The sequence below is a fragment of the Acanthopleuribacter pedis genome (assembly GCF_017377855.1).
GTDB lineage: Bacteria > Acidobacteriota > Holophagae > Acanthopleuribacterales > Acanthopleuribacteraceae > Acanthopleuribacter > Acanthopleuribacter pedis.
Genome location: NZ_JAFREP010000006.1, coordinates 173014 through 230684, shown reverse-complemented (window position 1 = coordinate 230684; position 57671 = coordinate 173014). Strand labels below are relative to the sequence as shown.

Below are 57671 nucleotides of genomic sequence, written 5' to 3'. Positions count from 1 at the left end.
CAGGGAAAAACAACGGCCGGACGCGGCCAAACAAGCATGCGTCCCCGTGGCGACACCCCGGCTAACGCAAGCTGTGCTCGCGTGAAGCACTTTTCTCGCGAGAACCCGCGAGGAATGAGCCGGCAGGCCCAGGCCACCCCTGCGCCGTTGCCGGCCCGCCTTTCACCAGGCTTCGCATCACGCCTCGAACAACCGTCCCGTTTCGCAATCATTGAACACCGGCGATCAAACCCATCCCCCGTAGCCAGGCGGGTGGCGCATTCATTCACGGGTATCGCCCGGTCTATTTTTAGGAGTGCCCATGTTTCCGAAAGTGCCCCAACAACGCGTCCGTTCCCAATCAGCCCCCTTACCCAACTCGGGTCTTAAACCACTCGGTAAATCCCCCAATCCGTTGAAATTGGGCATGGATGATTCTCCCAAAATGGGACCGCTTCCTTCTCCCAAAAAGGAGAACCAGCACATCGGCCAACTGGTCCCCCTACAACAGGTTCAATTGGAAAATCCCAAGGTCGTGAACCCCAAACGCATCCAGTTGGTCCAGCTCCAAATCAAAACCGATGACACGGACATCAAAAATTCGGTCCAAAACCTCAAGGCAAAAGTCAAAAACGTGTTCGACGCCTTTGCATTGGTTCACAAGGAAAACTTAGTCGATAACCGCAAAGGCACGGTCCCGGTCTATACCTTGCCCGAATTTTTCTGGAGCGACTTTAATTCTACTCTGACCAAAGACGAACAGAACATATTGATCCAGGAAATTAAAACCCGTGCGCAAGGTGATGAATTTGAAGGCGCGGTGTTTGTGCTCGGCACCATGGTGAGTTCCGAAGCCCCGCAAAGTTTGACGTCTCTGTTTCCCCAGGATCTGCAAAAGATTCAACAGCAGTTGGGCGACCTGTCCCAACTGACCACCAAAGACGATATAGACTTCGAAGAAACCTACGTTCAAGCAATGGACCACGGCATTGAAGACTGTTCCACCGACCAACATGAAGCGCGCGCCTTGTTGGCCACCATTGGTGACATGATGGAAGCGCGCCTGAAAAAACAAGACATTGATCCCAACACGCCGTTGGACGGTTTCGACGACCTGGAATTTGATCGCGACCAAGCCATGGACAAAGTTCTCAAGCGCGTGCACACCATGTCGACCCACCGCGAAGCCCTGACCATGGTTTCCACCATCAAAACCTATCCAAGCAGTCAGACCCTGACGAAATTCCTGAATGAAGTAGACAAAAATGATTTCAAAAACGCCAAAAAAACCATCGCCAAGTTCTTCGACCCGGGCGTCCCAAAATACGGGATGAACGAAGTGCGCATGCAGTGCCTCGCCGAATTATTCAAAGCCGTTGGCGCCAAGACAAAAAACTTAAAAGCCGTGGCGAAGGATTTCCGCACCTTCTATTTCCCCAAGTCCGCAAGCAATCAAGAGCGTGGGAAATTCGAAAAACGAGTCAAATTAATGAAATCCACCCCTAAAAAACTTGGCAGCCCAAGCTCGATGTACAAATTGACCGAAAACAAATCCATGGTGATCGAAGGCGGCAAAGGCGGCAAGGTCGGTTTTTCCAAAAAACTGCTGCCCTCGCACGCGGACTCACCGTCCTACTTCGAGAACCGGGAATCAGATAAACTGATACCGCAAAAGCTCCAGAGTTCCAGTATCATCGCGAACCCCAAACAAGATAGCCATGATCTCGGTGGTCAAATTCAAAAACACCACATTGACGATTCAAATTTCATCTTCAAAAGTCCCAAAACCGGTATCGATTTAGGGGTGACCATTTGCCGCGATTACAGCGACGGGGTCTACAAAGATCATTTCGACGGAACCGTCAAAAACCAGATCGACCACTTGCAAATCGTCTCGGCCGGGGTTCCAAAGATTGTAGAGAACAAAGGGAGTGGCAAAACATCGGTCGGCCTAAACGACGGCCTGTCGGGTAACTCCCAATTCGTAACGACCGATGACCTTCCTCACAAAGGTGGCCAGGACATTCGCACGGACATCGTTGAATACAACCCTGACACCAAAGAATTCACCTACTTGCCGCAAGGTATGGGTTTTGAGAAACAGGGCATGAACCTGGAAGACAAACATTTTTCCATGGGGATCAGTAAACCAACCCACTTGAAGGATCACAATCTCTCCTCCCTTGGCTCCTTTAAAGACGACACCAACGTCGGCTCCGTCAAACTGATGGAGAAAATGATCCAGGATCACGAAACCTCGATTTCGTTATGGCAGGACATGGTTGCTGAACTCGAACCGATCCTGACAGCGATCACAAAGGATGTGATCGAGATCGATGAAATCACCATGAAGCTCACGCGGGACAACGACGCCAAATTGGAATTTGAGAAAAAGAACGAGGGACAAAAGTACGTATCACCCCTGAACCATGAAGATTTGCAATCGCAGCTGGAGGTGCTCCATGACAAGGTTGCGCCATGGATTGATCAAGTCAACCAAGACGTGCTGCTTTTGAGCAAAAACGGCGATCAGCCCTTCGATAGAACCGAGGGTAGCAAAGTTCGCAGTTTGCTGCGGGAACGGGTGGAAACCTTCAAGGCCAATATCTCTGGAAGCACGAAAATTGTTAACTACAACAAAGAATCACTCAACCGGATCACCATCGACCGTCTGAAGAGCCAACAACAATTGGTTTAAAACCAGTCCCCGGAGACTAACACGGGCGCCCTAGGCGCCCCAATGGGACCACCTCGCGGTACTGCCAAAGGACCGCGACAACCCCCTTGTTCAAGGGGTTCCTTTCTGGAGAAAAGACATGCAAGCCGTTACCGAAACCGTCAATCAGTGGTTACAACAGATGAGTTTGGGCTGGGAAGCCCCGCTATCCTTGGATGAAGAAGGAACCTGTTCCATCCGATCAGGCAATGGTTATTTGCTCGAACTGTACGTGGTGGAAGCCGCCGCCTGTTGTTATTTCAGTATTCCGTTGATGCCCGTGCCCCATGATGATCGCGAGACCTTCTACGAAACAGTGCTGGCCTTCAACGTCCACCAACAAGAAACCAGCGGCGGAACCCTTGCCGTGGACCCCAATGAGAAACGCCTGATGCTGTGCTATTCACAGCCGGTCCCCGCGTTGACATCTGAGTTGTTCAGCAACCTGATTCAAAACTTAATCAGCAGCGCGGCATCTTTGGAACAAAAACTAACCGAACGCCAAATGGAAGCGGGGTCCGAAACGGATTCGGCAGGGTTCGCACAACCGGCGTTCACTACCGATACAACAGACCGGGGTCAGGTCGACCACCAACCAGCGCAACACCAATTCAGCCACTTCATGAGTCTGGTGTAAAGCGAACGGCGCCGACGGCTCGTAGCTAGCCCCACCAAGGTCGCAAAAAGACTTCGCGGCACACGCCCGGGGAAACATCGGCCGCTCAAAATCAGCCAAGTGCCCCGTTGGTGGGGACCTCAGCTTCTTTCGGGTCGCCCGGTTGCGATGCCGGCCGCGACCCATGGTTATAATGGCGCTGCAGGAGCCGGTGCCCTCGTTGCTGGGGCGAGGACGAGGCGGAGGGGGCGGCGCGTGTCGGAGACAAAATCTGGGCGATTCAGGATCGGAACCGTGGTCGCCGATTTCGACACCAATCGCATCCATGGCGAATCCGGCGAAATCAAAGTGCCGCCAAAACCCATGGCCCTGCTTTTTGTGTTGGTCGCACGCCGCGGGCAGCCTGTTTCCCGCGCGGAACTGATCGAATCCATTTGGGAAGGCAATGGTTACGTGGGCAAACGCGGCGTGACCGATGCCATCCATCGGTTGCGCAAGGTCCTTGACGACCGCTCCGAAACACCGCGGTATATCGAGACCATCCCCAAGACGGGTTACCGCCTTTTGGTCGATGCGGTCCCGGAACCAAAAGAAGCGGCGCCCCAAACGACGGATCCCGGCGCGGCCCCGGTGACGACCCCGGACAGCGCGGCCCCGCGCCGGTTCGCGCCTTGGCCCCGGGCCCGCCAGGCGGTGCCGGTCCTCATCCTGGCGATGGTAGCCGCGATTCTGTTGTTTCGCGCCGATGAACCGAGCCGGCCAACGGTTGACACACCCAAACCCGTGAACATGGTCCCGGTCACCTACCAACCGGGCATCGAACACGATGCCGCGCTTTCGCCCGACGGCTTGCGCCTGGCCTATGCCTGGATCGCCAAACGCGGCAGCTCGCGCATCATGCTTTTGGACCTCTCCCAACCCGGCGGGACAGCCCACGCCCTTAACGCGTTACCCGGCCTGCAACGGTTCCCAACCTTCTCCGCGGATGGAACGCGGCTTGCCTATGTTCGCCTCGGTCTTCCAACCGGACCAATCATCGCCGTCGTCGACCTCGCAACCGGCGAAGAAACCGCGTACGAACGAATCGGCCTGGTCGGGGGCCGGCCGATTGACTGGTCGCCCGTCGACGATCACATCGCCTACGCCCGTTACGACGTCCGCTCCGGTCGCGGCGGCATCGGTTTACTCGACCTGAAGGACGGGCAAACCCGTTGGCTCACCGCCGCGCCGGTTTCCCATCACTTCGTTGATCGGGCACCGGCCTTTTCGCCCACGGGTGAACGGATCGCCTTCTTGCGGTCGAGCGGCATGGGTGTTGACCTGTTTACGGTCGATGCTGAAGGCACCACCCGCCAAATCACCCGCATCGGCGCGGAGATGTGGGGGCTGGACTGGATGCCGGACGGGTTGTCCCTTGTGTTTGCGGCCCCAGGGAAAGACGACCAGGGTGTGAACGCGGCCTTGTGGCAGACAGATTTGAGCGGCACGGTTCATTTCCTGGGCGGTGCACCCGAGAACCAATATTTCCCCGTGGTTCATCCCAGTGGCGCTTCAATCTATGTTTATGTGACTCGGCCGCGCATGGAAATTAACGCCATCACCCTCGGCCAAGCCGATACCGCGCAACCCGATCCGTGGATTACCTCGACCGGAACCGACCAGGACGCACATTATTCACCGCAACGGAACCAACTCGTGTTCTCCTCTACCCGCGACGGCGGCGGTGAAATTTGGACATCGGATCCCAACGGCGCCAACCCCGTTCGGCTCACCACGCTCAGACGGCGGGCCGCATTCCCGCGCTGGTCGCCCGACGGCAGCCAGATCGCATTTATCGCCCATGATCGCGCCCGCACCTTACACGTACTCGATCCCGAATCAGGCACGCTCAGACGGCTCGGCGAGGAAGGCGCCTTTCACGTCTGTCCCTCATGGTCTCGCGACGGCCGCTCGCTCTATGCCGTCAAACAAGTCTCCGGTTCATTCAACCTTTGGCGGCTCCCCGTTGACGGCGGCGTCGGCGAGGCCGTCACCGAAACCGGCGGCTTTTACGGTCAGGAATCACCCGACGGGCAAACCCTCTACTTCACCAAAAGTCTTGAGCACGGGTTGTGGTCGAAGCCGGTGAACGGGGGCGAGGAACGGTTGGTGATTGATTGGAAAGGGCTTAACGGCATCACCTGGCTACCGCTTGCCGAGCACATTCTTTTCCTGTCCAACGACGCCGACGGCGCGACGATTCAGGCCTTTGATTTGGCGTCCGGTCATTCACGGATCCTCGTTAAGTTCGCACCCGAGGTGGCCGTCGCCGCGCGTCCCTGGAGCCTGATTGAAGCAACAAATCAGCTACTTTTCACGCGGTCGGTCGAAAACGAAGGCGATATTCGCCGCCTTGACCTCGATTGGACACCTTGACAACGATCTATGTAAACCTTTGAAAATAAACACACCTTGTATAAATCGATAAAAAATCGAGCGGCCCTTACCTGTCCATCCGGCCGATCTTCTCGTAGGCTCCTTCAAATCATCCCCTGGAGGCCTCATGAAGTATTTTACGCCCGCTCTTTTTGTTTTTTTTGCAACCGCGCTTTCGGCTGAGACCCGCTTAATCGTCCCCTGGGTCACCAACAACGATTCATTCCAAGCAACCCTGATCATCAACAATCTGGGCAACACCCAAGCCGAGATTCGCCTGCATGCGATCCGACCAAGTGGGCAAACACCCGACATGGAGACACGCACCCTCCAAATCGACGCCCTTGCCCAACATACCGCCGCCTCCGCGGATCTATTCCCGGAGCTTGGGACGGGAAGCGGGTACATGGTCCTGCTGGAATCGGCGCGCGACAGCGTCAGCGCGGGCCTGGTGGTGACCGCAACCGGCAGTGCATCGGGCAGTTCACCGGCCCAAGCGGACGTGCTCGATCCCGAACAAACAGCCAAAACCATCCTGTTCAATTTCCTGACCGCCGGGGCGGCCAACAACCCATCGGCCCCGGTCATCGTCAACCCCGGCGCGGTCGAAGCACAGGTCACCTTCTTCGCGTACCAGAATGGCAGCCAAGCGGGTACGGCCACACGAACCATCGCCGCGAACAGACCTTTTGCCGAGACCGCGACCTCGCTTTTCCCGGAACTTTCCGGCGCGCTTTACCTGGTCGCGCAAAGCGATCAGCCGATTTTGGGCATGGCCTTCATTTTTAACGAACTGCTGGAACCCGCCATGGCGGCGGCAACCCCGATTCCCGCCTTGCCCGGCGCCACCGAGCCGGTTCGGCCTTATGTGGATACCTTCGTTGCCATGGGTGTTGGGATGGACGGCTTCATCATCGATGAAGCGGGCAACCTTTACGGCGCCGGCGGCTGGTTAAACGACAATGTGATTCGTATCGCTCCAAGCGGGGAGGTAACCACCCTGGCCACGGGCTTGCGTGGACCCGTGCATATGGCGCGCGATTCCTCGGGCAAACTGTACGTTTCCAATTTCAACGACACCTCGATTCGGACGATTGATGAAACGGGTCAGGTAACCCTGTTTGCGCGTGGGCTCGATGCCCCGGTAGGGATGGCCTTTGACGCTGACGGCAACCTGTTCGTCTGTAACTACGGTGGGTCGGCGCCGGGCCGCACGATCTCAAAAATCACGCCCGCCGGTGTGGTCTCTGTTTTTGCCAACGACCCCTTGCTCCATACACCCATCGACGTGTTCACCAACGCGGACGGATCCCTTTATGTGGCCAATCAGATCGGCGGCGCGATTTTGCATGTGGACGTGAACGGAACGGTCAGCCTCATCGGGCAAATTCCCGGTAACCTGGGCCATATGGCCGTCGTGGGTGACAGCTTCTACGCAACCGGCGATACCTTCATCTACAAGATGACACGCGCCGGCCGGGTAACCCTATTCAGCGGCCAGGGTGTGGAAGGCGATGCAGACGGTGCATTGAGCGAGGCCACCTTTCGCAGACCGAACGGCATCGCCCTCGGTCCCGACGGCCGTACCCTCTTCATCGGATCGGCTACGCGGGGTCAACCAAGCGGATCCGTGCGCAGAATCCACCTGGAATAAGCGGCTGGGGAAAGCCGCATTAAAATCTGTATGGAACACGGTCATTTCAGAGAATGCCCCGCGGTTCCCACGAGAAAAGAGCGATCCGCAAAGCGCGCTTGGGTTAGGAAGCCCGTGTCAAAACGCTTGATGCGGGCTAACGCTTTGCTTCAGGGATGCGCCATAAGTCGAGGGTTCCTGAGTCGAAGTTGTCAATCAAACGAACCTCGGCATCGGCGCTGAAGTAGAGGCGGTCGAGGTAGCGGTCGGTCGCCGCGTTGTTGGGCCATTGGAAGGAAACCGCGGCCGACACGGCGCCCTCGGGAACCGCGCCTTGCCAAAGGAAAGGGATCCATGAGGATTCGGTCGCATTTGAAGCCACGGTGCGTTGCTGGGTGGCCAGGATCGCGCCTTCACAGCTTCCGTCGCCGTACCAATCGACGCGGATTTGCAATTGTTCACCCGCGGTGTCGGGTCCGATTTGCAGCAGGCCGCCGATTTGCCAAAAGGGTTGGTCCGGCCAGATGATGCATTGGCTGAGTTCCAACGGGGTTTCGGTAGCGGGGAACCGCGCCGACCCGGACGTTCCCGAACGCGAGGGGTCCCGTTCGCTGAAGCTAACCGCGCCGTCGCCTTGGGTGGCGATCCAACCGCCGAGGTCCTGGTCAAAATGAGGGTTGCGCAACAGGTTGTCGCCGAGCACCCGGAAATCAAAACGGTAGTCGCCGCCCGGCTTGTTGTCGCCATCGCCGTCCAAGGCGATGTTCTCGAGATCCACCAAACCGCGATCCCCGCAAATCAGCATACGGTACAAGCCCGCGCCGAGGGCTGTCTCCCGTTCAAAACGCACGGCCGCGGTTTGCTGTTTCGGCAGCCAAACCACACGCGCAACACCCACGAACGCATCGTCGCCGGAGGGTTGATCACCACAGGTTTCGGTTTGGAACAGGCCGTCCACACCCGCGCCAACCAGTTGGTAGTGGATGGGATTGGTCACATCCGCGGTTTCACCATCGCCGGGGGGATCCTGGAGTAATTCGCTGAATTGCAACCACATTTGGGTTTCACCCAAAACGAGTTCGCCATGCTCCGAGATCACGCGCAAACCAGGCAAAAAGGTCCCGGTGACACCCGGTCCCCCGCTGTCGGATTGCACGGTCTCAGATTCGCCGACCCGCACGGTTTCTTGAACGGCCAGTTGCAAGGCGAGTTGGGTGACGTCGCTGTCGCCCACCCCGATGGTTTCCTGGACCATCACCTGGACGGCGAGCATGGGTTGCGGGTCATCGGTGACCTGAATCGATTCACTAACGCGAATCCAGGTGGCCGGGGCCACGGTATCGGCGTCGGCAACGGTCACGGTTTCCTGCTCGTTGATTTGCACGGCGAGGGCGGTTTGGTCGCTATCGGCCACGGTAATGGTTTCACTGACCTGAATGGTCACCACCGGCGGACTCGGTAAAAGCACGTTGTTCAACGCCAACATATTGTTGTCACCGTCGGGATCAACACTGGTGGTCACGGCACTTAATTCATTGGTCACGGCGTATTCAGCCAGCATGCCGCGATAGCGGTGGTTACTTTCGTAACGCCAGGTGGACAAAACGGCACCGTCGAGCGGGTTGATTTCCAAGAGGTTTTGTTGCGGGCTCCCGTTGGCAGCAAAACTGTTCACAAAAACGCGGTCGCCGCGGCTAACCAATAAATCAAAAGGCGCCTCAAACGTATTGCCGGCGTCAATGGGTTTGATCTGTTCCTGGGTGAAGTTGGTACCACTGATTTTAATGATGCCGCTTTGTTGGTCGGCCACCCAGAATGCGCCGGCGCTGTCCCGTGCCAAGGCGCTCGGTGCCAGCAACAAGTCGCCACTGGTTAGCAGCGTTTGATTGCCGCCGTCGGAACTAACCCGAAAGAGGGTGTTACTGCCGTCGAGAACCACGACGGCGCCGTCGTCGTCGTTGATGATGTCCTGGGGAAGGCTGATGAGCGAGCCCTCGGCGAAAACCGATTGGGCGCCGCTGACGGGGTCAACCGCAATGATCGAACCCGGGGCGGGCAAGCCCTCGGCAAAACCTTGCGGCTCAACGACAAGGTAACGGCCTGGCTGAACAACGGCGGCACGGGGGTTAAACAAAAGCTCCCCGGAACTAAGCACAACGGTATTGGACTCACCCAGCAGCAAGAGCCGGCCGTCATTGACGGGGGTTTCGCCGTTGGCCAGAACGGGATCGCCCTGGTCGAGCACCAAAAATTCACCGAGCCCGTTAACGATCAAACCGGTGGGGTCGGTCAGATCCCCAAAGGATTGGAGCAGTTCCAAGGTGGTGGCGTCGGGCAGGGCGCGAAACAAGGCGGCGGGTACGCTCGAGGGGTCATGGCCGATGGTAAAGATTTCAATTTGGCTGGCGGCGTCACGCAGCGGCAGGCTCAGTTCCACGGTGTAGGTTTCGGTTTGAGAGACGCTTAGGTCCCCCACCGTCCAAAGGATCCGGTGTTGGCTTTCGCTATAATCCCCGGCCGGCTCCTGATTCACCAAGGTGGTACCGGGCGGCAGAACCATGGTCAAGGTGACCCCGGTGGCCTGGTCCGGTCCGTTGTTGGTGACAGTCGCGGTGTACAGCGCCGAGCCGTCGAGGTACGGCTGATCGGGCGCGATGGTAAGCCCAACCTGCACATCGGCTTGCCAGGCCCACAGCGACGGAAATACCGGTAGTAAAAGGAAAAGAAGGAAACGCTTGTGCCGCACAACGAGCCCCTACGAGGAGAAAGTGATTTCCAGGGTGACTTGAATAATTTGACCGGTGGTTACATTAATCGGGCTCGCCAAAGTTTTGCGGGTTAACACACTACAGGAATCAGGCGAAGCGGCACATTGGGTGGTGTTATTGGTCGTCCCGTTACACAAGCAGAACCAGGAGACAACGGAGCTCACCGTATGGGTCGAGGTGGCGGTGACACTGCCGCTCAAGACGAGGGTTTCGAAGTTTTGCCCGGTGATGGAACGCACCAGGTTGGTGGAATCGTAGGTAAGGCCCGCGTTAAGCGAGGAGGAACCGATTTCACAAGACCCGCTACAGGGCCCGTTGCCGGCATTGTCATCAAGAACCAGGTAACTGCCCCCGATCACGGCTTCCGCATTCAACAGGGCCGTCAACACACTCGCCCCGACCAGCGCATTGTGAAAGGTGCGGGTCGACGCCTCGGAACCGTCGGGATTCATTATTTGTATGGTCCACACCCCTTCCACGTGAATGGTGCCGTTTTGTTCCGCGGCGGGTGGATCCCCGGCAAACAGCAAGCCGCCGACCAGTGCCGCCAACATGATGGTGGTTTTAATCTTCATGAACGCCTTCCTTTTCTGTCGTGTGTTGCCGGGAGCCGGCCTGTCTTTTGCCAAACACCACGGTGGTTGCCTCACTGATCAACCCCGTGAGAAACAAAACGGAATGGCGCGCGGGCCAATCCGAGGTGTGTTCAATCATTTGCGTGTTGCTAAAAGGTTCGCGGCCAACTTCGCCGCGGTCGCGCCAGACGACGCTGTCAAAATCAACGGATCCGCGGAAGTCACCGAGTTCAGCACCGGGTAAACCCAAACGAACAGCGGTCACAACACGCGATCCATTGTGTAAATCCGTAAAGGGGGATAAGGGCGCATCGTCGAGCCAGACTTGGAACACACCGTTCCCCTCCCCGGCCACCCATTCAAACTCGACGGCATGCCAAGCCGCGCTGAGCGCCGGCCCGGCCTCGGGCGCGACCACCCGCGGCGTTTCTCCATTTTCAGCCACTTGCCAGCCAAGCCGCATCGCCCCTTCAACACGGCCGACGGTCACGGCCAGACACAGCGTTTGTTCCTGGTCGGCCTGAAGCAGGGTGCGTTGTGTCCCTTCATCCAGCACCAGATCGCGCAGGCGTACGTAAAAGCGCAAGCGCATGCGCTGCAGCGCTTGCTCGCTGTCGGCGATGATTTCAAACGGGGCGGCCCCGGCGCTGACGCGCAAACCCTGGGTACCGCGATGCTTGGCCGCGTCGCTTAAGCCGACCCCGGCACAAAGCGGGAGGGCGGAAAACGCGACCAAGAAAAAAAGAATCCGTGAGAACACGTGGCGCCTCGCAAAGGAGCACGGGTTATCCCGTGGGTTGGTTGGCATTGGCTAAGGTTGATTTTTGGGATCCCTGGATAAGTCTTATCTTACGCTTTTCGAGCCCGTCCAACAAGATCCTCAAGCAGAGAATGGCGCGGATCAGGGTTTTTTAGCCTCCGGCGAAGCCGTTTTCCGTCGTATTTCGGGATCGAGCGGTACCCAACCTCGTTCCCGCGCCCAGGCAAAAAGCGCCTCGCCCGCTTCGCTTTTCTCCTTGGCCAGGCGGTATTCTTCTTGGGTTAACCTTCGTCCCGCTTGCGCCGCGGCCCCGACCATGGCTTCTACTTCTTTGTGCAGAATGGCGGCGCGGTTGACGCGAACCCACACGGCTTGGCCGTCGACCTGTTCGATCAGGGCATTGATACGCAGGGCCTCTTGCCAATCCCCCGCCACCACGGCGCGCTGTTCAATGTCGCGCAGCAACACGGCAAGCACCTGTTTTTTGGAGAGGTTTTTCATATACAGGCCGGCTTTGATTTGCGCCTTGGTGACCCCGGTCTGTTCTTGAATCCAAACATCGCGCGCGGTTTTCCCGTTGGTCGCTTCCATGTTGACCCATGCGCCGGTCTGGCGGTTGCGCATGCGAAAAAAGAGGTGGTGGGGCGCTTCCACGCCGTAGAGTTCCAGGCCGGGATCGACGCGCTGCAAGACGGCCCAGTACAAGGTGGGCATGCTGACACAATTTCCGAGCCGCGTATCAATGTAGGTGCTGAGCAGCCGGTTGTGGCCGCGATCCCCAAAGGGATCGTCTAAATCGTAGCGGTAGACCTGGCTGTTGTTCCAATGCCCCGGCTGGTACAACACGATTTGGGTGATCATCAGCACCGCCATGTCGTCGTTGTCGCTGGGTAACCCGCGCTGAACGACGGCGGCGATTTCGTCGAGGATCGCGAGATAACGGGGGATGTCCAGATCCGGTTGCACGTGTTTGGCCAAAATAAGCGCCCATAAACCCATGTCGATTTCGGCCTCGACGGCGTTGGGCAAATCCCAAATGGTTTGGCCGCGATAGGTTCGATCAGGCAGGATTAGCGCGGGCTCGGCCTGCCCCTGAAGGCAAAGCAACATCATCAAATACAGCATGAGCAGATCCTTGGTCACCCCAACCAGTGAAAACAGGGCGCGAACACTTCAGATCGCCCGTATTTCTTGTGGGAAATGCGGGCTGGAAAAAGAGGCTGGTTTGGTGTTTGATGGACACACCGAAACCACCCAAACCGTCAACCTTAAGGATACGTGATGACCCCAATCATGACACAACTGATTTCTCTTTTGCTGCAAGGGCTGCGGTTAACGGCGATTGCGGTTGCGATTTTTATGGCGGTTCTGTTTTTTGCGCAGCGCTATTTGATTTTTCCCGCCCCGCGCGAACCGCTTCCCAATCCTCTGCCGGCGGATGTCACCCGGATCGAGCTGGGCCAAACCTACGGCCTGTTCCTCAACGCGGCGAAAACCGAGCACGACCGCCGACCACTGATTATTTTTGCCCACGGCAACGCGGAGTGTGCCCACCATTGGATCGACAGCTTCCGCTGGTACCGGGAACAGGGGATCTCGGTGTTGCTGCTGGAGTTTCCCGGTTACGCGGCGGCGGGCGGCAGCCCCAGCTTTGACAGCCTGCGCGAGGCGGTTTTAAGCGGCTACGACACCATGGTCGCCCGCGCGGATATCGATCCGGCGGCGGTGATCGCCTACGGCCGCTCCATCGGCGGCGGACCCATCGGTCTGTTGGCGGAGGAACGCCCGGTGGCGGCACTGATTCTCGAATCTTCCTTCGCCTCACTTAAGGATTTGGTTTACCACCACCGCAACCCCGGCTTTTTGCTGCGCGACCGCTTCGACAACGGCCCGATTGTGGCGGCCTTGGAAATTCCGGTGCTGCTGGTCCACGGTACCCAGGACCGCATCATCCCGATCAAATTCGCCCACCAACTGCGCGACTTGGCGGCCGACGCCACCTTTCACGAATTGGCCTGCGACCACAACAACTGCCCGCCGCCGCTGTCCTATGTTCGCAAGTTCCTTCACGAAAAAACGGCGATCCGTTTGGCGGAAAACCCGGACGGCTGACCAAAAGAAACGAAAAACGGTCACCGGTTTTCCCGGGGCTTTGCGCTTAAGGTAAAGGGACCGCTTTTAAGCATCCCCCTACCGCGAAAAAAGGAACAGCATGTCGTCCATCCACTACAAGGCCCCCATTGTCATGATTCGTTTCGATGACAACCGTTATCTCGCCGAATCGCTCCTCTGGCCGGAGTACGGTTCCCTCAATGAAACGCCCGAGAAGGCGGTCGAGAAACTAACCTACCTGCTACAAAATAGCTTGCCACGCGAGAACCTGTTCCAAACCGGTCTTAACGTGCAGGCGGCGGACCCAACGATAGAAACCATCACGCTTTCCCTGGAGAGGCACCCAACCAACTTGGGCTTGAAGGGCGCGCTGGAACTGACCATTCCCGTGGTGCGCTACCGCAAAGAACAAGCGTCGGGTGGGGTGTATTGGATCGGCCGCGTTCCTTGGATGGATCTTGAATTCTCGGCAAGGCGCGAGGAAGAGTGGCGGGAAACGGCCGAAACGGAAATCAGACGTTGCCTGTTGCGGCGCCGCGGCGCGCGAAGCCTCACCAAACTGTTTAAATGTGTCGGCGTCGAGGAACTCACCCTGCAAACGATTGATTTGGAAGTAACCTTTCCCACCAGCCTCGAACACGACAAAGGCGACGGCCCCAAGGAAGACGGCGGGGTGCTGAAAGCGGTTACCCATCGTTTTTTGGGCAAAAAACCCGCGGCGGTCTTCGAACGTGACGCGGAAATGAAACGCCTTGCCGCGGCGCTGATGCGGGAAAACCGCCGCGGGGTTTTGCTGGTCGGCCCCTCGGGTGTCGGCAAAACCGCGATCATTCGGGAGACGATCAACCAACGTCGCCACCTCGGCATGGGGGAAACCCCCTTCTACGAAACCAACGGCGCGCGGTTGATCGCGGGTCAAACCGGGTTCGGCGCGTGGCAGGAACGCTGCGACAAACTCGTCAAAGAAGCGCTGGACGAAAAGGCGGTGCTGTACCTGGGCTCGCTCTACGAGCTGAGCCACGTGGGGCAATCGGAGAACATGAGCCAGGGTATGGCCTCGTATTTCCGCCCCCACATCAACCGGGGTCGCCTGGGCGTCATCTGCGAATGTACGCCCGAACAATACGCGCTCATTGAGAAAAAGGATCCGGTCTTGCTCCAGGCCTTTGATCGCATCGACATCGCGGAACCGGACGCGAACAAACTGCGCCGTATTTTGGCCGCGGCGGCGGACCCGCTAACGCGGCGCCGCGGCATTACCATCGAGGCGGCGGCCGCGGACCGCCTGGTCAGCCTGTTCCGACGTTTTGCCGGTTATTCGGCGCAGCCGCGGCCCGCGCTGCAACTGCTCCAGCACCTTTGCCTCGAACACCGGCGGGGCGAAACCCTTACGGACAAAGCGGTTCTGGCTTCCTTCAGTCGGAGCAGCGGCCTGCCTTTATTTATTTTGGACCGCACCCAACCCATGTCGTTGGCGGAAACCACGGCCTTCTTCGAAACGGCGATTATCGGCCAACGCACGGCGATTCGCCACGTGGTCGACATGTTGGCGGCGATCAAAGCCCAACTCACCAAACCCCAACAGCCGATTGCCTCGTTTTTGTTTATCGGCCCCACCGGCGTCGGTAAAACGGAAACGGCCAAAGCGATTGCCACATGGTTGTTTGGCGATGCAAACCGCTTAACCCGGTTTGATATGAGCGAATTCTCGGACGCCCACGGCGTGCAGCGCCTGTTGGCGGGCGACAGCAAGGAACCCGGCCTGCTGATCGCGGCGGTGCGCGAACAACCGTTCTCGCTGCTGGTCTTCGATGAATTCGAAAAGGCCCACCCCAAATTTTTCGACCTGTTGCTGCAAATCCTGGGCGAAGCACGGCTCACCGACGACAGTGGTCGCCAGGCCCGTTTTGACAATACCGTGGTGATTATGACCAGCAACCTAGGTGCCGAACGTTTTGACCGCGGCACGGTCGCGCTTGCCGAAACCACGGGCGACGACCAACACGCGGCACGCCATTTCTCCCGCGAGGTGCGCAACTTCCTGCGCCCCGAGATTTACAACCGCATCGACGCGGTGGTGCCTTTCCACGCTTTGTCACAGGAAGACATCCGCGCGGTTACCAGGCTGGAATTGGAAAAGCTGCGTCGCCGTGCCGGTTTACAGGAGGCGAACCTAACCCTCAGCTTAGACCCCGAGGTGGCAGAGTTTTTGGCAAAACGCGGTTACGATCCCAAACTCGGGGCGCGTCCCTTGAAACGGGCGGTCGACCAACGCTTGGCCCTACCCCTCGCGACCCAATTGGCCAAAGGCAATCAGGACGGGATCAAGGGTTATCACGCCACCTTGCAAAACGAAGCGGTGGTCTTGCAAACCGTTTTTCCCACCAAGCAAACATCGGGAACCGGCGATCACAGGGGCCCGATCAGCGCGGATACCTTGCAGGCCGTGGCTTCTTTTCGATCCGAGGTTTATCGGTTTAACCAATCGGACCACTTGGAAGAGCTGCGCAGCGAACAGGTCCGCCTGGGCCAACAAATCACCCACTTCGCCAAACGGCGCGCCATCGCGAAAGCAAAGGGAAAAGCATCGTACCATTTCAACGAGCAAGCTGTTTTAGAGCGCCACCGCCGCATCAGCAACGATTTTGCGGCCTTGGAAAAAGTCAGCAACGACGTTTACGCCTTCGAAAACCAGGTCCATTTAGCATGGCACGGCTATTCCGAGAACACCGAGATCGACCTCACACAACAAGAAACGCTGGAGAACCGGTTTCATCGGATGATGACGCGTTTTTGGTGGTACCAGGTCGCCAATCCCGATCAGATCATCATCGGGATTTATGGAAAAGACCGCGAGAAAATCGAGCTGCTAACGCGCCGATACCTGAACCTAGCCCATGAACTCGACATGAAAACCGAGGTCGAACTCTTTTTCAACAAAATAGAGGCGGATCAAGCACAACCCAAAAAGAAGGGCGAAGGGCGCCGGCTCAGCGAAGCAGATCAAGCCAAAGCCGCGGCAAAACGCAAAAAGAAAGGCGGCCCGCCGCCACCGCGACGAACCTTACTGGCCGAACGCGGTATTTTCTTAAGCAGCCCGGAAAGCCGTTTCCCCATCGTTAACCTCAACATGCTGGAGGATCATTTTAAACGTAACCCGCGACAGATCCTCGGTCTTGCACTCGGCATTACCGGGCCGATGGCGCGCCTCTGGTTCAGCGCGGAAACGGGCGCCCACTATTGGATGTTCACGCAAGAAACCATTCAGGTTCACACCGAACAGGACGACTGGGCGCATTTCCTCCCGCCAAGCGATGTGGAACGGGATGAAAAAGATCCCGGTGTCTCCCGCCGCCGTGCCTACTACTCAGACAGGATTCAAACAATCGACCACAACCTAAGCGACAAAGTCGTCATGGTGAACGAATATCCATCTTGGGAAACCCTGATGCATGCCTCCCTGTACCGGAGCATGGTTTGGGAAGCGCGGAGGCATTTCACCCCATGAACATATCCCTGCCGATTTACGTGGTTCGTTCCCGCAACGCCAAAAACAAAACCGTATCCCACCGCGTCGTCCCCTTATTTTTGCCCTTCTCTGAATCGGTCCGACGAAACGACCTCACCGCGGCAACCAACAAACTGCGCGCCAAACTGGCAACCCGGTTCCACACCATCGCCTTGGACATCCACCATAAGCGCTTGCATTGGGAAACCTTTAGTCCGCTACTCAAAACGCATACCTTTTCTTTTAAAATTGAATTGCGTCGCGGCCTGCTCAATATCAAACCCTTGGTCGTCCTGTTCCAAATCGCCGACAAAACCCTGGGCCTGTTCCCGGCGTTTCCTACCTTCTGGTTCCTCATCCCCGAGGATGCCGAAACGGCGGTGGTCTGCGAGGAAGCCCTGACCCGGTTCCTGCGCGCGGAGGAAAAAGAAGAGCTGATCGAAGACCCGGAAGAGTTCCAAATCACGGGAAAGGAATGGATCACCTACATCGATTTCAACCTGCCGACCCATAAACAAGAGCGGCTTGCCTTAGAGGAACGCATCTTCTTGGGCAGCCGAGAGAAACCCAACGGCGCGGTAGAACTGGGCAAGGTCGGCACTTGTTTGGACTGGTCCGAACGCGAGGTAAACAAACCCTTCTGCCACGAGCCGGCCTTGGAAAAGTTGCGACGGCTCAGTGACCTCAGACCCTTTCCGCCGATCGTGTTAATCGGCCGACCGGGCGTGGGTAAAACCAAACTGATCCACCAGTGGATCGCCACCCGACCGTTCCGTGAAAACAAAAACCGGGGCAACACCTGGCACATTGCCCCGCAACGCCTGATTAGCGGCATGTCCTATGTGGGCCAGTGGGAGGAACGCCTGCTGGAAATCATCACGTACATGCAGGACAACCAACATTTTTTTTACTGTGACGATTTGCCCGGATTGTTCCGCGCCGGTCTTTCCGCCGGGAGCGACCTCAACGTGGCCCTCGTTCTGAAACGGTTCCTGGACGAAGGGAAGCTCAATTTCATCGGCGAAATCACCCCGGAGCGGTGGCGCAAGTTGCAGGAGTGGGACCGCGGTTTCGCCGATTTGTTCCACTGCATTCGGCTCGAGGAACCCACCCCGGCGCAAACCTTCACCACCCTGCTGGCGGGTTCGCGCGTTTTGGAACACCAACACGAGGTTACCTTTTTTCCGGGTGCCCTTCAGCAGATGATGACGCTGACCCGGCGCTTTGAAGGGGGCGGCGTTTTTCCGGGGCGCGGCATGGCGTTGTTGGAACAGGTCGCCAAGGAACGCCCGGCCCTTATGATCAAAGAAGCCGAGGTTATCAAGGTATACCAACAAAAAAGCGGCCTCAATCTCGCCTTTTTGGATAAAAACGCGCGCCTGACCCGTGAGGACGTCGAAGCGGAACTCGGCCGCGAGGTGAAAGGCCAAGATGCCGCGATCACCGCGGTCACCGACATCATCTTGCGCGCCAAAACCCGGCTGAACGATCCGGGCAAACCCTTCGGCACGCTGCTGTTCCTCGGGCCGACCGGGGTCGGGAAAACCCAGCTTGCCAAAACCTGTGCCAGGTTTCTCTACGGTGACGAAAGCAAACTGCTGCGTTTCGACATGAACGAATTCAACGGCTACGACGCCACGGCCCGTCTGGTAGGTGATTTCCACAATCCCAACGGCTTGTTGACCCAGGCGGTCCGCCAAAGTCCCTTTTCCCTGGTTTTGTTCGATGAAATCGAAAAAGCCGATCCCAGCGTTTACGACCTGCTGTTGCAAGTACTCGGCGAGGCCCGTTTAACCGACGGCAACGGCATGACGGTTGATTTTCGCAATACCATCATCATCCTGACTTCCAACTTGGGTGCACGCGAGGCGGGCAACACCTTGGGGTTTGGCGCCGGGCAAGGCACCGACGCCGTTTATCGCGGCGCCGCCCGCCGCTTTTTTCGACCGGAATTTTTCAACCGGCTCGATGCGGTGGTTCCCTTCAAAGCACTGGAGCGGCACCACATGCGCACGATTGCCGAAATCCACGTCAACCGCTTGGTACAACGGGAAGGGTTTAAACGGCGCCGCTGCACCATCACCTTGGATCGCCGGTTTTTGGACGCTTTGGCCGAGGCCGGATACCATCCGCAATTGGGTGCCCGCGCCCTCAAACGCACCTTGGAACAACGGCTGACCTTCCCCCTGGGACGCGCGCTGAGCAACACCAAACCGGGCGCGCCCATGGTCCTGCGCATCGGCGCCGGGGCGGACGGTGGCCTTTCTTTTAAAACCTATCGCCTGCGCAACCGACCGCGCCGTGTGTTTCACGCGCCCGTGGATGAAGACCAGACAGCCCTCGCCCAAACCCGTCTGGAACGACTGGCTGAAACCATCGAAGGTTTTGCACCCGAGGGCGAAACCGCCATCGATCATCTTTCCGACGCACAGGTTTTCTACTACAGCATGCGGGAACTCTGGGGACAGTGCCGCGATCTGCTCAACGATTTGTTTGCCTTTGAAGAACGCCTCCGCGAACCAACCCACTCGCCGGCACGGATCGGCGTGGAACGGCCCATTGTGCGCGATAAAAACCAAATTATTCAGTTACCCACAACGGTCGATGCCGACCGGCTCCTCGATGAAGCCGACACCGCCGCCCTGTGGCGCCATTGGCGCGACACCTACGGCCCCATCGAGGATCCGCTCGGCTACCGACGCCTAGCGCGCCGCCGTCGCTGGTGGCAAACGCTGGCCCTCGCCGAGGCTTGGGTGGCGGACGGACCGCTACCGGATGAGCGTTGTCTGATGCTGTACCTGCCCTTGGCGCGGGGAACCCACAACCACGCCGCAACCAACCTACCGTTCCTAGCGGTACCCACAACCCTTTTCCCCGGTATGGACATCCAAACCGCGCCCGAACAATCCGGGCAACCCCATCACGGTATCTTTTTGCAGGGGCGCCACGCGCACCGCCTGGCCGGCCTTGACCAGGGCGTCCATGTTCAGCTCACCGAAACCGGCCCGCAACTCTACTTGATGTTTGTGGTACTCATCCCGGCAGAGGTCACCGATCTAGGCAATTGGTATCGCCGCGAATGGCACCACAATCATGAAACCGTCTTGGAAAAAGCGTGGGAAGTGACCGAGCAGCTGCCCGACGGGCAGCTGCCGGACATTGTGCGTTATTTCAACCACACCGGTGTCTTTGATGTGGGTAGCGGCTTGTTCACCCCGGCCCAAAAACCCATTTCCGCGTTTCGCGAACGCGCCTTTTTGTTGAATTTCATCGGCCGCGAGCAAGGAGGTCCGGCATGAGTGTGATCCGCGTACCCATTATGATCGTTCGCCACGACCGCAACCGCTACAGCGGTTACCTGTTGCAGACCCGCAACACCGCACCCGCCTACGCCGAGAACAAAAAGAAGGTCAAACACCAGCTACAGGAAACCGCGCGGTATCGGGTCGCCAACGACGAAACCCTCGACACCCTGGAGGAACCGGCCTTGGTTTTGGAATCCCTGTTGCTCCAGCCGGCTTACCCGCACGAGGGCATGACCTTCCCCAGCGCCGAAACCATTCGCCTGCAAATCTACGTGCTTCGCGCGGTGGTTTACGACACACCCACCGCGCTGGTCCCCGCCCTCAACCTGTGCTTTTACTACAACAACGACAGCGATTACCGCGCCACCTTAACCCGTGAGGTTCAAGCCAAGGTGCGCGACATGGACCCCGGCGCGATGAGCCGCTTGTTTGTGCCCGGCGAGGTGGAACTGGACAAAATTTTGGTGCATCCCGCCAAGGAAAAGGAACAACAGGATTTCACCGAGCCGGCCACCTTGGCCCTCGTCGCTTCGCACCTGGAATCCCGCGACGTGAAACGCGCCTTCGGCAACGCCTGGTGTCGCGACGAAACCATCCAGCAACTGTCGCTCCGTCTCGGCCGAAGCGAACGGGGTTTGTTGCTGCTGGGTCCTTCCGGTTGCGGCAAAACCACGGTTTTGGTGCAGGCCGCGCGCCGCATCAAACGCGAGGAGCCAAAACCGCGCGACACAACCCAGGCACCCAGGTTTTGGATGACGCGGCCGGGAAGAATTCTGGCGGGTATGAATTACCTGGGCGAATGGCAGGAACGCGCCGAACAGTTAATCGAAGACATCCAAGCGCTGGACGGAGTTCTGTGTTTTGACGACTTAACCGATTTGATCCAACTCGGCGCATCGCACCCCAGCGAAAGCATCGCCGCCTTCTTACTGCCGTTCATCAAACAAGGCCTGCTGCGCGTGGTGGTGGAAGCCACGCCGGATCAGTTGCAGACCTGTCGCCGTTTGTTACCCGAGTTTACGGACGCCTTCGACATCCTCGTCTTGCCCGACCTCAGCGCCGCCAATCGCGCGGAAATTTTAACCAAAGCAGTCCAAATCGAGGCGGGCCGCCGCAATCAAGAGGCGGTGCCCGTGGTCGACCAGGTCGTCGGCGATTTGTTCGCCCGGTTTAAACCCTACCACCCCTTCCCCGCGGAACCGGTCCAATTCATCGCCGAGTTATACGAAGCCAAAGCCCGCCAGGGCAAAACCACGGTGACCGGCAACGACGCGGTGGCGCATTTCATCCACAAAACGGGTTTGCCGCCGTTGCTGATCGACGCGGAGCAAACCTTGGCCTGGGAGACGGTGCGTGACCGTTTGCACCAAAAGGTGGTCGCCCAAGACGCGGCTTGTGAACGGGTGGCCGACGTCATCACCACCTTTAAGGCGGGCCTCAACGATCCCGAGCGCCCGCTGGGCGTGTTTCTGTTTAGCGGACCCACCGGTGTCGGTAAAACCGAGTGCGCCAAAGCCACCGCCGACTATCTGTTCGGCCACGGCGAGGACAAAAACAAACGCCTGGTTCGGCTCGATATGAGTGAATACGCCTATCCGGGTTCGTCGCAGCGCCTGCTCGTCAAAGACGACGGCCTGCCCGCGGATTGGCTTGGCCAGGTGCGCAACACCCCGTTTTGTGTCGTGCTTTTGGACGAAATCGAAAAAGCCGCCGCCGATGTGTTTGATCTGCTACTCGGCCTGTTGGACGAGGGCCGCCTGCGCGATCATTACGGCCGCATCTCCCACTTTAACAGCACGGTGATCATCATGACCTCCAACCTGGGCACGGAACGCACCGCACCGGTCGGCTACGGCGAGGGCAACGCGGCGTCCTTCCTCAAAACCGCGATGACCTTTTTCCGGCCGGAGTTCGTCAATCGCCTCGACCACATCGTTGCCTTCCGCGCCCTGGACAGCACGGCGATCCAAAAAATCGCGGCCATGAATTTGGCCAAAATTCCCGAGCGTGAGGGCTTCCGCGAACGAAAGCTCAGCCTGACTTGGAATGACGCGGTCGTGGCCTTTCTGGCCGCACGCGGCTATGAACCGCGCTACGGTGCCCGTCCGCTTAAACGGGTGATCGAACAGCAGGTCATCACGCCCATCGCCCGCCTGCTGGTGGAACAACCGGAACTCGCTGACCGGCGCCTGCGTTTAGACCTGGTCGACAACAACATCCAGGTGTCTGTTGGTGAAGCGACAGCGGGATAACCCATTGGAGAGGAACTGTCGCTATTTTGACAGAACCTGACGCTATTTCGACACCTGACCTTATTTGAACAGCTCGGGCCAAAGGCACGACGGTTGCCCCAGCCATTTGAAGAGACCTGGGGTTTCGATATATGGGCGAAGCCTGATGGGGTGATTCTGTTGGTATTCAGGGGGTTGGGACCCACGACGCAGCATCCGGCCGGCCTCGCTTGATGCACGACCCATGTTCCCCCCCGTAAACTTGGAATGCGGCTTGCAATCGTCTAAGGAAGGTCGTTTAGACCTTATCCTCTATTCTCTCCCGAATCGCGAAACACCCGTGGTCCCCGCTCCCATCCGATCACGGGGTTTCCATTATCAGGTTCATTTGCCAAGGGGGTGTTCTCCCCACCCCCTTGCTTCCAAACAGGTTGGTTCACTGAAAAGGAACCGCCCCACGCTCAGCGGTTTGTCGTTCATCATCCTTTTTCCGCAAAAAGGCTGTCATGATAGACATAATCGGCATACGCGAATTTTCGCGTGCGTGCAGCGCGTTTCCACCAACCCCGACAAAGGAAAAACACGTGTTGACTTACGAACAACGCGACGCCGTCGCCGACGCCGTCTTCCCCACCCTCGCCCTGATCGCCCTCTTCCACATCGGCCAAGCCCTGGCCCACAAACGGTGGCCGCTTTTTGGTTTCGGCCTTGCCGGCGCCGTCTACGGGATGTTCACCGCCTACGGCCTGCGCTACCTCGATATTCTTTGGCCCCATTGGCATCGACTCGGTCTCGACTACAGTACCCACACCGCGGTGGTCCTGGTTACCGTCACCCTCATCACCTTGATGACCCAAAAACAACGCTGGGTTTGGCCTCTGATCGCCGGCGCCTACGCCGGCCTCATGCTTTACCAGGCCTACCATCCCCTGATCGATATCGTCACCACCACCCTGGTGGTCGGTTTCTTTTTTTGGCCGCCCGTTTTCTTCCTCTACCGATGGCAAGCCACGCCGCCCAGCGCCAAGGCGAACGGCCAAAAACCACCCGGCTCGGTCGCCGGCCTCACTTAGCCTTTGGTTTTTTTGGGGGTAGCCCCGCAACGAAGGTTTCGGCCCGCTCAATCCAGGCGCTGAGTTGCGCCGCCTCCCCCATTGCCTCCCGTGCCACCAGCAACCAACCCTTCATCGGCCGACCGGTAATGTCAAACGGCTTGACGCCGGGTTGATCCAATAGCGAGGCCGCGGTCTCCGGCGCCAAACGCACCACCAGCCAGTCCTTATGGATCCCCACACACATGTTGCCGTTGAGCATGTAGGCGACGCCGCCAAACATCTTGCGTTGGCTGAATGCTTCGCGACCGTGGAGGACCGCTTCGATTCGTACCGCGAGATCTGCATCATAAGCCATTCAGACGCACTCCTTAACGTGTGAGATGCCGCGGCTTCAGCCACGACATCTCATTCGGTGTTCGTTGATGGAACAAGCTTACCCTCTGGTGCGGTGGTTTGGGCCGAAAAACCGAGCCCGCAATTCTCACAAGGAATTCTGCTACGAAGCCGAACGCCATGAGATTACAAGGGGGCGGCCTTCCGCCTTACTCGGTCGAGCCGCCTTCGCCTCAGCTGCTACGCCGATAGGTCGGACCCCGAATGGTCGGCCCCGCGAAAGGTCGGACCTCTGTGCCGTCTCTCGGTCGTAACCTTCGTACTCACAAGGCTTTCTGCTTCTCGCGACGAATCCTTGTGAAAATTGCGGGCTAACAATTCCCCACACAGCTTTTTGAGGCACCACCTTTTGTAAAAATTTTGCGCGGGTCCTGAACCTTTTCGCTGGAACCGGTTTTTAGTGATGTAGAAGCGTTGCTCAATCCGGTTGGAGGTTTTCCATGGTCTCGCGTGACACATCGGTGCTTGTCCCCCTCAAAACCATCCGCATCGCGGGTCGGATGGTGTCCTTGGATGAACAATTTACCCAAAACCTAGAAAACCTTCGCCGCATCGCCCGCAAACTCCTCAAGCAAGATCGACCCGGTACCGAGATGGAAGTGGACGAATTGGTCCACGAAACCTACCTGATCTTTGCCGCCAAAAAGGGGTTGGAAGTCCAATCGGAACGCCATTTCCGCGCCCTCTCGGCGCGCATCATGCAGCGCTACCTGATCGACAGCATCCGGCACCACCACACGCAAAAAAACGGCGGCGGCCTGTTCCATTGCCCGCTTGAAGACGCCGAACCCTGTGCAACCACGAGCCAACCCAGCATGCAGCTCACCCTTCACCAAGGCCTGAGCGCCTTAGGCCGTAACGAGGCCTACCGGGTGGTGGTGATGCGCGCCCAAGCCGGCTTCACCATTGAAGAAACCGCAAACCTGCTCAACATCCCCCTCATTCGCGTCAACCGCCTGTGGCGCCGCGGCTGCAAGTCTCTGAGGCGCAGCTATGCGGCCTACCGCCCCAATCAAACCCCGATCACCCGCCAGACCGTCCACGCGGCTGAGAAGCGGTGATCCGCAACCCACATCCCAACGGTGGTCGCGCGAACGTACCGCCGGCGGATTCGCTTAGGTCAATCGGGCCTTTAAGCTGTCAGTGGCCTGTTGGAGCTCGGCGTCGCTCCAGCCGCGCAGCCGCTCCGGCAAAAGTTCGGGATAGCTGCTGTGCTGCGCCGCGATTAACATTTGGAACTCGCGTTGGGCGTTGATGCTGCGGCTGGCCGACCAGCGTTGTAACACCTCGAGCGGGGTAATCCCCGGTCTGCGCCGTCGCGTCGCCAAAATCTCGGCGGTGTAGTTGCGGTAATCCCTGGCCGAGTAGTAGTCGGTTTTGGCCATGATGGGTTCCCAATCGCCCGCGGCCACCTCGATTTTTTTGCGGCGGAACATTTCGGCCAAAAAGGTTTGGCGAATCTCGCCCTCGGGATCGAAGATCGGGACCTGAACCGGGGCGCGGCTTTTGATGTCGGGGTCGAGTAAATCAGGGCGCGAGGTCATCATCGCCCACACCACCTTGCCGAAGAACCGCGGGTCACCCATCATTTTGATGACGTTACCGGCCAGGCGTTTTTCCGTGGAGTGGGTGGCGCCGCCGTGGATGGAACCAAAGGCGGTATGGGCCTCGTCCACCAAAATCAGAATCTTGCCCAGCGTCAAAATGTGCCAGCGCAACAGTTCGAAGAAACGGTCCGTTTCGCCGAAATAACTGCCGCGAATGCCGGCCAACTCAATCACAACCCGACCCGAGGCGGCGGCGAACGCCTCCAGTTGGAAGGTTTTGCCGGCGCCGTTTGGACCGGACACAATGAAGGCGGGCACCGCAGTTTCCACGTCCTCGCAGCGCTCGAACAGCTCGGTAAAAATCTCGCGGGTGGCACTGTTGCCAATGATGTCGTCGGGTGTGTGGTTGGGATAGGTGACCTTCACGATGTCGCCCAACTGGGCCTGAACAATGCGGTTCACCTCGCCGACCACCTGTTCACGGGTAATCTTGTTGCCCTCGGCCAAACCAACCGACATCAGTTCGTTGAGGTTGCCCAGGGTTAAACCCGCGGTATCCGCGGCAAACCGTTTGCGACCGCCGGCAAAACGCAGCCCGGGGTTTTGGTCGACAAAGTGTTCGATAAAAAACGCGCGCTCGCGTTCGTCCGGCAGACTGATTTCCACGTGGGCCACGTTGGGCAGGGCCAGAATTTTTTGGTTCACCTCGGCCTTGGTATGGTTGATCAGGATCAGGAGTTCGGGGCTCTCCTGGAAACCGGGATCGGCCACCCAGTTGAGGAAAAAAACCAGCCGCTGGCGGTCGATTTCGCTGAGTCGGTCGTAGCCGCCGGTGGGAAACAAAGCGCCGCCAAACTTAAACAACACGCACAAGGGCCGAACCCCTTCCTCCAACATGCGCACGCGCTGGAAAGCCTCGGCGATGCCCTGCAACAGCACCAACGCTTGCAATGGGTTGTGGGCGCTGGCGGCGAGCATGTTCTGCATGGATTTGATGCGGTTGCTGGGCACACTCACCCCGTCGGTCGATTCACTAACCCGAATCACCTCGGCCTCGGTGGTTTTGTTGGGAAAACGCAGACCCGAGGCGATGTCCATCATCACCACGTTGAACTTTTGCGACAGCTCGCGCACGAACAGCTGTTCCAGCGAAAGGAAATGGTTGGCCACGCTGCTCCAGAACAAGCCGTAGGTATCGCCGGTTAGCAGAATCAAATTTTTGCGCCGATCACTGTACTCACGGCCCAAACGGTTGAGGAAGGCGGGGCGCCGGTCCCCTTTGCTTTTACTGCTCACGCTGCCACTCCTCAGGGTTCACGGTGCGGAACGCATCGCGGTGGGTCAGGTTGAAATCACGGATATGTTGCAGGTTGTCGGGGCTCAAACCCTCGCTGCGAATGCGGTGAACCAGTTGACTCATCTCCTCGGAATAAAGGAAATCGGTGGGTTTGGGATGGCCGCCCGGGGTGGCGAAATCACCGACGATTTTGGCACCCTGGCCGCGGCCGGCGTCGGTTTGGTAGTACTGGGACAGCACCAACACGCGCGACCCCAAAAAACAGGCTTCTTCCAGATCGTGGGTCACGAAGAAAATGGTCATCTCGGCCTGTTCCCACTGTTCCAAAATGAACAGTTGCATTTCGGTGCGGGTGGCGTGGTCCAAGGCCCCGAAGGGTTCGTCCATCAACAAAATGCGCGGTTTCATAATCAGCGATTGGGCGATGGCGACCCGTTGGCGCATCCCACCCGAAAGTTCATGGGGGTACTTGTCGGCGGCGTCGGCCAGACCGATGCGCTCCAAATAAACCTGGGCCTGGTCGCGGAACGCACGTCGCCGTTGCCGCATTTGCCCCGGCTTCAACCAGCCCAAAAACATGCCGTGCGCCTCGGCGTCCAAACCAAAAACAATGTTGTCCATCACGCTGAGGTGTGGGAACAGCGAGTACTTTTGAAAGACAATGCCGCGGTTGCGATTGGGCGCATCCAACTTTTTGCCGTCCAACAAAACCGCGCCCTCGGTCGGCGATTCGGCGCCCAAAATCAAGCGCAGCAAGGTGGATTTGCCACAACCACTGGGGCCGACCACGGTAATGAATTCGCCTTGACGCACCTTGAGGTCGATGTCGTTGAGAATGGTGATCGGCGTGCCGTCGCGGCTGGGGTAGCGCATGTAAACGTCTTCGAGGTGAAGCATGGGATTGGTGTCGTTCATGGTGTCCTCAGTGCGCCTGATACCAGGCGTAACGCTTTTTGATCCAAAGCCGTACCAGCAAGTCAGCCACAAAGGCCAACAAACTCATCCACAGCACGTAGGGGATAATAATCTCCATGGCGATGTAGCGCCGCACCACAAAAATGCGGTAACCGAGCCCGGCGGTAGCCGCCAGCGATTCGCCGGCAATCAAAAACAAAACCATCGCCTTGAAGTTGAGGCGAATGGTGTTGAGGACGTCCGGCATGATTTGGGGCAGCACCACCCCGTAAGTGATTTTGGCGCTGCCGGCGCCAAGCGTCCGCCCTTTGATAATTTGTTCGCGGGGCACGGCCTTGGCGCGTAAGTAGGTATCCAACGCGATGGTGGGAAACACGCCGAGCAGGATCAGCATCACCTTGGACAGCTCACCCAAGCCGAAAATAATAAACAAGATCGGCAGCAGCGCCAGCGCGGGCACCTTGTCAAAAAACAAAATAAAGCGGTAAAACACGGCTTCAAAAAAGGGATACAACCCCATGTGCAAACCGAGCAACACCGCCAGGACCAGCAGCAAGGTGCTGTAGCCCAGCCGCTTGGCACTGGCCCAGGTGTCAACCCAGAGCCGGTACTCGCCCTTGCGGTCTTCTTTGAAGGCGGTGTTTTCCACGCCTTTCCACATCTTGCCGATGGTCGGCATGATCTTGTCTTTGGGGTTCTCTTGGTGGCGGATGTGGGAGGCGGTGAAATAAGCCGCCACGCACAACACAAACAAACTCGCCGACAACAGCGCGGTGGTCACCGGGCCGAATTTGGCATGCATACTTAGGAACTTCACGGTTCCACCTCATTTTTATCGGCAGGGTTCGGGGGCCCCGCTGCACGGCCCCGTGGTTTCCGTCAATGCCTAGCCCGCCTTCCTCACAAAGTATTCTGCTACGAAGCCGAAATCCTTGTGATAAATGCGGGCTAGCGTTTCAGTTTGCCCTCGGCGGCCATCTTCATGTAGCTCACATCAAATCGGAAATTGACGTTGCGCTTGTCACCCTGAACGCTGCCGTCCGGGTACTGAATACCAACCACATCGGCGCTTTCGGCACCTTCACCCAGCAAGCCGTGGCGGAAGCAGAACTGGCGCACGTAATCCATGTTCTTTTTGATTTCAGGGCCGGAAGCGTACTGTACCGCGGCGTCGGCGGTGTAAAACATGGCGGTGGTTTTCAATTGACTCTTGAACTCAACCAGAGAGCTTTCGGCTTGGGCGGCCATGGTGCCCAGGGCTTTGTCGGCGTCGGCACCGCGGCGCGACATCACACTCATCACCTCGTACCAGGCACCCACCAGGGCTTTACCCAGGGCGGGGTTCTTCTTCAGGGTTTTGGTGTTCACCGCCATCAAGTCGATAATTTCACCGGGAACATCCGCGGAAGAAAACAGTTTGGTGATGCCGGGATGTTGCTCGATTTGCATCACAATCGGGTTCCAGGTCACGACGGCTTTTTGGCTGTCATTGGAAAGAAAAATGGGGCCGATGTCGCTGTCGGAGGTATTGATCACCCGCACATCCTTTTCCTTCATGTTGTTTTTTTCCAGGAAGCGGTTGAGCAAGTAGTGAGACACGGTGAGTTCAACCAGGCTGATTTCTTGGCCTTTGATGGTTTTGGCGGTCAAGCCGTCGCGCACCAACAGGGCGTCGTTGCCGTTGGAGTAATCGCCGATAATCAAGGCGGTGCTGTCGATCCCGGAAGCGGCGGGCATGTTGAGCATTTCCATGTTGGTCATGACACAGGCATCAACCTGGCCGGCGACGTAGGCTTCGATGGAAGCAACGTAATCCATTTGGACCAGTTCGATTTCGATGTTGTGGGCGTCGGCCCATTTTTTGAGAATGCCGCTTTCTTCCGCGTAGGGCCAGGGCATCCAGCCCACATAAATCGACCAGGCAACCTTAAATTTGGTTTTGGCGAGGGCCGGTGTCGCGGTCGCAAACAGGACCAAACACACCATCATCAAACAACGCAGTAAACTTTTCGCACTGAGACGCGACATAAATAACTCCTTATCTTGATTCCTGGGTTTCATGCCCTTGGTAGGCGCGGTGCGGTATGGCAAGGGGCCGCGCACGCCGTCCAATCTAGATGGTGGGCCGTTCGCGTTCGTCGCCGGTTTTTTCCGCCGCCGGTCCCTCTTTCTCCGCGCGTCGCGCGGCCATCATGGATTCCATCTTGGAACGGGCGGTGGAAACCCGACCGGCATTTTCGTAGGCCTTGTCCTGCACACGAATATCGGTGCCCGCCAGCTTTTCGGAAATCTTCGCCTTGGCGGTCAGGTTGCGGTTGGTTTCCATCACGGCCGAAATCGGACCGCGGTCGATGCTGTTCTCCAAACCCTGCAACCGGTCGTTGAGTTCGATAATCCGCTTTGCGGAAACGTGTTCGGCAACGGCTTCGGCTTTTTGTTGGGGCAGCTTTTGGATTTCGGATTGCATGTCTTGCAAACGCAACATGTAGCGATCCATGGTGCCGGAGGTTTCGCCAACTTCCGCCTGCAAACGCGCTTGGGTTTGCTCGATCTCTTCAATGCGCACCTGGAAACGCTCGAAGGCACCGGCGTGGGCTTCATAGCCTTTTTCGTCGCCGGCGGCCTGGGCTTGTTCGGCCAGATTCAGGGCACCGTCGCGTTTTTGCAGCAGGTCCTCTTCCTCTTGGTTCAACTGTTCGAGCCGATGGCGTTTGTCTTCCAAAACAGCCTCAACCTCGGAAATGGCGTCGCGCAGTTCCTGGTATTGGCGCACCAACTTATCCTGGTGCATCTCAAAAGCGGCGCTAATGCCGTCGACGGAGCCGGTGAACTGCTCGTCGGCGGCCGCGATGATGCCGCGTGCTTTTTTCCAGTTCCAGTATTTGAAATACCGGAACACCGCTCGAACGATTCCTACTTGTTCATTGGACATGGTTTCCTCCACCTAAAGCTTCTTTGTTTGCGGGGTGCCGAGATCGGCGTATTCAATCAATAGGGGCACATGGGTTCATCACACAATCACGCGTTCGAATGGTGCGAGGCGCCGGCCTCGCGGTAAAGGTCGTCTTCCCGTTCATCCGGGCCTTGTTCCAGGCCGCGCAATCGATCCTCGACCCTGCGGGCGGCGCGCACGGCTTGCTCCAAATTGGCGGCGGCCGATTGGGAGGGCTGCAAGGCCACATCGGCGCGCACCAGGTCAATCGCTTCCAGGTAAGCCGACTCCAAGGCGGCCTCGAGCACGTCGCATTCGGTCAGCAACTCCTGCAGGGCGGTTTGTCGACGGGCGTAGAGATCCAGGCGCCGTTGATGGCTGTCGATCCGCGTTTGCAAGGTGCGCGCGGCGGCGTCGTCGGGACGCATGCCGCCGGCCTGTTTGCGCCAAAGCGCCTGTTCACGGGTCAAGGCGTTGGCATCAACGGCGCGTAAGGCACGTTTAAGGGCCACGGCTTGATCCAACAAACGGCGGCCTTCCTGATAACAGTCGTCGGCCAAGGTGTGGAAGCGGGCGACGGTGCCGCGGGCAGCTTGGGCCTGGAGAAAATCGAGCAATTGGCGGTAGGCGCGTTCCAATTCGCGCCCGGCTTGCAAGCCTTGGCTAAAGCCAATATCCACAAAAGCTTGTTCGTAGGCCGCACGGGACACGCGTTCGGCTTCCTGCTGTTTGGCAATCTGTTTCTGTGCATACTTTTCGGCCAGTTTCTCACCGCGCACGAAATAGTGGAATACCCAGGAACCAATACAGAGTAAACCGCCCGCCAGCGCGCTTTTCACCGGGTTGGGCGACACGCCGAACGCGCCCATCCAAATCACCGACAACGCCGCCACCGCCGCGGGGGTCAGGGTTGTCGGATGTTGGACCGCGTCTAAAAACACGGCGCGTTCAATTTTGCCGGAGGTACGGGTGTCTTTCTCCCCGGCCGACGGTTTGCTGCTCAAAGTTGGTTCCCCTCCACCGCGACAAATTCTACCCGCGGCAAACGGTACCCGTAAGCGCGCTGGGACTCGCCTTGCTTGCGGGGCAAAGGCTGGGACGAACCCACCCCGTCCGCTTGCAAACGGTTGGCGTTGATGCCGTGAACCGCGATCAAGTACTGTTTGACCACCTCGGCGCGTTGCCGCGACAGTTTGGTGTTTTCCTTTTCATCGCCGCCCGGTCCGGTATGACCGCGAATGATGATGCGGTAGGCCTGATAATTGTTGGTCAAGGTGGTGGCAATGCGGTCAACCCGGGCTTTGCCCTCGTTGGTTAACAGGTTGTTCCAGGTTTGGAAGGTAATGGGTTCCAAACGGAAGGTGCCCACCTCACGCAAATCGCGCCAATCGGCCGAGGAGAGTTTTTCAAAGTTGCGCTTGGTCGCGGCCCGTTGTTCCATGCCGCCGTGATCGCCGGCCTGACGCGCCAAGCTCTCCAACAAGGCGCGGTTGGTAATTTGGTAGGGGTTGCCTTCCAAGGGATCGCTCTCCAGCCGTTTGTTGCGTTTGAGCACGTCGGTCGCGGCGATGATGCTGTTGATCACCCCTTCTTCCACGGCGGCACCGGGTTTCAGCGCGATCCCGAACTGGCTGGTACAGTTTTGTTCCAAGTCAAACCAATCCACTTTTTTGAGCAATCCTTCGACCTGGTTTTTTTTAAGGCCGGTGGCGCGGGCCATTTCGGTCACCATGGTGGTTTTGTCCTCGGCGTAATGGTCGAGCACGTTGAAGTAAACCCCCAAAAAGTCTTCGACCAAAGCGCGGTCTCGTTTGAGGAGATCGCGATGGAACACAAACACGTCGATGATGTAACCGGAAAACTTATCGCTGCCCCACAGGTAACTGACGTTATCGAGCGCCAAGGCCTTGGAAAGGTCCGGTTCCCACATCACAAACACATCGCCCTCGCCTTTGCGCACCCGCTCCAAAACGGCACTGGAACCGTCGGCCTCGGCGCGCCAACCATCGCTGGCGGCGAGCCGGTCCAAATCAAAATCGGCGATGGTGAGATCGAGCAGAAAAGAACTGGGCGAATCAGGGGTGTAAACAATGCTGAGTTTGGGGTCGTTGAGATCGTTGACACGGTTGCCTTGAAAACGATCCGTGCGCACCACCATGCCGTCGGCGCCCTTGGACTCACTGACCGCGGCCACGATCACGCCGGGATAATCGTGGTTTTTGCCTTGTTCCAAATAGGTGTTAATCGGCAGCACAATGCAGTCGTATTCACCGGCGGCAAATTTCTTCAAACGCTCGGCGTAGGCGCCGCCGTCGTCGCTGAATTCGACGGAAAAGTCTTTTTGAACCGCCTGTTTGCGCATCTCGGGCGCGTTGATGAACCAGTAACCCAAGTAGTTGTCGCCACCGATCTTCAGGGACCGGCTCACCTTGGTGGAGGTCTGCTCGGTCAACATGGTGTCAATCGCCTTCCACCCAAAAATGCCGAGCGCGCCCAACACGAGGATGATGATAAAACCCACGGTCGATTTTTTCATGCAGCCAACCTTTCTCAAACTTACAGAAAAGAAACGATTTGATGAGGTAAAACACGGGGGGCGCGTTGCACCTATCATACTACCCTTGCCGTATTCCTCAAGCAGGAGTTACGCCCCGTCCGGGGTCGGGGTCGGAGATCAAAATTGGGTGTCGTCGAAATCCGGTAATTCGGCGAGGGAATCCGCCAAGCCGGCCGACAAGGCCTCGAAATCATTGGCCGCGGTGTAGCTCACCGAGAACTCGCGCAAAACGTGATTGGGATCCACGCACAACCCGATGGTGTAAATCGGCATGCCCATTCCCGCCGCGTACACCGCGGCCTTGGCCAAACCTTGCGCTTCACCGTCGGTGACCACCACCAAACGAAACTCACCGTAACCCAGTTGTTGTTGGTACTGTGCAACCAAGGTGCGGGTGCTCATGCGGATCGCCTCGGCCAACGGGGTACCGCCGCCCGGATTCACCGCGCGAACATGGGCCATAAAACCCTCGCGGTCGGGTGCCAAAGCCATCCTTAGACCGCCGCCGCCTTGATCAAAGACGTACAAGCCCAGGTTAACGCCGTCCGGCACCTGCTCAACGAACTGTTCAACCGCCCAGATCGCACCCTCGTGTTTGTTGGCAAAGCGGCCGTCTGCCCCACAGGAAGCATCGGGTTCTTCCAACATACTGCCGGACCCGTCGAAAATCACCAGCAGGTTGCGCGCGGTGGAAACCTGGCCGCCCTGACTGGGAATTTGAATGTCCATGACCGGCTGTTCTTTGAAGCGTTGTCTGGCCGTCGCTTCATCGTTTTGTTGCTGCATGCGCGGTCCCACTTTGATATCACCCATCAGAAAAAATATCGCCACCAGGGGACCGATCACCAGCAGACCGGCCAGGAGCAGCACGGCCGCGGTCGCACTCTTGCTGTCGCTCATTTTAAGATTCCTTGGGGACGGCAACCGGAACAGGGGAACCGGCGCCGTCCTTTGCCGGGGCGGCCGCTTGTTTGGCGGCCGCGCGTTTTTATTTCAGGGGAACGAATTCATCCAACTCGGCTTCCACCTGCTTGATGCGGAACACCACACGGCGGTTGGCGGCCCATTCTTCCTTGGTTCGCGGTGGGCTGAATTTCGGAGAAACCACACCCAAACCCACGGAAACAAACTGGCTTTCGTCGACCTGCATCTTGTTGTGGGCGGCGAAGCTCAAGAAGGCCTGGCGCACGGATTTGGAACGTTCCAAGGACAGGTTTTTGGCTTTTTGCTCCATTTGGCGCACCTCCACCGGGGTTTTGCCTTTTTCACGAGCCCGCAAAATACCAAGCGGGTCGGAGTGACCTTCTACGACAATTAAGGAACCACCGTAGGTCTGCGCGATCTCCAGGGCCTTGCTGAAATCCGAGGCATATTGTTCCTCGCTAAAGGTGCTCTGGTTGGGCGCAAAATTAATTTCCACCTGAAATAAGGTGTCGTCCTCGGCCCATTCGGTGGCTTCCGCCGAAATCTGGGATTCGATTTTTGCCGCGACCTTTTTGGTATCGAATTTCTTTTTCGGTTGGGGCGCGGCGTTGACGAATTTCAAACCCTTGGAGAGTTTGTCGTACTGCCAGCCCGCGCCTTCAATTTTGACGCTTTGCTTCATCAACCCGACTTCTTTGAACGCGGACTGAATCTCGCTGGTCAACTTGGCTAAGGTACGGCTGGTGCCTTTACCGGTGAAGAAGGCGACGTTGCCTTGAAAACCGACAAATTCGCAATCGGCCAGCAAACCCTCTACATCGGGCACGGCCTGGGGGGCGCCCATCAACAAATCGGCCGAACGGCTCATCAACTGTTGGTAACGCGCTTGCTGGGAGGCTTTGTTTTGCAGCAGGGTTTGCAGGGATTCTTGCGCTTGCAGCAAGGTATTCACAAAACGTTCAACCTCGGCGCGGTTGTTTTTGAAGTAATCGGCACGAACCGCGTAGACATCGGCAATGACGCGTGAGGCGGTTTTGGTGGACACCATAATTTTGGCGCCTTTCACCGAACCGGCCGAACCGGTTCCGCCGCGACCACCAGAGGTCAGGTTCATCGCATCGGGAATAATCGCCATGGCGGCGTCGATGGAATCGTCTTCCAAAAAGGCGTTGACGGGATCGATGATTTTGCCGTCGGTATCAAAGGTCGGCAAGGTTAACTCGCTGAACCACTTGAACGTGACACTGCTGAGCGGGACGCCGGCGGTTTTGAGGATGTTAAAGGCGTAATCCATGTGGGGACCGTAGAGCTGGAGTGCGACGGTTTTGCCCTTGAGCCGTTGCGGCTTGCGCACATTTTTGCGGACGACCATGGCGTCGCCGCCGTTGGACCAGGTCATTTGGTAAACGACCACCAAATCAACGCCGTTCTTTTGGAACACCTCGGCGGCGGCATTGATCATGCCCATGGTGCCGCGCAGGTAAGGGGTCTCCCCTTTCAAACAGGCCTCCACCTGCTTAGCGAAGTTGTTCTCGACAAAGATCTCGGCGTTTAAATTGTTCTTTTTAAATAGCTTCTGTTGATCGGCGTGGATTGTCGCCACGTCGCCGCCCCAGGTAATCATAGGGACTTTAAAGCTGTTGCCGCTTTTGACCGGTTTGGCCTTGACGCGGATTTGATCAACCAGGGGTTTCGCTTGTAGCGTTTCCAGGTTCTGCGCCGGGGCCGCGGAGATCAAACCAAGACACAGCAATAAGGTTACCAATACGCTCATGTGGACTCCTTCACAAAACAAACCATCATCGGGATCACGGGCGCAACGGGGCGCACATGGCAAACATCCTTCATTCCAGCATTTGACGATACGGGGTCATCCGACACCGCAAAGGTTTGACGAAAAAAGCTGGAAGAGGAATCCCGTTATTCTAACCGTTATCCCCGCATTGAACGCAATCAATCCTCGGTTCACAGCGATCAAGCCCGCATTGCTCACAAGCAATTCTGCTACGAAGCCGAAAGCCATGCGATTACAAGGGGGCGGCCTTCCGCCTTACTCGGTCGAGCCGCCTTCGCCGTAGCTCTGCTACGCCTGTGCCGTCTCTCGGTCGTAACCTTCGTCCTCACAAGGCTTTCTGCTTCTCGCGACGAATCCTTGTGAGCAATGCGGGCTGGGCGCGATCCCCGGCACCGGGAACGAACATGGGATTGATTAACGAAGTTCCGGTCCCCGCAAAACCCGTCGGGAACCCTTTCGTATTCTTCGTTTCAATCGAAATGAACGACACTCTCACCGGCGCGTCAACCGCCGGATGAGGGTCATTTTTTTTGGCGAAAGCGCACCAAAGCCGGCGGGAAGCCTTACTTTTTGGCCAATTCTGCCGTAGCTTTCAGCCCATGGGGCTCGCGCAGTTCCTTCATGTAATAGTGGTAAAGCTTGGGTTCCATGATGCTGTTGACCGCGGTCTCGACACGGGCCATATCCCGCGGGAACTTGGTGGCCGCGGCAAAAACATCGGCCTCCATATATCGGGTGGGCACGTCCATCTCGCGGATGGGCGGCACCGGCTGATTGGCGGCGAGGTGGAATCCCCAAATGCTGAAGCTGGGCACCGTGATTTGGAAGCTTTTGGTATGCAGGCCGGCCGCTTCCATGGTGGTGGCAATGCACCAATAGGTTTTTCGGGTAAAAAACGGCGAGGAACTTTGCGACACCAGGTAACCCTCGGGTGTCATGCGCTTGCGCAGCATGGTGTAGAACTCGCGCGCATACAGCTTGTTCAGCGCCTCGTTGTGGGGATCGGGCAAATCGGAAATGATGCGGTCGTAAAGCACGCCGGCCTGGTTCACGAAGGTGAAGGCGTCCTGGTGGAAAATTTTCACGCGGGGATCCTCAAGCGCCCCCTCGTTCAAGGCCGCGATGGTGGGCACGGTGGCACACAAACGCGTCATCTCGGGGTCAATATCCACCAAATGAATCTCTTCGACGTCGTCGTACTTAAGCAGCTCACGGGCGGCCATGCCGTCGCCCCCGCCCATGATCAACACTTTTTTTCGCGGCCCCGGCAAGGCCATCAAAGGATGGACCAAGGCCTCGTGGTAGCGGTATTCATCCCGTTGCGAAAACTGAATATGACCGTCCAGGTAAAGGCGATGATCGTGATCGAGGACGGATTTGGTCAGGATGATGCGCTGGTATTGGGTCTGTTTGGAGAAAATAATTTCATCGGAATACAGGAACTGTTCGGCATAAGTCGACAGGCGGGTCCCGCCGATGAGCGCCACCACCAGCAAAAGCGCGGTGCCGCCGGCAAAGGTAGCCACGGCGCGCGGCATGCGCAGAAACTTCCAAAACACCACCACGTTGATCATGGCCACGCCGATGTTGAGCAGGCCGATGGCGAAACTGGAGCGAATCAACCCCAGGAACGGCAAAAGAATGAGCGGAAAGGCCATGGACCCAATCAAGGCGCCGACATAATCCAAGGACAACACGTGGGCGATGGAATCCTTGAGGCTGTCCTTGTGACTGATAATGCGGGTGAGCAGCGGAATCTCGAGGCCGACCAAGGAACCAATCACAATAATCAAGGTGTACATAATCGCTTGGTAAAGCGGCATCACCAGCGGAAACGCCAGAAACAAAATCAGTGAGGCGGCGCCGCCGATCAATGAAATGGTGATTTCAACCAACACGAAGTTGGTGATCAGGTGTTTCATCAACCATTTTGAAAGGTAAGAACCGATCCCCATGGCGAACATAAACAGGCCGATGGTGAGTGAAAACTGAAAAACACTGTTCCCCAAAAGGTAACTGGAAACGGTGCCGATAATTAATTCGTAAGCGATCCCGGATAAGGCGACGACGGCAATCGAAATCAGCAAAACGCCGATTTGACCACGCGATAAATCTTCAAGCTGATTGTCGCTTTGCTGTTGTGTTTCCGACATGGTACTCCCCAAACTCCTTAATCGTGAAATCAGGCCGCGATGGTGATCGTTCATGCGGCCGTGCGCATCGGAACGGCACAAGGCCGTTCGGACCGGCACAAGGCCGTTCGGACCGGCACAAGGCCGTTCGGACCGGCACAAGGCCGTTCGGACCGGCACAAGGCCGTTCGGACCGGCACAAGGCCGTTCGGACCGGCACAAGGCCGTTCGGACCGGCGTTGTGCCGTTCGAGGTTCGCGAAAAACGAGCCTGAAAACAACATGGTGCGCCGTCACGGGGACGAACGCACCAGGTTGTACGGCCCTATTACTTGCCGCTGCTGAACGAACGCGAACCACCACTGGCGCGGGCGCGCGCGGAGGAAACCGCCGAGGAGTGGTAATTTCGGGGACTCATTTTCATGTTGGAATAACGCGAGGGGCTGATCCCTGAAGCGCGTTGACGGCTCAACATGGAACCGAGCATGTACCCCATGAAAATGCTACCGGGGCTGATGTGGAAACCGGAATCGCGATGGTAGCTGTTTTGGGTATCGGTGGCGATCAAACGAGCGCGCTCCACGTCGATTTCAACGGTGAACAGTTGCTGCTCGCCGCTGTCTTTTTTGCCGTCGGCGTTGCTGTCCTGAAACCCTTCGATGGCGCCGTCGGGACGCATCAGGGTACCGACGGGGGTAGACATCACCTTGGCCTCGTTGAGGTTTTTGGTGTAAGTGGCTAAAAATTCGCTCGATACAACCTGGTTATCGGACGCCGCCGCGGCCAACACCTCTTCTGCATTGGCACCTTCTTCGGCACCTTCAACTTTTTGGTCGGCAAACGAATCAATGGTTGCGGTCATAACGTCGAGAACTTTGTTAAGGTCGATCACTTCGACCTGCGTGGTGCTGCACGCCGAGGCGAACAAGAGGCATGCCGTTAACAAGGGAAAACGCCATTTCTTCATGTGATCCTACTCCTGAAATAAGTGTTGGGCGGCCGTCTCAGAAGGCTTCTGAACACCCGCGGACGGGTTTTTGGGGAGATGTTCGCATTATACCCGGCAAACCCGCGCACCGACAGGGATTTGAGTCGGGACTGTTTGCGTGGCGGCGCAAAACGACAGTGAATAGGGACACCCCACCCTATCTGGACAGACACCTAACCTCTTAAGCGCAAAAGGAACGTGGATCCGGCGAGCCTTTTTTTGTTTTTTTAGGTATGGGGGTGGGGTTGGTTTTGGGGTGTTCGGGCGGGTTTTGGTTTTGGGGTCCGTGGACGAGGTTTTTTAGGTCCGACGCGGGTTTTGGTTTTGGGGTCCGTGGACGCAGTTTTTTCGGGTGCGTCGCGGTTTTTGGTTTTGGGGTCCGTGGACGAGGTTTTTTTGGGTCCGACGCGCGTTTTGGTTTTGGGGTCCGCGGACGAGGTTTTTTTGGGTCCGACGCGCGTTTTGGTTTTGGGGTCCGCGGACGAGTTTTTTTTGGGTCCGACGCGCGTTTTGGTTTTGGGGTCCGCGGACGAGGTTTTTTTGGGTCCGACGCGCGTTTTGGTTTTGGGGTCCGCGGACGAGGTTTTTTTGGGTCCGACGCGCGTTTTGGTTTTGGGGCCTGGGCCGGCACCTTCGGCGGCCTGCACGACGGGAACCCCCGGGGACCCAGAACAAATGGTTGTGCTACAACCATTTGATCAGGGCTGAAATCCATAACACCTTCGGTGTAACCAAATGATGTTCGCCGCCGGCTCACGTTTTAAATCATTTGTGGTCCACGCATTTGGGTGTGCGACCCTTCCAGGGTGCGCCGGATCGGGTTATTTCCCCGTTTGGCTTTGGGTTTCCCCCACCATTTTTTCGTTTTTCCATGGAGTGGGCCGGGTCGGGTTATTTCCCCGGTTGGCTTTGGGTTGCCCCTACCATTTTTCCGTTTTTCCGCGGGGTGCGCCGGGTCCTGTTATCGCCCCGTTTGGCTTTGGGTTTCCGCCACCGTTTTTCCGTGGACGTGCCGGGTCGGGTTATCGACCATTGATCCATTCACGGCTCTGGGTTTTGGTTTTGGGGCCGGCCGGTTAGCTTAATACGCCGAGTTGCTTGCCGATGCGGCCGACGCGTCTTTTTAAACCGCCCACCAGCAGATCGGCGCGCGACGGTTTGTCGCTGCGCGCCACCCAGCGATGCAGGTCATGGGCCATGGCCGCCACCGTTCCGTACCGGTCTTCTTCTCGCTCCGCCAAAGCCTTGCGCAAAATGCGCTCCAAGCGGCCGTCCAGCTCGCGCGCCAACTGATCCGGCCAACGGCGTCGCAATAAGGCAATACGTGCCGGGTCCTCATTGGCCAAAAACTGCGCTTGCAGGGACATGGGACGGCGACGACGGCGGCGGGTCGCTGTTTTCCGATAGCGGGGACGATCCCCTACCAACAATTCAAACAACACCACACCCAAGGAGTAAATATCGGTTGCAGCACTCAGCGGACGGCCCGCCAACTGCTCGGGTGACGCGTATTCCGGGGTCATCAAGCCCAGTCGGGAAACGGTGGGCTGGGCACCCGAATCGGGATCCAAAATGGAAGCGATCCCGAAATCCAGCAGACGCACGCGGCCGTTGCGCTCGACCAAAATGTTGGCGGGTTTGATGTCGCGGTGGATCACGTGGTTGCCGTGGGCGTAAGTCACCGCCTCACAGACTTCCAAAAACAACCGCACCCGATCACGCAAGGTCAACTCACAGCCGTCACTCCAGTGATCGAGCGGACGGCCTTCGATGTAATCCATCGCGAACCAGGGAAAACCGCAATCGCTGAAGCCGCTTTCGATCACGCTGGTGAGGTTGGGATGGGCCAAAGAACTTAAAATGCGGCGCTCGCGCAGAAACCGCTGCCGCAAACGCGGGTCGCGGCTGTGGAGCATCTTCACGGCCACACGCCGTTCAGTTTTGGGACAAACCCCTAAAAAGACGGAGGCGGTACCGCCGACCCCGAGCATCGGCCCGGTTTTGAAGCGACCGAAAAACGCGGGCGCCTGCCAACCCCAATCGAGGTCGACCAGTTCTGACAACACGGGTAAACCGCTTTCAAGGGCGGCATCAAAAGGATCGGCGGCAGCGTTCATCGAGGGTGCCGCCGCGAGGGATTCGGGTTCCAGCATATCGCGGATCTGATCAAGCACGGCGGCGGCGCCGGCCCCGCCGGTTTCGTCCTCGGGCAAACCCTGATCGATCATGTTACGAATGGATAACATCAACTGAACCTGAGAATCTGTCGTCAACCTCTCCCCCAAAAACACATCGAAACAGCCGCCTCCCGCGGCGATTCGGCGGAAAACGGATCTCCCAAAAAAGGGAACAAACACCACAAGCTTGATACCTAAAGTGTGCGATTCGGGTGGATGCAATCGCGTAAGTATCGGCGCAGGACGCGCCGAGGACTGGAGCGAAATGTGTTGGAAAAAGCGCAGGCGTACTTGGAAAGTACGTCGAGCATTTTTACTGCACGTTGTAGCCCAGCAGGTTGCGCGAGTGCGCCGCCAAGACTCGCCCACTTTAGGTAAGACTAACGTAAGGGCAAAAGGCAGGATCATTCAGAAAAGCCCGGAGAAAAGTAAGCCGGAAGGGTGTATGAAAAGCGTGCGACCTGTCGCTTCCTGAGGTTTCCCATCGACCTTATTTTGCGATTCCCAACTTTAATTGAGATTCTCACCTGAAGGACAAGATCGGTGGGACGATGACGGTCTTCGCACAAGCTACCCCATTAAGTGCGGCCAGGTGGCGCATCAGATACATCGTATCCCATTTCTTCGCGCAAAAATTGTTTGGCTTCCAGCCAGGCGCGGTATGCCGCACTGGGAGAAATCTCAAGAACCTCAGCGGTTTGCTCCAAGGAGAGCCCCCCAAAAAAGCGCAGCTCCACGATGTCACTTTTTAGGGAATCTTGGTGTCGCAAATGATGCAAAGCATCGTCTAAACGCGTGACGAAAAGCGGCTGCATGACGCCGACCCGACCTTCTTCAAACGGCACGGCCTCGTAATCGCCACCGTGTTTTTGCCGACTTTGCCGCCGCGCAAAATCCACCAGGATGTGCCGCATCACCCGTGCCAACGTCCGAAAGAAATGGTGCCGATCACGAAGCTGGGTGTCGAAACCGTTCTCCTCGATCTTGAGAAAGGCCTCATGAACCAACATGGTGGGTGAGTAAAAATGGCCGTTTTGCTCGCGAATCATGGCATGCCGCGCCATTTGACGCAGTTCCGCGTAGACGGTGGTGATGAGGGTGCCGAACGCATCGCGGTCACCGCCCTGCCATTGATTGAGGAGTCGGGTAATCGGCTGCATTTCTTCCATGAGTGGCATGTTCCTTTCGTGAAAACGAACGCATTCGAGAGGAAAGCGAGTAAAGCGCGGTTCTCACCCACAACTAATTATTCAGTGGGAACGGTTTCACGCGATAGCACGGGAACCCCACCCATCGGATGAAAACGTGGGGCATGTTAACACGGCGCGGTGCGGTCGAAAACGACAGCGGACACCAATCGACCCACGGTTGCAATAGGAAAATAGGTCCGAAGTCCGCATGCAGCCCGCGCGTTGCCCCAACCCGCATTGCTTACAAGGAATTCTGCTACGTATCCTTGTGAGCAATGCGGGTTAGGGAACAGGAGATTGTTTGGCCAAGACGGCCAGAACCCCGGGAAAATCAAGTCGATCCAGAGATTGGGTGATGCGCGTGCATACCTCGGCACCCCATAAGGTGGTGGCATGGGGTTTTAGGGTTTGCCACAGGGTGACGGCTTCCATGTCCGATTGCTGCAAACAGGTGACAAACTTTTGGCGTAGCGGTTCGAAATCAACCCTGTCCGCGCCGTCTTCCGACGTCACAGGGTTCTCCTGCTGAGCAAGTTGGTCGGCGCGCCATTTTTCGATGGACCCCAAAAAGGCGGCATAACGCGTCTCGGCCCCGCGCAACAACCCGTCATTGAGCTGTCTCGCGCGCAACGCTTGTTCAACCTGGCCCAGGTGCTCGGCGGTGACGGTCCCGCCCAGATTCGCGGCGGCGCCCTTGGCGGCGTGAACCAGCATGACCGCGTCATCCCATTGTTGCGCGGCAACCATTTCCCGCGCGCGCGCGATGAGATCACCGTAACTCATGCGGAACTGGTCGAGTTGCCGTGTGAAAAAAGATACATCGCCGCCCAGGGCCGCCAGAACATCGGCAAACCTGGGTGCGTTGGTTTCCTCGGCGCCGGCTGTTTCAAGAACGGCCGTGGGAGGTCGAACGACCTCACCACGGGACGATTCTCGCGGCACGATCCGGCGCAACACTTCGATAACTTTGTTGATCTGGATCGGCTTGGTGAGGTAATCCACCATTCCGGCGCTCATGGCCTGGCGTCGATCTTCCCGAAAAGCTTTGGCGGTTAAGGCCACAATCGGCGGCGCGCTATCGCCCATGGCGTTTTGGATGGCCTCGGTCGCGGCAAATCCGTCCATCTCCGGCATGTGAACGTCCATGAGAATGACGTCAAAAGCGCCGCGCTTGGAAACCGCCATATCAACCGCGTTGCGCCCATTGACCGCCACGGTGATCTCGGCCCCGGCCCGGGCCAGCAACGCCGAGGCCACCTCACGGTTCACCTGAACATCTTCCACCAAAAGAATGCGAATACCACGCAATGCATCGTTCGGCGGCTTGCGCGTGGGCGGCGGCGGGTGCGCCAAACCCACCACACTGCGCAACACCCGCAGCAACACCATCGGCGTCACCGGCTTCACCAGAACATCGTGGATCACGGCGCTTTGGCTTAAGTTAACCAAACGCTCGCGGTTGTGCGCGGTGATCATCACGGTGGCGGGCGGTTTGCCACGCCAGGTCATGCGTTGGATGTGATGGAACACCTGCAAACCGTCCATATCCTGGAGGCTCCAATCGAGTAGGACCACGTCGAACCGGGCGCCCTCGCGGCAACGCTGACGCAGGGATTGAAGCGCGGTACGGCCGGAGCGTTCCCAGGTCACACCAACCCCCATGGCCCGCAACATTGCGCTGAAGGAACGCCCACTTTCGGTGCCTTGCTCCACCAGCAACACACTCATTTCGGGCAGATTCAGTTGCTCCAAACCGCACAAGGTGCGCGCACCACAAATCGCCATGGGGATGCGTACCCGAAAGGTACTGCCTTCCCCGAGTCGACTCTCCACCTCAATGGATCCATCCATTAATTCAACCAAACTCTTGCAAATGGACAATCCCAAACCGGTACCGCCAAACCGCCGCGTCATCGAGGCGTCAGCCTGGGTAAACGGCAGAAAAAGCCGCGCCACTTGATCCTCACTCATGCCGATCCCGGTATCGCTGACCTCAAAGTAGAAATCAGCCCGCTCATCGTCGCGCGCTTCCTGGCGCATGGCCAACACGACCTGACCGGCCTCGGTGAACTTGACGGCATTGCCCAACAGATTAATAAGCACCTGGCTAAGCCGCAGACCGTCACCCCTGAGGAACCGATTTAAATGGTTGGGAATATCGAACAACACTTCCAGATCTTGGTCACCCATCCGGGTGGCGGTCATCCCCGCCAAATTCTCCAAAAGTTCCACCAGGTCAAACTGCTCGTCTTCAATTTCAATCTGGTTGGCCTCAATTTTGGAGAAATCGAGGATGTCGTTGATGATGCTGAGCAGCGTCCGTGCCGAGGCGTCCAGTTTGCCGAGCATTTCGCGTTGGTATTTGTTAAGCGGCGAATCGGACAAAAGCTCGGCAATCCCAATCACGGCGTTGAGCGGCGTCCGAATTTCGTGGCTCATGTTGGCCAAAAAATTACTTTTGGCGCGGTTGGCACGCTCGGCGCGCATCGCCAAATGCGCCGCCCGTTGCTTCTGTATTTCCAAGTCCTCGGCAATCGACAGCGCGTTGCGGAATCCCCCACCCGCACGGCGCAGATTTTCAAGCCAATCGTTCATGCCCTCGGGTGCGGTTTGCGGCACCTCGTTTTCATCAATCGGCACCTCTTCACCAGTGTCCAAAAGGTAGGGTTTGGTTCTTCCCAAGGAGACGGCGGCCAGGTTAACTTCGCTTTTGAGTTCGAGAATCCGTTGCTCACGCCCCTGCATCAGACCCACCAAACGACTGCTTTCAGCGAGGGCCTCACGCAAACGGGTTTCCGCGGCCTTGCGCACACTGACATCAAAGAAAAACCACACGTACCCCATGGACCGCGCCCCCTGATCGAGCACGGGCTGACCATAGACTTCGATGGAAACGTCGTGTTTCAATTCCAGTTCCAGCGCCCAGGTGGTCGTGTTGGTCTCGAACAAGCTGTTTTTGTCCTCGCTGTTTCGCCGGACCTTGTCGCGCATGACGGCCAAAAGCGCCTCGAGGTCGGCGGCCCGCATTTCCGCTTCGCTCAAGGCCCAAATATCGAGAAAGCGCCGATTCCACCGGCAACAGGTGGCCCGACCCGGTTGCTGGAGAATGAGCATCCCGGCCGGGGATGTATCCTGCTGGGCTTGGAGCAAGGCGTTTTGGTATTTCAGGTTGTTTTCGGTGTCGATACGGTCGGTGATGTCGTAGTTGGTCCCGATCATTCGGGTGGGGTGACCCTGCTCATCGGTCAACACCATCGCGTCCGCTTTGAGGTGGCGAATTTCACCGGTAGGATAGCGCACCCGAAAAACGGTATCGAACACCGCTTCGCCCGCTATGGCGGCATTTAGGGCTGCTTCCGCGGCGGCCAAATCATCGGGATGCACACCACGAACCCAGGCATCGTAGGCACCGGAAAACGCATCGGCGCTCATTCCGTAGAGTTGGAACATGCGCTCGTCCCAAATGAGTTCCTGGGTGGCGAGATCAAAATCCCAGATGCCAATTTGCGCGGGTTGAATGGCAAGAGAAAGGCGGGTCGACATGGCCTGCAATTCGAATTCGGCGGTTTTCTTTTGCGCCAACATGCGCCGGCTTTCGGTGATGTCCTCAATAATCAGCAACAAGTAGCTTTTGACGCCGGCTTCGCCTTCAACTTGAATTTCGGTCGTGGTTTCCCGGCCCCAAAGCAGCGAACCGTCGGGCCGTTTGTAGCGCTTAACCCGGCGACCCAGGGCGTTTTCGCCCTCCAAGCTGTCAGCCGCAATGGGTTCGTCGACACTCCAAGCAGTCGGTGGCTGGGTATAAATTTCCGCCTCGGACCGCCCTAAAAAAGTGACTAAGGCGGGATTAATCTGGAAGGGACGGCCGTTGGTGTCGAGCAAGGCCAGGCCGACGGTGGCGCACTGAAACACCATCTCAAAGAGTTTTTGGTGGCGAACACTCTGAAATTCCAATTCTTTCTGAAGGCTGACATCACGCTGGGTCGCCATGATGTGGCTCACCTTGCCGTGCCGATCCAGCAGCGGGTAAAGGTTAATTTGGTTGTAGAAAACGGATTGATCTTTGCGGTAGTTGCGCAGCACGGTACTGCCCTTAAAACCCGTCTCCAACACCTCAAAGAGGTCCTGCTTGCCCTCTTGATTGGTTTCATCACCATGAAGCATGCGCACATCGCGATCCATTACCTCGGACCGCGCGTAACCGGTTAACTGAAGAAAGCGGTCGTTTACGTAACATAAATGGTAGGGCGTATCGACCTTCGCGAGGGTGATCCCGGTATCCACCCGATCAACCATTTGAGCGAGCAAGTCGCTTGGCATCTCGTTTTCCAGCGCGGCACGAAAGGTCGCCACACCCTGAAGCAAGTGTTCGTTTCCTGTAGGTACAACGGTCACGGTAAGGGTGCCCTGATGGGCGCCGGGTGCGACATAGGACCATTGATAAGACGGACCGTCCCAAGCGCCTGGATCACCCAAGGCATCCGGTACTCCCGGTTCGCCAATCAGCGCCGACCAGGTGGCGAGGTTCTCCGGTCCCTCGGTACAATCGTGCAACCGACACATCCCGGCGTTCCATTCCAGCGTTCCGCTTTGCAGGTCCAAGGTCCAACCGGCAATATCGGCGGACGCAAGCAGGCGTGACATGGGGTTGGCTTGTGGCAAAACGTGCCTCGTGTTCATCCGTGGACGGCTAACCCGCGAGTTGATCGCGCGCCGACTTCAATTCGAGGTAATTGGCGACGCGGGCACGCACCAAATGAGGGCGAATCGGCTTGTAAATAAAATCCATGGCGCCGACGGAAAGCCCCTCCACTTCTACCTCGCGTTCTTGATTAGAGGTCACGAATAAAATGGGAACGGATTGGGTAGCCGGTTTTGCTTTCAGTAATTTACACAGTTCGATACCACTCATGTCCGGCATCATGATGTCGAGCAAAATGAGATCCGGCGGATGGTCCTGCACCATCGCCAAAGCCTGCTCGCCGGAAACGGCAAACCGAATGCGGTAACGATCCTTGAGTACCGCGCTCAGAACCTGAATATTGACAGGCTCGTCGTCGACAATCAGCAGCTCGGGATTGTCCATGGACCATCCTTTTCAAGAGTCTCAGTGCCGAAAAAGCGCTGTGCTTACGAGGCTGCACACCTTCGCCGAAGGGTTCGGATCGATTCTTTTGTGGCAATGGAAGTACCCCCAGTATAGCGCCTCCTCGTGCCTTTTGGTATGACCGATTGTTCATAAAACAAAAAAAACCAATACTATTACACGAACTAAGCGCCGCTCAATTCCGCGCGCAGCTTTTCACGGAAGATCTTCGCGTTGTGACGGATATCCACGGGAAAACCCGGGTGAACGATAAAGCGCTCAATCACCGCGGTATGCTCAAACTGGAGCGCCAGTTCCCGCAATTCCGAAATGATCGCCTGCTCACTTTTTCCCGAGGCGCGGTTGGTTTCCAATTCGAGAAACACCACCGGTTCCTGCGCCGCGGCATCAGCACCCGTGCCGACCAAGGCGCTTCGGTACACATCGGGATGGCTGTTAAACACGCCTTCAACCTGAACGGTGAACAACAGCCGTTGTGCGGTTTGCACCCGGTGCGCCTTGCGCCCGCAAAACCACAGCCGTCCTTGTTCGTCGAAATAACCCAAGTCGCCCATGCGGTGGCGCACCTGATCCCCGTCTTTCATCTTGTGTTCGCGGGTCGCCTGCTCACGGTTGAAATAACGACGGGTCACCACCGGCCCCTTGACCACCACCTCGCCCACTTCACCGGGCGGCAGCGCCAGACGGTCGTCCCAGGTTTCCAACTCGGCGTCGTTGATCGCGATAATGCGGACTTCCATTTCCTCAACCGGAAACCCGACACACACGCCGCGGCCCTGATCGGTGAGGGTTTCGGTTTCCGCCAAAATCACGGCCGACCCGATGTTGCACACGGGCAGTGACTCCGTGGCGCCGTATGGGGTGAACACCTGCACGCCCTCCGGCATCAACCGCGCCATGCGGCGCAGGACGGCGGGACTGACCGGCGCACCGGCGGAGATAACCCGCCTCAACGAGGGACAGGTCACGCCGTTGGCAACGGCATAGCGGCTGACGGTATTCAGCAACGCGGGCGAACCAAACATGTTGGTCACCCCAAAATTCTCAATCGCTTCAAAAATTTTGACGGGATCCACGTCGGCGGGCCGGGTGGCGTCCATGTCGGGGACAATCGCGGTCATGCCCAGGGCGGGCGCAAACAAAGCAAACAACGGAAAGGTCGCCAAATCCACTTCGCCCGGCTGAATCCCGTAGGTTTTGCCGAGCAAGCGCACCTGGCTGTCAAAAATGCCGTGACTGTAGACGGCCCCCTTGGGGGGACCGGTACTGCCGCTGGTGAACAGAATCGCGGCCAAATCCTCGGCGCGGGTATCCGCGGTGGCAAAAGCGCCCTTGTCCCGCACGGCGGCGCACAGGTTCTGCAAGGTTTCCCCACCCCACAGCTTGCGGCCGACCGTCACCAGCTTGCGCACGCGCGGCCAGCGCAACAGCAAACGGGCCACGTGGGCTTTAGGCACCCCGACGAAGGCGTCGGGTTCCGCCTCTTCCAAACATTTTTTTAGGTTTTTCACGCCCATCCCCGGGTCCACAAACACGGGAACGGTGCCCATCTTGAATAAAGCAAAGGTCAGCGCGAAAAAAGCCAAACTGGGTTTGACCATCAACACCACGCGATCACCGCGGCGAATGCCGTACTCGGTCAGCGCCCAAGCGACCCGGTCGCATTCGCGGTCAAGCTGCGCGTAGGTAAAATGGGTGTAGGCGACGCGCCCTTCCCCGTCGCGGGTTTCCGGGAAAACCACCCCGAAGGTGTGGGGTTGTTGGGCCGCTATCTTGGGCAGGTACGCCGCGATGTTGACGAGCGCTTCGCTCATGAGGCGGCCGCGACCTCAAGCGGGTGCTCGGCGAGGAATTGGCGCACCAGTTTGAGAATTTCGTCCGAGGCGTCCTCAAGAATGTAGTGGCCGCCGTCGGGCCAGCGATGCACCTCGGCTTGCGGGAAGGTTTCGGTCCAGCGGTCGAGGAACTCGGTGGAAAACACAAAATCCTTCTCGCCCCAGCAAATCAACATCGGCCGATCCCGGAACTGGGCGGCGTTGCGCTCAACATCCTCACAAATGGCGTAGGCCGGATCACCCGGGGCCAAGGGGATATCTTGCACAAAACGCAGGGTGGCGATGCGGTCGGCCCAATTGCGGTAGGGCGCGGTATAGGCTTTTTTGAGGACGCGCGACAAGGGGCGCCGTTTGCAGCAAATTTGCGCGGCGGTCCAAGAGAAGGCGTTGAAGCCACGCACCAAAAGGGGGCCGAGCGGCGTGTTGCGCACCAGCCACAGTGCGGCGGGAAACGCCTTCTTGGGCGGCAACAAAAAGGCCGAGGTGTTCAGCACAACCAGGCGGCGGATCCGCTCGGGATAGCGGGTGGCGAAGGCCATGCCGATCATCCCACCCCAGTCGTGCAACACCAGGGTGATGTCGCGATGAATGCCAAGGTGGTCCAAAAGGGCTTCCAAGTCGTCCACCCGACTGTTCAAGGTGTATTCGTAACGGTCGTCGCCGGGTTTGTCGGAGAACCCGCAGCCGATGTGATCGGGCACGATGGTGCGGTGATCACTGGATAGTTCCTGAACCAGGTTGCGGTAGTAAAACGACCAGGTGGGATTGCCGTGCAGCATCACCACCGGTAAGCCGCGCCCTTCGTCCACGTAGTGGTAGCGCAGACCGTTGCGGTCTAAATAATGGTGCTCGAAGGGGTACAGGGCGGGATCGATATTCATGCAGCTTCTCTTTGTCTGTTCGTTGGGCGTCGGGCCGGCAGCTTACCACTGGAATCCAAGCATGGTGCAGTTCAAACCCGAACCGATGCCTAGAAAACTCACGCGGTCGCCTTCTTTGAGAAACTCGCGCTCTTCGGCGATGGCTGCCGTGATCGGCACCGAAACCGTGCCGATATTACCCAAAAACGGATAGGTCACGTAATCTTTGTTGTTGGGAATACCCAAAAATTTCAGGATCGCGTTCTGGTGCTCCGAGCCGACCTGGTGGCAAATCACCTTGTCAACGAGGTCCACGGTCCAGTCCAACCGCTTGAGAAAGGCCTTCCAGGTTTTGAGCCCCAAGGCCACCCCGTGTTTTAAAACCGCAACGGAGTCGGTGGACATCATCGGACGGAACCAGTCGGCACCCACTTGCTCGAGCCCCCAGTGACACAAATCGTGGAAACGGGGGTCGGTCAGGGTCACCCCTCCGACCAAACGGCGTCGGGGCTTGTGGGCGAAGGAACCGTCGGTCAACAAAATCGCCACCGCGCCGGAACCACCGGTTAAGGTCGCCAGACCCATTTTGAACAATTCCATGTCGTGGTCTTCAAGCATGCGTTTGATCATGGTTTCGTTGATCTCGCGAGAGGTCTCGCAAGAAACCACCATACCGGCGCGAATCTGGCCCAACTCAATGCGGTTGGCGATGTCGAGAATGCCGTTCAGCGCGCCCAAACAGGCGTTGGAAAGGTCGAAGACGGAGGCTTCCTGGGAAATGCCCAGGTGCGAGGCGATCATACAAGCGGTGGCCGGTTCGAATTGTTCGCGGCACACACCGGTGTACACAAGCGCCCCCAAGTCGGCGGCGTCTATGCCGGCCGCATCGAGCGCGCGTTTGGCGGCCTCGGCGCCGCGATCCGAAAGCGAGTCGTCATCTTTCCACCAGCGGCGTTCCTGCACACCAGTTAGTACTTCCAATTGTCCCATGCTGATATGCAGCGCTTTGTAAACGGGGCGCAAGCGCGCTTCCAGCTCGCGCGAGGAAACGATCACAGGCGGGAGAACATACCGGATGGAATCCACATAAACGCGGGAATATTTCATAACAACTCACATCATCAGGTTGGTGTCACAACGCGACGGGCCTATGCTTCCCGAGGCATTGCTTTGACGGGTTGGGTTAGGTCGCGAATCAGCCGACACGACACGGGCTTCCAAGGTAGCGGCGCAAGCGCATCGCAAAAAGCGCCTGTGTCGCCAAACACCACCCGATTCACGATTCGTGGGGATTGCAATCGGTTGTGTCGGCTCGAGAACCAACCCAAAGCGAGTATTCAAACACAATACGAGGCGACTGGGAAGGTGTCGGGCCGCCTTTTCCCAATCAAAGCCATGTTTTTTTAGAACGCCGTTCCATGTACAACCCCATTCATTTACCGCCCACCCGCGCCCACGCCGCCGCCGCGCGGCCTTCCCATCGCACCACCCCCGCGCCGCCACCTTTTTCAGGACGCCCCAACCCGCCCTTTCCCAACGGGACAGCCGCCCCGACATCGGCCGTTGTCCCCAATCGTGAACCGTGCTTGAATACCACCAACCCGTCGGGTCCCTTCTTGTTTCTCTGTTTCTTCCCCCGACGCTCGATTACCAACCCCTTACGGATCTTGAGGAGCATCATCATGAATCCCCTGAACCAACGGCTTTTTGTTGCCACTGCTTTTGTTTTGTTCAGCTTACCCCTGTGTGCCGGCTGGAAATTGGACGACGGCAAGGTCCATTTTTTTTCTGTTAAGGACAACATCGCCGCCGTGCCCGGGACCTTCGCCGTGACCGGCGGCGCCAAGGATGGTTCCTTCGAGGTGGTCGTTAACCTGGACACTTTGGACACCGCCCTACCGCCGCGGGACACCAATATCAAAACCGCGTTGTTTGAGGTGGCCAGCTTCCCCAAAATGGTCCTGAAAGGCGCCTTTCCCGCCGATCAACTGCCCAAAACCGTCGGCACCACCGCCATGGTCGACTTCAAAGCCAAGCTCCACTACCGCGGCCTCTCTCCTGAAATCACCTTCCCCATGCTGCTGATCCGCACCGACGCCAAAACCGTGCAAGCGGTCACCCCGCGTCCCGTCGCCGTCGGCATGGCCGACCTCGGTCTGACCGGCGCTCCCCTGGAAGCCATGATGAAGTTGTGCGCGCACCAGTCGATCCTGCCGATTGCCTTCGTGTCCTTCAGCGGCACCTGGCAAGCGAACTAGGCGTTTTTTGGATGAAATACGCACCCCTAGGATCAAGCGACATCGCCCTTAGTAAGGTCATCATGGGCACCTGGCAAACGGGCAAACGCATGTGGGTCGGCATTGACGACAACGAATCCATCGCGGCCCTGCGCGCGGCCTTCGACCAGGGCGTCACCAGTTTCGATACCGCGGAAGTGTACGGCAACGGCCACGCCGAACGCATCATCGCCAAGGCACTCGGCAGCCAACGCAAAGAGACGGTCTTGCTCAGCAAGGTTTTTTGCAACCATCTCAAACGCGATCAGGTGTTTGAGGCGTGCCATCGCTCGCTTGAGAACCTGGGCACCGATGTAATCGATCTTTATCAAATCCACTGGCCCGCCGGCACCTTCAACACCCCCTTGGTTCCGATTGAAGAGACGATGTCCGCCCTGGTCGACCTCAAGCAGCAGGGCAAAATCCGCGGCATCGGCGTATCCAATTTCTCGCGTGCCCAACTGGAAGAAGCGCTGCGGTTCGGACCCATCGACAGCGTGCAGCCGCCTTACTCCTTGTTCTGGCGCATGCACGACCGCGAACTGATCCCCTTCTGTCGCGACAAGAACATCGCGGTTTTGGCCTATTCCCCCTTGGCGCAAGGGATTTTGGCGGATAAATTTACCGCCGATCACCAGTTCGAGGAAGGCGATCACCGCGCCCAACACCGGCTGTTCGCACAACCCCACTGGTCTCGTGTCCAAGACGCTCTGGCACAACTTCGCCCCATCGCGGCCGATTTAGGCATCAGCATGGCGCAACTGGCACTGGCCTGGATCACCCATGGCCCCAACCATTTCGCCATCGCCGGTGCACGACGGCCCGATCAAATCACCAACTCGGCGGCGGCCGCCGCGGTCACCCTCGACAACGGCTTATGGCAACAGATTGCCGCAATCGGCGACACCGTTGCGGTCCACCTCGACGACAATCCCAAGCAATGGGCCTTCGCCAACTAACACTGTCCCCGTCGTGGGTCGCTATCACGGCCCGCGCGGTCACCCTCATGGTTGGACGGACCCGGAAAGGTTACTCCTATGGCGCACTTTTGTGAACCCTGTTACCTCGATCCTACCGCCGATTGGCGGCAACCTTTTGAAACACGTGTCGCGGGCCTTGAACCCTTCGCGGACCGGCCGGCGCTTCAGTTCGACCGTACCTTCTTCTACCCGGAGGGCGGCGGCCAACTCGGCGACGCGGGCACGGTCCGGTTCGGCGCGGAAGAACGCACCGTGGTCGACACCCAAATCGACGACAACGGAACCCTCTACCACATCTTGAATGAAGCGGCACCCGCCGACTGGTTGGGACAAACCCTATCCGCCCAGGTCAACGCCGAACACCGACGCGACATGATGCGCGCCCATTCCGGGCAACACCTGCTCTCCGCGGCGTTTCACCACACCGCCGGACTGGAGACCAAATCCGCACGGCTCGGTAAACGCACCATTTCCATCGACCTGGAAGCCCCCGATGTCAACGAAAAATCCATCGCGGCGGCGGTCGAGCAGGCCAACCGTTGGGTGCTCGCCAACCATCCGATTCGCGTCCACAACCCGGATCCCGACCAATTGGCGGCCATGCCGCTGCGCCGTCCCCCCAAGGTCACCGGCAACATTCGCGTGCTGGAAATCGACAGCGTCGACTTCACCCCTTGCGGCGGCACCCATTGCAGCGCAACCGGCGAAATTGGGGCGATTCACGTGGTGGCCAAAGAGAAGATCAAAAAGCTGGTGCGCATCCATTTCCATTGCGGTCTGCGAACCCTGGCCCACTTGGACCAACGCGAGGCGATCCTCACCGCGGCGTCCAACCACTTACAATGCGCCGTGCCTGAGTTGGCCGATCAGGTGCAACGGCTGCAGCAGGAAAGCCGCGCCTTACGCCAAGAACTGGGGAAAGCACGCACCGAGGCGGCCCGTTACGAGGCGGAACAGCTGCATCAAACCCAGCCGGCCCGCGAGGGGGAAACCACCTTCATCCGCGTGGAAAGCGCGGACATCGACAGCGCCCGGAAACTGGCCGACTTGCTCACGGCCAGGCCCGACGTGGTTGCCATGGTGAAAACCAAAGTGGCGGACGACGGTTTCTGTCGCATCGTCGTAGCACGGGGTAGCCAGGCCGAATTCGACGCGGGCGCTTGGTTCCGCGGCGAAGGCAAAAGCTTGGGTGCTCGGGGCGGCGGTCGCCCGCAAAAAGCGGAAGGAAAAATCCCCGAGACGGTCGCGGTCGACAATTTGGCCAAGTAGACCGCGCTGCTTAGGTTAAATTCTTAAACACGATCCATAAAGTAACAAAGGTTGAGTCGGTGACTCAACCTTTGTTTGGTGGCAGGCAGGAGATGTTCTACAAATCAAAGAGATTAGGAACGTCCTGTTTTTTGCTCACTTTTTTACCAGCTTTCGAACTTTTCTGTTTCTTTTGCTGAGAGCGAGCATTTTTCAGGGAATGACGGACTTTCCCCAGATAGATATTAAAAAGGTGGTCCCGATTCAAGAATGGAATGACAGGACGTGCGCGAACCCCAATTTTTCCTTGTAGCGCGAGCAAACCCCGGTGGTCGGGACTCACCTTTAAACCTTCGACAATCGCCTGGTGGGCACCGCGGCGGTTGTCGCGAAGTAGGTAAATTCGCGCTAAGTTAAAGAAATTATCGGCGTCGTAGAAGGCGTTTTCCACGCCCAATTGCGCCATGTTCAGGCCTTCCCATAGTTTGTTTTCACGCAAAGCCATTGCATAACCGAGATAGGAAAACGCACTGGACGGCAAGGCGGAGCGATCACCCAGCATTGCCTGGTTCAAACAAACCAATCCTTCATCCCAATGACCACGCTTACAGAGATCAATGCCCTCACGGGCGGCGTCGGAAAAATCGATTTCCTGTCGTGACATATTGCTCTCCAACGTAAGATGATCGATGAAACGATAACGGTTTTCAACCGATCAGACTCTTAGAGCCTGTCATTCAATATAGGTGATCCAGTAAATTATTCCAATGAAGCATCTAATAAAAGGCGAGTTTTGTCACGAATAAGCCTCAATTTCAGGAAGGGTTCTGACGTCACGCCTTTCGGAAGCGAGCATAAACCCATTTTCTTATCGAACTAGGGCTCTGAACCGGCGTTCCCTAGCGGGGAACGCACACCGCCATTTGGGGACCACCACTCAGTTAAAACTGTGAGCCGGCGGCGAACCACGACCGGCAACACTGAAGGTGTTTTGGATTTCAGCCCAGGGCAAAGGGTTGTGGCACAACCGTTTGCTCTGGGTCCCCAGGGGTTCCCGTCGTGCAGGCCGCTGAAGGCGCCGGCCAAACAAAAACCAACCGAACCCAATGGATCAACACCATCTACACCCAACCGAACCCAATGGAGCAACACCATCCAAAACCAACCGAACCCAATGGATCAACACCATCCAAAACCAACCGAACCCAATGGATCAACACCATCCAAAACCAACCGAACCCAATGGATCAACACCATCCAAAACCAACCGAACCCAATGGATCAACACCATCCAAAACCAACCGAACCCAATGGATCAACACCATCCAAAACCAACCGAACCCAACAAACCAAAACCACCGAAAAACCGATCCTGCCTCCATGAACCGCCGCGGGGCATGAACCCCAGGCGCCTCTGGTGTCAACGCCTTCAGCGTTTTCCTGTCCGTAAACCCCCGAGACCCAGGGTGCGACCATTTTCAATGGTCGTACCCGGGGCTGACCTATTGCCCTCCTTCAGAGGGCGTCCAGGGTGGCGAGGCGAAGCCTCGCATTCATTCAAAGCATGGTCCGTGGATGGGGTGGTGCGGCCCGCTCCGGTGCACGCACACGCCTCGGCGTGTGCTGAAGTGGCACGCCGGGTCGACAATGGTCCAAAGAGGGTGTTGCGGTGTGATTACATGTTGGTGGCACAACCCTTGGCGCGGCACCGCCAAACCGAAAATCTACCCAACCCCAAACCACACCCATTGACACCAACCGCGGCACCAACGATCTTTTCAGCGGAAAGGGTCGCACCGGGTCCGGGGATCAGGTTAAAATTTGCGCTTCGACGACGGGCCGCGGCACGGCGGGCTCCACCAAAACCACCAACCTGGGAGTGAATCCTCGCTATGAACCAACCCATGACCCTTTTGGCTTTTCCTTTTGCAGGCGGCAATCGCTTTTCCTACCGCGAAATCATTGACCAGCTCCCCGGCGATATTCACGTTCACGCCTTTGATTACCCCGGTCACGGCAGCCGTTTTAAAGAACGACCCCTCGACGACCTCGCCGCCGTCACCGACGACGCCCTCGCCCAGGTTCAAGCCTACCTCAAACCGCCCTATGCCTTGTTCGGCCACAGCATGGGCGCCCAAGTTGCCTTTCTGCTCATGCACCGCATCCTCGCGCTGGGCTTACCCGCGCCGCGCAAGTTAATTGTTACCGGGCGCAAGGCCCCTGAACACTGGCATCGCGAGGAACACATCCACGGCCTGTCCAAGGACGCTTTTTTTGCCAAGGTCGAGGCGCTGGGCGGCTTACCACCGGCCTTCCTCGCCAATCCCGAACTGCGTGATTTGTTTGAACCCATCCTGCGCGCTGATTTTAAAGCGATTGAATTGTTTCCCACCAACCGCGGCCCCTATCCGGTCAACCTGCCGATCATTTCCATCACCGGCACCGAGGAAGCCATGACCGACGATGAAATTCAGCACTGGCAACACGAAACCACCAAACCCCTGGTGGTGCATCGCATCGAAGGCGGCCACTTCTTCCTGTTCAAACAACGTGCGCCATTTTGTCAATTGCTTGCCGACCTGTTGCGTTAGCCGGCATTGCTTTCAAGAGCAAGTTTAGGAAAGGCTGGGCCCCACCGCTTGCGTGAGTTTGCTAAACAAGGCCACCGTTTCCCGTTTGTACAGTGCCGCGGTTGCTTGATCCCGGGTCAGCGGTTGGTTGAATAAGTAGCCCTGCACCAAATGGCAGTGTTTGTCCCATAAATACAGAAGCTGGGCCTCATTTTCGATGCCCTCCGCGACCACACTCAATCCCAACTGATCCGCCATGGCCAGGATCGCCGCCGT

At 57.7% G+C, this 57671-nt stretch carries 40 protein-coding genes (1 of these 40 running past the window's edge); 15 read left to right on the top strand and 25 right to left on the bottom strand.

Annotated features, from left to right (window positions below; genetic code table 11):
• Window positions 1-301 precede the first annotated feature (301 nt).
• The 4 genes from J3U88_RS08975 (at window position 302) to J3U88_RS08960 (ending at window position 7380) form a co-directional block, all read left to right on the top strand.
• Entirely contained in the window at window positions 302-2677 is a 2376-nt protein-coding gene (locus J3U88_RS08975; RefSeq protein WP_207856516.1) for a hypothetical protein, read from the top strand.
• A 118-nt stretch (window positions 2678-2795) separates the two neighbouring features.
• Window positions 2796-3332, top strand: a complete 537-nt coding sequence (locus J3U88_RS08970; protein ID WP_207856515.1) for a CesT family type III secretion system chaperone — start codon at window positions 2796-2798, stop codon at window positions 3330-3332.
• 234 nt (window positions 3333-3566) lie between these two features.
• Entirely contained in the window at window positions 3567-5726 is a 2160-nt protein-coding gene (locus J3U88_RS08965) for a winged helix-turn-helix domain-containing protein (protein ID WP_207856514.1), read from the top strand.
• A 127-nt stretch (window positions 5727-5853) separates the two neighbouring features.
• Entirely contained in the window at window positions 5854-7380 is a 1527-nt protein-coding gene (locus J3U88_RS08960; RefSeq protein ID WP_207856513.1) for an NHL repeat-containing protein, read from the top strand.
• A 136-nt stretch (window positions 7381-7516) separates the two neighbouring features.
• On the opposite strand, the gene J3U88_RS08955 is transcribed toward J3U88_RS08960, so the two are convergent.
• The 4 genes from J3U88_RS08955 to J3U88_RS08940 form a co-directional block, all read right to left on the bottom strand.
• Complete coding sequence (locus J3U88_RS08955) at window positions 7517-10105, bottom strand: DUF11 domain-containing protein (protein WP_207856512.1); 2589 nt, start codon at window positions 10103-10105, stop codon at window positions 7517-7519.
• Window positions 10106-10114: 9 nt separating this feature from the next.
• Complete coding sequence (locus tag J3U88_RS08950) at window positions 10115-10702, bottom strand: hypothetical protein (RefSeq protein ID WP_207856511.1); 588 nt, start codon at window positions 10700-10702, stop codon at window positions 10115-10117.
• The gene (locus J3U88_RS08945; RefSeq protein WP_207856510.1) at window positions 10692-11462 is read right to left on the bottom strand and encodes a hypothetical protein; all 771 of its coding nucleotides are present in this window, start codon (window positions 11460-11462) and stop codon (window positions 10692-10694) included. The genes J3U88_RS08950 and J3U88_RS08945 overlap by 11 nt, the downstream gene beginning before the upstream one ends.
• A 141-nt stretch (window positions 11463-11603) precedes the next feature.
• Complete coding sequence (locus J3U88_RS08940; protein ID WP_207856509.1) at window positions 11604-12587, bottom strand: transglutaminase family protein; 984 nt, start codon at window positions 12585-12587, stop codon at window positions 11604-11606.
• 168 nt (window positions 12588-12755) lie between these two features.
• Here J3U88_RS08940 and J3U88_RS08935 point away from each other — a divergent pair, with 168 nt between their 5' ends.
• From J3U88_RS08935 to J3U88_RS08915, 5 genes are all read left to right on the top strand, one after another.
• A complete protein-coding gene (locus J3U88_RS08935; RefSeq protein ID WP_207856508.1) occupies window positions 12756-13574 on the top strand; it encodes an alpha/beta hydrolase in 819 nt (272 codons plus the stop codon).
• Between the two features lie 100 nt (window positions 13575-13674).
• Window positions 13675-17082, top strand: coding sequence for an AAA family ATPase (locus J3U88_RS08930; protein ID WP_207856507.1), 3408 nt, complete (start codon window positions 13675-13677; stop codon window positions 17080-17082).
• The gene (locus J3U88_RS08925) at window positions 17079-20381 is read left to right on the top strand and encodes an AAA family ATPase (RefSeq protein ID WP_207856506.1); all 3303 of its coding nucleotides are present in this window, start codon (window positions 17079-17081) and stop codon (window positions 20379-20381) included. The genes J3U88_RS08930 and J3U88_RS08925 overlap by 4 nt, the downstream gene beginning before the upstream one ends.
• A complete protein-coding gene (locus J3U88_RS08920; RefSeq protein ID WP_207856505.1) occupies window positions 20378-22639 on the top strand; it encodes an AAA family ATPase in 2262 nt (753 codons plus the stop codon). Before J3U88_RS08925 ends, J3U88_RS08920 begins: the two co-directional genes overlap by 4 nt.
• Before the next feature lie 563 nt (window positions 22640-23202).
• Complete coding sequence (locus tag J3U88_RS08915; RefSeq protein ID WP_207856504.1) at window positions 23203-23691, top strand: hypothetical protein; 489 nt, start codon at window positions 23203-23205, stop codon at window positions 23689-23691.
• Here J3U88_RS08915 and J3U88_RS08910 read toward each other — a convergent pair.
• Window positions 23684-24028, bottom strand: a complete 345-nt coding sequence (locus tag J3U88_RS08910) for a TfoX/Sxy family protein (RefSeq protein ID WP_207856503.1) — start codon at window positions 24026-24028, stop codon at window positions 23684-23686. The two genes, J3U88_RS08915 and J3U88_RS08910, sit on opposite strands and share 8 nt — an antisense overlap.
• 478 nt (window positions 24029-24506) lie before the next feature.
• Here J3U88_RS08910 and J3U88_RS08905 point away from each other — a divergent pair, with 478 nt between their 5' ends.
• On the top strand, window positions 24507-25127 hold the full coding sequence (locus J3U88_RS08905) for an ECF-type sigma factor (RefSeq protein ID WP_207856502.1): 621 nt from the start codon (window positions 24507-24509) through the stop codon (window positions 25125-25127).
• Window positions 25128-25181: 54 nt separating this feature from the next.
• On the opposite strand, the gene J3U88_RS34955 is transcribed toward J3U88_RS08905, so the two are convergent.
• The 18 genes from J3U88_RS34955 to J3U88_RS08815 form a co-directional block, all read right to left on the bottom strand.
• A complete protein-coding gene (locus tag J3U88_RS34955; RefSeq protein WP_207856501.1) occupies window positions 25182-26909 on the bottom strand; it encodes an AAA family ATPase in 1728 nt (575 codons plus the stop codon).
• Window positions 26899-27825, bottom strand: coding sequence for an ABC transporter ATP-binding protein (locus tag J3U88_RS08895; protein WP_207856500.1), 927 nt, complete (start codon window positions 27823-27825; stop codon window positions 26899-26901). Before J3U88_RS08895 ends, J3U88_RS34955 begins: the two co-directional genes overlap by 11 nt.
• A gap of 7 nt (window positions 27826-27832) precedes the next feature.
• Window positions 27833-28642, bottom strand: a complete 810-nt coding sequence (locus tag J3U88_RS34220; RefSeq protein WP_207856499.1) for an ABC transporter permease subunit — start codon at window positions 28640-28642, stop codon at window positions 27833-27835.
• A 131-nt stretch (window positions 28643-28773) separates the two neighbouring features.
• Window positions 28774-29853, bottom strand: a complete 1080-nt coding sequence (locus J3U88_RS08885; protein WP_207856498.1) for a putative urea ABC transporter substrate-binding protein — start codon at window positions 29851-29853, stop codon at window positions 28774-28776.
• Between the two features lie 85 nt (window positions 29854-29938).
• Window positions 29939-30757, bottom strand: a complete 819-nt coding sequence (locus J3U88_RS08880) for a hypothetical protein (protein ID WP_207856497.1) — start codon at window positions 30755-30757, stop codon at window positions 29939-29941.
• Between the two features lie 86 nt (window positions 30758-30843).
• On the bottom strand, window positions 30844-31761 hold the full coding sequence (locus J3U88_RS08875; protein ID WP_207856496.1) for a hypothetical protein: 918 nt from the start codon (window positions 31759-31761) through the stop codon (window positions 30844-30846).
• Window positions 31758-33293, bottom strand: a complete 1536-nt coding sequence (locus J3U88_RS08870) for a phosphate ABC transporter substrate-binding/OmpA family protein (protein ID WP_207856495.1) — start codon at window positions 33291-33293, stop codon at window positions 31758-31760. Before J3U88_RS08870 ends, J3U88_RS08875 begins: the two co-directional genes overlap by 4 nt.
• 138 nt (window positions 33294-33431) lie before the next feature.
• Window positions 33432-34214, bottom strand: coding sequence for a vWA domain-containing protein (locus J3U88_RS08865; protein ID WP_207856494.1), 783 nt, complete (start codon window positions 34212-34214; stop codon window positions 33432-33434).
• Between the two features lie 88 nt (window positions 34215-34302).
• A complete protein-coding gene (locus J3U88_RS08860) occupies window positions 34303-36012 on the bottom strand; it encodes an ABC transporter substrate-binding protein (protein ID WP_207856493.1) in 1710 nt (569 codons plus the stop codon).
• Window positions 36013-36596: 584 nt separating this feature from the next.
• Window positions 36597-38186 carry a polyamine aminopropyltransferase gene (locus J3U88_RS08855; RefSeq protein ID WP_207856492.1) on the bottom strand — a complete coding sequence of 530 codons (1590 nt, stop codon included), beginning with the start codon at window positions 38184-38186 and terminating at the stop codon, window positions 36597-36599.
• Between the two features lie 306 nt (window positions 38187-38492).
• Window positions 38493-39131, bottom strand: coding sequence for a hypothetical protein (locus J3U88_RS08850; protein ID WP_207856491.1), 639 nt, complete (start codon window positions 39129-39131; stop codon window positions 38493-38495).
• Window positions 39132-40228: 1097 nt separating this feature from the next.
• Window positions 40229-41425 (bottom strand): serine/threonine-protein kinase, encoded by a 1197-nt coding sequence (locus J3U88_RS08845; RefSeq protein ID WP_207856490.1) that lies wholly within the window; start codon window positions 41423-41425, stop codon window positions 40229-40231.
• Between the two features lie 482 nt (window positions 41426-41907).
• A complete protein-coding gene (locus J3U88_RS08840) occupies window positions 41908-42507 on the bottom strand; it encodes an ECF-type sigma factor (RefSeq protein WP_207856489.1) in 600 nt (199 codons plus the stop codon).
• Between the two features lie 294 nt (window positions 42508-42801).
• A complete protein-coding gene (locus J3U88_RS08835; RefSeq protein ID WP_207856488.1) occupies window positions 42802-47181 on the bottom strand; it encodes a response regulator in 4380 nt (1459 codons plus the stop codon).
• Window positions 47182-47209: 28 nt separating this feature from the next.
• Window positions 47210-47605, bottom strand: a complete 396-nt coding sequence (locus J3U88_RS08830) for a response regulator (protein WP_207856487.1) — start codon at window positions 47603-47605, stop codon at window positions 47210-47212.
• 185 nt (window positions 47606-47790) lie between these two features.
• Entirely contained in the window at window positions 47791-49440 is a 1650-nt protein-coding gene (locus J3U88_RS08825; RefSeq protein ID WP_207856486.1) for a fatty acid CoA ligase family protein, read from the bottom strand.
• Entirely contained in the window at window positions 49437-50342 is a 906-nt protein-coding gene (locus J3U88_RS08820) for an alpha/beta fold hydrolase (RefSeq protein ID WP_207856485.1), read from the bottom strand. Before J3U88_RS08820 ends, J3U88_RS08825 begins: the two co-directional genes overlap by 4 nt.
• Before the next feature lie 42 nt (window positions 50343-50384).
• The gene (locus tag J3U88_RS08815; protein ID WP_207856484.1) at window positions 50385-51428 is read right to left on the bottom strand and encodes a 3-oxoacyl-ACP synthase III; all 1044 of its coding nucleotides are present in this window, start codon (window positions 51426-51428) and stop codon (window positions 50385-50387) included.
• A gap of 575 nt (window positions 51429-52003) precedes the next feature.
• On the opposite strand from J3U88_RS08815, the gene J3U88_RS08810 reads away from it, so the two are divergent.
• The 3 genes from J3U88_RS08810 (at window position 52004) to J3U88_RS08800 (ending at window position 54846) form a co-directional block, all read left to right on the top strand.
• Complete coding sequence (locus tag J3U88_RS08810; RefSeq protein WP_207856483.1) at window positions 52004-52579, top strand: YceI family protein; 576 nt, start codon at window positions 52004-52006, stop codon at window positions 52577-52579.
• Between the two features lie 11 nt (window positions 52580-52590).
• Window positions 52591-53556: an aldo/keto reductase gene (locus J3U88_RS08805; RefSeq protein WP_207856482.1), complete on the top strand. Its 966-nt coding sequence runs from the start codon at window positions 52591-52593 to the stop codon at window positions 53554-53556.
• A 78-nt stretch (window positions 53557-53634) separates the two neighbouring features.
• Complete coding sequence (locus tag J3U88_RS08800) at window positions 53635-54846, top strand: alanyl-tRNA editing protein (RefSeq protein ID WP_207856481.1); 1212 nt, start codon at window positions 53635-53637, stop codon at window positions 54844-54846.
• Window positions 54847-54943: 97 nt separating this feature from the next.
• Here J3U88_RS08800 and J3U88_RS08795 read toward each other — a convergent pair whose 3' ends face one another.
• The gene (locus tag J3U88_RS08795) at window positions 54944-55399 is read right to left on the bottom strand and encodes a hypothetical protein (RefSeq protein WP_207856480.1); all 456 of its coding nucleotides are present in this window, start codon (window positions 55397-55399) and stop codon (window positions 54944-54946) included.
• Between the two features lie 485 nt (window positions 55400-55884).
• Here J3U88_RS08795 and J3U88_RS08790 point away from each other — a divergent pair, with 485 nt between their 5' ends.
• Window positions 55885-56226: a hypothetical protein gene (locus tag J3U88_RS08790; RefSeq protein WP_207858316.1), complete on the top strand. Its 342-nt coding sequence runs from the start codon at window positions 55885-55887 to the stop codon at window positions 56224-56226.
• Between the two features lie 491 nt (window positions 56227-56717).
• The gene (locus J3U88_RS08785) at window positions 56718-57416 is read left to right on the top strand and encodes a thioesterase II family protein (RefSeq protein ID WP_207856479.1); all 699 of its coding nucleotides are present in this window, start codon (window positions 56718-56720) and stop codon (window positions 57414-57416) included.
• A 24-nt stretch (window positions 57417-57440) separates the two neighbouring features.
• Here the strand turns inward: J3U88_RS08785 and J3U88_RS08780 are convergent, their stop codons facing one another.
• A protein-coding gene (locus tag J3U88_RS08780) for a putative bifunctional diguanylate cyclase/phosphodiesterase (RefSeq protein WP_207856478.1) crosses the window boundary here: on the bottom strand, window positions 57441-57671 show its 3' end. Its footprint extends 2361 nt past the window's final position; the window shows 231 of its 2592 coding nt (coding positions 2362-2592); its start codon lies off the right edge, out of view — the gene reads right to left on this strand; it ends in the stop codon at window positions 57441-57443.

Coding starts and splice junctions, on each gene's coding strand:
- J3U88_RS08825 (WP_207856486.1), bottom strand. CDS start 49,440: ATGAGCGAAGCGCTCGTCAACATCGCGGCGTACCTGCCCAAGATAGCG.
- J3U88_RS08860 (WP_207856493.1), bottom strand. CDS start 36,012: ATGAGCGTATTGGTAACCTTATTGCTGTGTCTTGGTTTGATCTCCGCG.
- J3U88_RS08880 (WP_207856497.1), bottom strand. CDS start 30,757: ATGTCCAATGAACAAGTAGGAATCGTTCGAGCGGTGTTCCGGTATTTC.
- J3U88_RS08805 (WP_207856482.1), top strand. CDS start 52,591: ATGAAATACGCACCCCTAGGATCAAGCGACATCGCCCTTAGTAAGGTC.
- J3U88_RS08850 (WP_207856491.1), bottom strand. CDS start 39,131: ATGAAGAAATGGCGTTTTCCCTTGTTAACGGCATGCCTCTTGTTCGCC.
- J3U88_RS08865 (WP_207856494.1), bottom strand. CDS start 34,214: ATGAGCGACAGCAAGAGTGCGACCGCGGCCGTGCTGCTCCTGGCCGGT.
- J3U88_RS08840 (WP_207856489.1), bottom strand. CDS start 42,507: ATGCCACTCATGGAAGAAATGCAGCCGATTACCCGACTCCTCAATCAA.
- J3U88_RS08810 (WP_207856483.1), top strand. CDS start 52,004: ATGAATCCCCTGAACCAACGGCTTTTTGTTGCCACTGCTTTTGTTTTG.
- J3U88_RS08970 (WP_207856515.1), top strand. CDS start 2,796: ATGCAAGCCGTTACCGAAACCGTCAATCAGTGGTTACAACAGATGAGT.
- J3U88_RS08870 (WP_207856495.1), bottom strand. CDS start 33,293: ATGAAAAAATCGACCGTGGGTTTTATCATCATCCTCGTGTTGGGCGCG.
- J3U88_RS08820 (WP_207856485.1), bottom strand. CDS start 50,342: ATGAATATCGATCCCGCCCTGTACCCCTTCGAGCACCATTATTTAGAC.
- J3U88_RS08925 (WP_207856506.1), top strand. CDS start 17,079: ATGAACATATCCCTGCCGATTTACGTGGTTCGTTCCCGCAACGCCAAA.
- J3U88_RS08910 (WP_207856503.1), bottom strand. CDS start 24,028: ATGGCTTATGATGCAGATCTCGCGGTACGAATCGAAGCGGTCCTCCAC.
- J3U88_RS08830 (WP_207856487.1), bottom strand. CDS start 47,605: ATGGACAATCCCGAGCTGCTGATTGTCGACGACGAGCCTGTCAATATT.
- J3U88_RS08975 (WP_207856516.1), top strand. CDS start 302: ATGTTTCCGAAAGTGCCCCAACAACGCGTCCGTTCCCAATCAGCCCCC.
- J3U88_RS08885 (WP_207856498.1), bottom strand. CDS start 29,853: ATGTCGCGTCTCAGTGCGAAAAGTTTACTGCGTTGTTTGATGATGGTG.
- J3U88_RS08950 (WP_207856511.1), bottom strand. CDS start 10,702: ATGAAGATTAAAACCACCATCATGTTGGCGGCACTGGTCGGCGGCTTG.
- J3U88_RS08800 (WP_207856481.1), top strand. CDS start 53,635: ATGGCGCACTTTTGTGAACCCTGTTACCTCGATCCTACCGCCGATTGG.
- J3U88_RS08940 (WP_207856509.1), bottom strand. CDS start 12,587: ATGCTGTATTTGATGATGTTGCTTTGCCTTCAGGGGCAGGCCGAGCCC.
- J3U88_RS08930 (WP_207856507.1), top strand. CDS start 13,675: ATGTCGTCCATCCACTACAAGGCCCCCATTGTCATGATTCGTTTCGAT.
- J3U88_RS08935 (WP_207856508.1), top strand. CDS start 12,756: ATGACACAACTGATTTCTCTTTTGCTGCAAGGGCTGCGGTTAACGGCG.
- J3U88_RS08895 (WP_207856500.1), bottom strand. CDS start 27,825: ATGAACGACACCAATCCCATGCTTCACCTCGAAGACGTTTACATGCGC.
- J3U88_RS08815 (WP_207856484.1), bottom strand. CDS start 51,428: ATGAAATATTCCCGCGTTTATGTGGATTCCATCCGGTATGTTCTCCCG.
- J3U88_RS08905 (WP_207856502.1), top strand. CDS start 24,507: ATGGTCTCGCGTGACACATCGGTGCTTGTCCCCCTCAAAACCATCCGC.
- J3U88_RS08920 (WP_207856505.1), top strand. CDS start 20,378: ATGAGTGTGATCCGCGTACCCATTATGATCGTTCGCCACGACCGCAAC.
- J3U88_RS08960 (WP_207856513.1), top strand. CDS start 5,854: ATGAAGTATTTTACGCCCGCTCTTTTTGTTTTTTTTGCAACCGCGCTT.
- J3U88_RS08785 (WP_207856479.1), top strand. CDS start 56,718: ATGAACCAACCCATGACCCTTTTGGCTTTTCCTTTTGCAGGCGGCAAT.
- J3U88_RS08855 (WP_207856492.1), bottom strand. CDS start 38,186: ATGTCGGAAACACAACAGCAAAGCGACAATCAGCTTGAAGATTTATCG.